A 57,671-nucleotide genomic window follows, 5' to 3' on the forward strand; every position below is an offset into this window, starting at 1 on the left:
TCGCTTGCTCTCCTGGATAAGTGGCAATAATTTTTCAAATTAATGCCCAGACTGAAATTAAAACCCAAGAATTTTGCTTAAATGCCCCATTGCCGATGATAGGCTAATGCTAATAAAAAATAGAAAACATGCCATTAACTTTTTCATGGTAAATTCCCTTTCTGTCTATATCATACGGGGAAAAGGGGGGAAAGTTTCATGTATCCTATGAACTCCTAAATACAAGGGAGATCTCTTTCCAAAAGAAAGTGTGTATTTCTAACATAATACTATTAATACAATAGCAATACCTTTTCCACTTGTTTTACTATTGAGGTTATGTTAAACTTTAAAAAAGTTTAAACTTCTTTTTGACTAAGTTTAAAGGGGAGACTTCTTTTGGGGGATACACAAACAATAAAAGAAACGATTGAAATGTGTTTTCATTCACTATCAAAAAAGCAGCAAAAGGTTGCAAGTTTTGTACTAAATAATCCGACATATGTTGCTACACACTCAGCAGCTGAGGTTGGTATGAAGGCGGAGACAAGTGAAACAACCGTTATCCGTTTTTGTTACGCACTTGGATTGACAGGTTATGCTCAATTACAAAGGGAAATTACCTTATTTGTTTTTAATCAAACAACGGCTAGTACGCTTGGTAATTACTTTTCATCCAAAAAAGAACTTTTTAATGACCAACAACTAATCGAAAAGGCAATAGGGAAAGATATAGTTAGAATTAACAGAATATCCGAACAAGTCGATAAACAAATGTTTTTTAAAGTAACCAAGCAATTACATGAAGCAAAAAATATTTATGTGATGGGAGTTGGTGCTTCACGATTCGCTGCAGAATGGTTGCATTTTACAATGAGTATTCTTCGGCCAAATGTATCGATAATCCAAGCTAAAACACCTGAATTTATTCGAATCATGCAGGAAATAACGGACGAATCGACTGTCATCGTGATCTCACTACATCGTTATTTTAAAGAACCGCTTCAAATAGCTGAAGTTTTACACAAACGGGGGATTCCGGTTATTGGGATTACTGATTCAAAGTTAGCACCGATTCATGAGCATTGTTCACAAGCTTTCGTATTAGAACAGACAGAAAAATCAACCATTGACTTGATGCCTGCACTAATATCCTTCCTCAATTTATTAGTAACAGGGATGATGTCATTTGATCCTGAATATTATAACGAACAACGATTACATTATGATGATCCTAACAACAGTTTTATCGCAGAATAATGGAGTTGAAAAAAAATGTTGGTACAAAAATTAGCGGAAAGGTTACAACCTATTTTTAACCATTTACATGAAAACCCAGAAATCAGTTGGAATGAAGTAGAAACAACAAAATACATTAAGAGTTTTCTCAAATCGGAAAACTTAAAACCAAAAACCTTTGAAAATATGACTGGATTATATGTGGATATTGGTAAAGGAACACCTCGAGTTGGATTCAGAACAGATATGGATGCACTTTGGCAAGAAGTCGATGGAAAATTTCAAGCAAACCATTCTTGTGGTCATGATGGACATATGACGGTGGCACTTGGCGTAGTTCTTTTATTAAAAGATTTGGCGCCAACACTTCCAGGGGCAGTCCGTATCATTTTCCAACCTGCTGAGGAAAAAGCGCAAGGAGCAAAAGCAATGGTCGAACAAGGTGTTGTTGACTCGTTGCAATTTTTATATGGTGCACATGTCCGTCCTCTTGTTGAACTTAAGGATGGAACGTTTGCACCAGCCTTACATCACGGAGCAGCTAAGCTTTTCTCAGGTAAAATTCAAGGTGTAGAAGCGCATGGGGCACGGCCGGAAGAGGGGAAAAATGCGATTGAAATAGCATCTGCAATCATTGATGGGCTAAAGCGTATTTGGATTAGTCCTACAGAGCAAGCCTCCATCAAAATGACTCAGCTACATGCTGGTGGCACCGCGACAAACATTATCCCAGCAAATGCCACATTCAGCATTGATGCACGTGCACAAACCAATGCCACCATGGAGGTATTAACAAGCGGCTTCGAAAAGGTTATTACTGCAGTAAGCATGATGTATGATGTATCCATTCCTTATCAAGTTGACGCACATGTTGCTGCAGCTCAGGTCGATGACACAGCAAAAATGATTTTAAAGGAAGCCATTATCGATGTAATAGGGGAGGAAAACTGTGCACAAGAAGTAATTACACCTGGTGGAGAAGATTTTCACTTTTATACCTTCTTGAAGCCACAACTAAAAACGACGATGCTAGGGATTGGCTGCGGTGTTACACCAGGACTACATCATCCAAACATGGTGTTTAACCAAGATAGACTATCAACAAGTTCAGTAATTATAACGCGGGCACTTGTGTTAACACTAGAATATTTAGAAAAGGGTGAAAAGTTATGATTAACATTTGCGAACTAAAAACAATGAATGAAATGGAACAAGTTCAGGAACTCGAACGAAAGGTTTGGGGAATGGACCCCGTTTTACCAACGCATCAAACACTGACAGCAGTAAAAAACGGCGGTATAATCATTGGTGCCTTTGACGGAGAGAAATTAGTTGGTTTTAGCTATGGATTTTCCGGATTTCAAAATGGGAAGAGTTATCTATGTTCTCACATGCTTGGGATTGATGAAGCATATCGTTCGCAAGGCATTGGTGAAATGCTGAAGCGAAGTCAATGCAAAGTTGCTATAGAAAAGGGCTATTCCTTGATAAAGTGGACTTATGACCCACTTGAGACAAGAAATGCTTTTCTCAATCTAACGAAATTAAATGGTATATGCAATACATATATTGAAAATTGCTATGGAGAAATGAATGATAACCTTAACCAAGGTCTCCCATCCGATCGCTTTGAAGTTCATTGGTATGTAAAAAGCCCGCATGTAGTTGAAAAACATGTTCCAAACATACAAAGTATCTTACCTCTGAATACACTAGCATTTAATGAAAAGGGACAACCTGTCTGTATTACAGAGCAAGAAAACGAATTAACAGGCCAAGCATATTCCATAACTGTCCCAAAGGATTTTCAGGGTTTAAAAGCAGTCAGCGAGGATCTTGCGCTGGATTGGCGACTAAAGACACGCAGACTTTTTCAAAAACTTTTCCATGCTGGCTATGCAGCGGTACAATTAGAAAAGCATGATACAAATGGTAAATATATTTTTATTAAAAAAGACACATTAGAACTTGGAGGAGAATAACTGTGAAAATTACAGATATCACGATTCGTCATTTAAAAATGACGATGAAAAGCCCTTTTACGACTAGCTTTGGAACATTTAAGGATAAGGAATTCTTACTGCTGGAAGCAAAAAATGAAGATGGAACCGTTGGCTGGGGGGAATCTGTTGCATTTAATGCCCCTTGGTATAACGAAGAAACCTTAAAAACAAACTGGCATATGTTGGAGGATTTTTTAATACCACTGATCTTAAATAAGGAAATAAAACATCCAGATGAAGTGAATCAAATGTTTGCTCCGATTCGCAAAAATAACATGGCAAAGTCCACAATTGAAGGTGCCATATGGGATATATACGCTCAACAAACGAACCAATCCCTTGCACAAGCCCTGGGAGGAACGAAAGATAAAATTGAAGTTGGGATCAGTATTGGTATTCAAAACTCGATTGATGAATTACTGCGTGTTGTCGATGGTTTTTTAAAGGAAGGTTATAAACGGATTAAAGTAAAGATTAAGCCAGGTTGGGATGTAGACGTGATACGTTCCTTACGTGAACACTTCCCAAATGTACCAATTATGGCTGATGCAAACTCTGCTTATCGTTTAAAAGACATCGACCTTTTAAAACAGCTGGATGAATTTGACTTAATGATGATTGAACAACCGTTAGCATCAGACGATATTATCGACCATGCACAGTTGCAAAAGGAATTGAAAACTCCAATTTGTTTAGATGAAAGCATCCATTCTTTGGAAGATGCGCGAAAGGCTATAGAGCTGGGAAGTACAAAAATAATTAATATTAAAATTGGACGAGTTGGAGGACTCACAGAAGCGAAGAAAATTCATGATTATTGTGAAGAAAAGGGTGTTCCCGTTTGGTGCGGTGGTATGCTTGAATCAGGTATTGGGCGTAGCCATAATATTGCTTTAACAACTTTGTCAAACTTTATCCTACCGGGGGATACAGCTGGTTCTAACCGCTATTGGGAAAAAGATATCATTCGCCCTGAAGTTGTTGCAACAGATGGGTATATTGATGTTCCACAAACACCAGGTATCGGTTATGAAGTAGACCGCGAAACGGTTGAAGCCTATACCGTAGCAAAAAAAGAATATAGATCAGGAGGAACCACCGTATGAAAAAAAGCTTTCAAATTGGTAGTGCCTTTGTCGGATTAATCGTTGGGGCTGGATTTGCCTCTGGACAAGAAGTCATGCAATATTTCACAAGTTTTGGTATTTGGGGGACTGTTGGTGGTTTACTTGCCACCCTCCTTTTCATTTTTTTAGGGTATACATTTGCTCAGCTGGGAACAGATTTACAAGCAACTTCACATAAAAGTGTCATTTATCATATTGGCGGTCGCTATCTTGGTCCTATTCTTGATATTTTAATTACATTTTTCTTATTTGGTGTAGCCGTTGTTATGTTTGCTGGATCTGGGTCTACCTTTCAGCAAATCTTCGGTATTGATACAAGGGTTGGTAGTATGATAATGATTGTCCTCACTATTCTAACGCTATTATTAAATACGACAAAAATTATTAATATTATTGCGATGATAACACCATATTTGTTGACGATTATTTTTATCATTTTAATCTATTCGATTTTTACTATGGATCTATCATTTCCTGAGGCAGATACAATGGCAAAAGTTCAAGCTTCTGCAGCACCCAACTGGATTCTAGGTGCCTTTCTCTATGTATCTTATAATTTAGCTGCAGGTGCCGCATTACTCATCGTGATGAGCGGCGGAGTTAAAGACAGAAAAGTTGCTGGGATGGGTGGTATTCTTGGTGGTGTGATGTTGGGAGGATTAATTATCCTTATCCATATTGGAATGTTTGCGAAAATAGATGTTATAGCGGGAGCAGATATGCCGACATTGGCACTTGCGGAACAAATTCATCCAGTCGTTGGAATATTAATGGCTATAGCTTTACTAGGCATGATCTATAATACAGCTGTCGGGATGCTCTATTCCTTTATTGTACGATTCATTGCACCTGATAGTAAGATGTATAAACCTAGCGTAGTGATTATCGGTTTACTTGGGTATGTTTTAAGTCTAGTTGGTTTTACAACACTTGTAGGAAAAGTATATGCAACAATGGGGTATTTAGGATTCGCTTTAATGATTGCAGCAGTGATTGCCTGGTTCAAGAAAAGAAAACCAGAAAAGATAGAAACAAGGGTAAGTCAAAATTTCTAAATAATTTAAAACTTCATCTAATTGAAAACTAGTTCTAGTGTCCGGATTACCTAAACTTTTATCCCGCCTTAACGGGCAGTAAGACCCTTAACGAGAAATTTTGAGCGGGGTACTCAGCTGCCTGATTCTGGCGGGTTACTATTTTAGTGGGGAAGGAAAGGAAGCCCCACTAAATGAGACCACTGAAAAAGTATTTGCTTTTCGTAATTAATGAGCACATTTATCGATATATCGTAAATCAAAAAAGTCAATTGTCTACATATAATAGGTAATTGGCTTCTACTTTTCTATATACCAATTTTTTCAGTGGACTCCCACTGAATAGCGTTTCACTTAATTAGATTTTAATGATTTTTTTGTATGTAAGTAAATCTACTTAAAAATAAAATAATTATCAAATTTTACTACCAATATTTTATTTTTCAACTTCATGGCCGCCGAATTCATTTCGTAATGCGGCGACAACTTTACCTGCGAACGTATCTTCTTCCAACGAACGATAGCGCATCATTAACGCTAGGGTGATAACCGGAGTCGGGACTTGAAGATCAAGGGCTGTTTCCACCGTCCATTTTCCTTCCCCGGATGAATGCACGATTCCTTTTATTTCGTCTAATTTTGCATCTTTTGAAAAAGCATCTTCTATAAGTTCCATTAACCAGGAACGAACAACCGATCCATTATTCCAGTTTTTTGCCACCTTTTCATAATCATAATCAAATTCACTTTTATGCAAAACTTCAAACCCTTCTGCAATAGCTTGCATCATACCGTACTCCACACCGTTATGAACCATTTTTAAGAAATGCCCGCTACCGTGTTTGCCACAATATAAGTAGCCATCTTTTACACAAGCATCTTTAAAAATTGTTTCAACCGATTGGAAAACTGATTCCTCACCGCCAATCATCATACATGCACCATGTCTTGCACCGGAAATCCCGCCGCTTGTCCCGACATCAAGAAAATGAATGCCAAGCTTTTTTAATTCTTCAGCCCGGGCAATGGAATCTTTGTATTTGGAATTTCCACCATCAATAATGATATCATTCTCCTTCAATAATCCTTTTAATTCATTGATAACATTGGACGTTATTTCACCAGCCGGAACCATTACCCAAACGACTTTTGGGCTGGACAGCAGGGAAACTAGTTCAGAGATCGAGTTTGCCCCCGTTCCACCATCCTTTTTAAAATTTTCAACTGCTTCTGAATTAATATCATAAGCAATCACATCATGATGATGATCTCTTAAATTTAATGCTAAATTATAACCCATTTTTCCTAAACCAACTAAACCAATTTGCATTTTTTATTGCTCCTTTCAATGTTTGTGAGTAAAAATTTTTGTAAAATATAATCACTATAAGAAATATTTTTTCATTAACAAAATGTGTTATACTATAGGCAAAATATCTTATTGCGAGGGATTATCCATGTCAAAAAATTGTTTAGGACAAATCCGCTCCCATTATGCACGCTTAAGTGAAAAAGAGAAAAAGATTGCGGATTATATTTTAAATAACCCTGAAAACATTATTCATAGTACAATCAATGATGTTGCCGAAGACTTAAATGTTGCCGATGCTACAGTCTTTCGCTTTTGTAAACGAATCGGATTTAAAGGCTTTCAAGCAATGAAAATCACACTTGCTGCTGAAATTATTGAACCGATTCAACAAATCCATGAAGAAATTAGTGAATCAGATGATGAAAGAACAGTCATGGAAAAAGTTTTTCAATCAAATATTCATACATTAAAAAGTACGTTAAACTTAATTGATGAAACCGCTATTGAGCAGGCTGTAGATTTACTGCTAAATGCCGGTCGGGTTGACTTTTATGGTACAGGCGGGTCAGCCGTCATTGCCATGGATGCTTACCATAAGTTTATTCGTACCGGTATCAAGGTATTTACCTTTATGGATTCCCATTTTCAAATTATGTCAGCCTCCCAACTGACAAAACATGATGTGGCCGTTGTTATTTCACATTCCGGTACAAATAAAGATACGATCAATATTTTAAAAACAGCAAAGAAAAATGGAGCGAAAATCATCGGGATAACCGGTTACCCGAAATCGCCGCTTGCCAAAAATTCTGATGTCGTTCTATATACGAGCGCTGAAGAAACGGAATACCGGTCAGAAGCCTTGTCTTCACGGATTGCCCAATTGAGTCTAATTGATGCCCTCTACGTCAATGTTATGAAATTAAATAAAGAAAAAGCGAAAAAATCTTTAGACAAAATAAGGGAAGCGATCGTCGTTACAAGATTATAACGGATAGAATCAAGTATTGTTAATACCAAAGTTCCTAGCCTCGCCTTATATACGCTGTAACAAAATTATAATGGATAGAAGTTAATTCCGTTTTTCTTTTACCAGAAAGAAAGCGCAATAGCAATGGACAAAATCCCTTCGTTAACAAGGGATTCTATCATTTTCAAGCGGCTGCATACGGATTTAAATAAATATGTCTAAAACGAAAGCACCGATAAAAGCGACAAATGAGAGAATTGTTTCTAGGACTGTCCATGTTTTAAACGCTTCTTTAATCGATAAGCCTAAATATTCCTTTACCATCCAGAAACCGGCATCATTGACATGAGAGAACATGAGCGATCCGGCACCGGTAACAATAACAAGTAATTCTAAATTAACACCTGTCATATTAGCGATGATCGGGGAAACAATTCCGGCTGCGGTGGTCAATGCCACGGTAGCTGAACCGGTTGCAATCCGGATTAAACCGGCAATAAGGAAAGCTAACACAAGCGGTGATAAAGACAGATTTTCTGCCATATTTCCAATGGTCTCACCTACACCGCTATCAATCAAAACTTGTTTAAATCCACCTCCAGCACCAATAATTAAAATAATTGAGCCAACCGGCAAAATACATTCATCAACAAACTTCTTAATTTGATTACGTCCTATTCCTTGACGAAAACCGAGGAAATAGAAAGCGGCAAAGCATGAAATTAACAAGGCGATTAATGGACTTCCAATGAACTCAAGAAATTTCACACCGTTTTCAGGCAACTCTATGAACGGGGCAAATGTTCCTAATACCATTAAAATGACCGCCATTAAAATGGATAGGAAAGAAATACCGACACCTGGTAATTTTTTTGATTGTGATTCATCCACTTGAATTAAGCCGGATTCACCGGATGGGGTCACCCGTGTACTAATAAATTTTGCATATAAAGGTCCACCGATGATACCTGCCGGAATAGCGATGAATAGGGAATATAACAGAACTCTTCCAAGATTGGCATCATAAATGCCGATAGCTGCCACTGCACCCGGATGTGGCGGGACAAGCCCATGAACGATGGATAATCCCGCAATGGCCGGCAAACTGATTAATAATAGATTTTTCTTTGTTGCTTGTTGAATCGAGATCACTAAAGGGAGCAAAATTAAAATGCCGACTTCAAAAAATACCGGTATCCCAATAATAAATCCTGAAGCGAACATCGCCCATGGCAATTTCTTTTCCCCAAAGATTTTCACAAAATAATTGGCGATTTGCAATCCGGCTCCTGATTCTGACAACATTTTTCCCAGAATGGTTCCAAGAGCCAAAATCCCGACTAAATGGCCTAAAACGCCACCAACCCCGGTTTCGTATGCTTTAACAATTTTATCCCAAGACATTCCGGTAAAAATGGCTAAAAACAAACTGGCAATAGTCAAACTGATAAATGCATGCCATTTAAACCATGAAACCACTAAAATAACGATAACAATCGATAAAAGCGTAATGATTAATATATATGCATCCATGAATAAGCCGCCTTTCTTGTTGAAAAATGTGAAAGCATTTTCAGTACATCCTAAGTATACGAAAAAATATTTCACAAATCAATTACTTTTATGAAAAAAATTTTATTAATTATTAATTGGCATGAGTAGAATGGGTTTTTAGATAGGATGCCCGTTTCAGGCTAAATTATGTCTATGAACTAGTTATTTGGCACAACATATGTATACTATTGTATATAGAAGGGATGGCGAAAATGCGAGTGAAAGGAAAAAAATGAACCTTCTCTCATCGCTAATTTTGGACGAGGGAGCCCTTTTTTTGACGACGGGATTTGTTCTCGTCACCAATTAGAGGCGGGAAATGCAAATTTTTGGGCGAAGAGCCCCAATCTCGCCACCGTTTTTAGGCGAAAAATACTCTATTTTGACGATGAGATCCGTTCTCGTCACCATATAGAGGTGAGTAACCTTCTTTTTTGACGACAAACCAGCCTTCATCACCAATTCGAGGTGAGAGAAAGTAATACTAACGGAATTTGGCAAATCCCCTCCTCCTGACAGCAAGATTTCATATGAACTTGACTGATAGTATCATAAATTTATATAATAAGGTCAATCGGTCTAATTGTCTGAAATTTTGGAAATAAATTGCAGAAAATAGGGGGGATTTGATGAAATATGATGTCATTGTCGTCGGGGCAGGGTTGGCCGGTTTGGTTGCAACCGTAGAAATGGCAGATGCCGGAAAAAAAGTTTTACTACTGGACCAAGAGCCGGAAAATTATTTAGGAGGTCAAGCTTGGTGGTCGTTTGGCGGATTATTCTTAGTAGATTCTCCGGAGCAAAGGCGGCTGGGGATAAAAGATTCCAGAGAACTGGCTTGGCAAGACTGGCTTGGTACTGCCGGATTTGATCGGGAAGATGATCAAGATTATTGGGGGAAAAAATGGGCTGAGGCTTACGTCGATTTTGCCGCTGGAGAAAAAAGGTCTTGGCTTCACAAAATGGGCGTGCGTTTTTTCCCGGTCGTTGGGTGGGCTGAACGTGGTGGACATTTAGCTACCGGTCACGGCAATTCCGTCCCTCGCTTTCATATTGTATGGGGAACCGGACCGGCGTTGGTTGCCCCTTTTGAGAGAAAAGTTCGGGAATATATGAAATCAGGTTCGGTTCATTATTTTCCTCGTCATCAAGTCGATCATCTTTTAAAAGAAAATGGCGCTGTTGTAGGTGTAGCCGGTTCTGTTCTGATTCCGAGCACAACAGAGCGGGGAGAAGACACCGAAAGAGAGATTATTGACTATTTTGAATATCGGGCCCAGGTTGTATTAGTAGCTAGTGGAGGAATTGGCGGGAACCATGATTTAGTTCGTAAAAATTGGCCTGAGCGACTGGGATCTCCGCCTAAACATATGTTATCCGGCGTTCCTGCTCATGTAGACGGAAGAATGCTTGCCATTACGGAAGAAGCGGGGGGACGGATTGTGAACCGGGATCGGATGTGGCATTACACGGAAGGAATAAAAAACTGGAACCCAATTTGGTCCAACCACGGAATTCGAATTTTACCCGGACCTTCCTCCATTTGGCTTGACGCAAAAGGTAAGCGTTTTCCTATCCCTAATTTACCGGGATTTGACACGCTCAGCACACTGGAAGCTATTCAAAAAACCGGCTATGATTATTCGTGGTTTATTTTAACGGAAAAAATTATTGAAAAAGAGTTCGCACTGTCAGGCTCGGAGCAAAATCCGGATCTTACAGATAAAAGTATCCGGAAAGTACTGGCCAGAGCTTTGCCAGGTGCCCCCGAACCCGTCCAAGCTTTCATGGATAAAGGAGAAGATTTTATTATTGCCAATAATTTGCAAGACCTTGTAGCCGGGATGAACCGTTTGACTGGTGAAAATCTATTAAACTACAAGGAAATTGAATATCAAATGAAGGCAAGGGATCGGGAAATGGATAATAAATTTACAAAAGATTTACAGGTAACGGCTATCCGGGGACACCGCAATTATTTTGGCGACAAATTGATTCGAGTAGCTCCACCACACAAAATTCTTGACCCGAAAAATGGCCCGCTCATTGCTGTACGGCTTCATATTTTAAGCAGAAAAACATTAGGCGGCCTGCAAACTGATTTATCTGGAAGGGTTTTAGATTCCTCGGGTCAAGCCATCCCCGGTTTGTATGCAGCAGGGGAGGTCTCCGGATTTGGCGGCGGTGGTGTCCATGGTTATCGTGCTCTTGAGGGGACTTTTCTTGGTGGCTGTCTTTTCACGGGGCGAACGGCTGGCAGGGCGATAGCAGCTGAACTAAATTAATCATGTAAAGTAATATTCCATCGGCCATCAAACTGTATTCAAGGAGCGGCAACATAGCAGCTGACCAAAGTTAATCGTAATTGTGCTAAATAACATTTGATAAAAATAACCTGACCCGGTTCTATTTTTCAGCCGGGTTTCTTTTTGAAAAAATTTACTGTAAGGGGTAATTAGCAAATTATCAATTGGTAAAATTCTAATGCTTTTCGATTATTTTTTTGTTGGTAACCAGAAACATGACGCACAATTTTTTGAAAAAACCAGCTATAAAAATACCAGATTTAAAAGGGTTTTCAGCCGTACATATGGAATATATTTAGTAACTGGGACTTTGAATTAAACTGAAATCAGCGAGAAAATGGAATGGGGGAAGTAACGATGCCGAACAAAGAGATGTTATTAGTACCGGGGCCGACTCCGGTGGTGGATTCAATCTATGAAGCGATGGCGAAAGAAACATGGGGACATACAGATCCGAGGTTTGCACATATTTTTAAGCGGGCCATTGAATCGACAAAAGAAATGCTAAAAACAGATGGGGATGTTTTTATTGTTGCCGGGTCTGGAACCCTCGCAATGGAAATGGCACTCGTAAACACAGTGGCGGCCGGGGAAAAATTATTAGTCATTAGTCACGGTTATTTTGGCGACCGGTTTATCAAACTAGGGCAAGCGTATGGGATTGATATCGATGTGTTACAAAGCGAATGGGGGAAGCAGGTGTCCCCGGAAGCTGTTGAAAAAAAGTTAGCCGGGGCAAATTATAAAGCGGTAACCATTACCCATGCTGACACTTCAACAGGAGTAGCTGCGGATCTGGATACACTGCTGCCGATTATCAAAAAGCATGGAGCACTTGTCATATTGGACGGTGTTTGTGCAACCGGTGCAATGGAGGAGGATATGAGCAAATCCTACGGTGGTCCTGATGACAAAATTGATGTTGTTTTGACCGGTTCGCAAAAAGCAATTGGTGTGCCACCGGGACTTGCCATTGTTGCCTTTAATCAAAGCGCATTAGCCGCACGTGAAAAACTGGCGAAGGTTCCTGCTTATTATTGTGACATCTATAATTGGCTACCAATTATGGCGGATCCGACAAAGTATTTTGCCACACCACCAGTGAATATGATTTATGGTTATGCCGAGGGAATCCGTCTTGTTTTGGAAGAAGGTATGGAAAAGCGGTACGCCCGTCATAAAGCATATGGAAAAGCAGTCCGAGCAGCTTTAACAGCATACGGGATGAAGCCATTAGCCGAGGAAAAAGCGGCTGCCGCAACATTAAGCTGCATCCTTTATCCGGATGGAATAAAAGATAGCGAGTTCCGCTCCAAACTCGCCAGTAAAGGGGTTGTCGTAGCAGGCGCACTGGCTTACCTTTCCGGAAAAGCATTCCGTATTGGCCATATGGGTAATACTACGAAAGATATGTTGGAAGAAGCAATCAAGTTAATTGGAGAAACTTTGATTGACTTAGGTCATCCTGCAAATATAGAAAAAGCGCTAACATTATTTGCAGAGCATTTTTCAACATCTGTGCGATAAGTATTGGTTTAATTTTGCGCTTCCGGTCAGGAAATCTCCGGCCAGGATATGTCCTGTGATATTGAAGATAAACAGGCATTTTCACAGTTTTCTCTACTTATACACATGAAGTATTTAAAAATAGGGAAAACTTTTCTTTGATTATGAAAGGAGGAAGTTTCATGACAAAGAAATACAATAAAGGAAGTAAAAATCAAAATTCACCAGAATTACATGGACAAACGCCGGTTAGTGGAGATAATAGCAAGGGAAATAAACGGAATGTAAAAGAACAAATTGATAAAACGGATGATGAAAATTAAATTATATTTGCTTATTTTTTGCTAATAGCAGAAGTAATGCGAAAAGCCGACTTTCGAAATAGGAGTCGGCTCCCTTAGGTTTCAAATAAGAAAAGTAAAATTTTATAGACACTAAGAATAAAAATAACATAACGCCATATTCGTTAGCAGCCTTTTTTTGTATAATAAACTTGATTTTCTAATACATAATGATTGGATAGGTTTGTATCTTTTGTTATCAACTTTCCTTGGTTTCGTGGTTAAAGCAATAACTGGGTTTGGCAATACTTTGTGATGGGGTCGTTGTTTTCCTTCGCTGTGCCTAACCGGGTAACGACTTATTCCAACAAAATTATTTTTACTAGGGAAAAACTTACGAAGCCGATGATTTTATAGGTGGTATGAAAATGAACAAGTTTACCGAAAGAACAATTAAGATTATTCTCTCAATACCTGCAGGCAAAATAATGACATATGGTCAAATTGCCAGACTTGCCGGAAATCCGCGGGCAGCTAGGCAAGTTGTCCGTATTTTGCACGCAATAAGTCATATCCATCATCTCCCATGGCATCGTGTAGTCAATGCAAAAGGTGAAATTGCAATTAAAGATGACGAATCAAGATTTATTCAAGTTGCATTGTTAAAGAAAGAAGGGGTCGAGTTTGATGGGAATGGCCGGATTTTAATGGAAAAATATCTCAACGAACCGGACGAGATTGATTTCAGGGAGAAAGGCTCTTGAAATTAGTTTTGCACATAATTCCATACTCAATGTACTGCCTAGATTGAATTTTTAATATAACCCCAAAATTTAAAGAAGAAACAGCAATGCACCACTTAGATTGACTTTCGAATATAACCCCCATATTCAAAGAGGAAACAGCATTGGACTGCTTGGATTGATTTTTTGAACTTAATCCCACACGCATTAATCACAAACAGAAAAAACCGGGAACAATGCCCGGTTCTTCTTTTGTCAAAAAAACTTCTTTTTCCAAAAAATAACTGCTGTCACTGAAGATAAAACAAAAGACAAGATGATCGCAAATAGGAATGAATGTTGGTAATTTTGGAAGGGAATTGCAACGTTCATCCCATAAAAACTTGCAACCATTGTCGGAATTGCCATGATAATCGTTATGGACGTCAATAATTTCATGACATTATTCACATTATTTGATATGACTGAGGCAAATGCGTCCATCATACTGCTTAAAATATTCGTATACGTATCGGCCATTTCGATCGCCTGTTGATGTTCAATAATGACATCTTCCAACAGTTCTTGATCATCTTCATACATTTTTAAATAATTGCCTCTGAGTATTTTTTGCATTACATAATTGTTTGATTTCAAGGAAGTTGTAAAATAAACTAAGCTTTTTTCTAAGTTTAATAACGAAAAGAGTTCTTTATTTTTCATCGATTCATGCAGTTGTTTTTCAATTGTGTCTGATAGTTTGCTGATTTGTTTTAAATACTTCAGGTAGGAGGTTGCCATGAAATACAGGATTTGTAAGGAAAATCTTGTTTTTTTGTAAGTAAAGAAGTTTTTAAGTTTATTTTTTGTGAAACTTTGTAAAATCGGATTGTCTTTTAAACAAACAGTGATGAAGCAACCTTTTGTAAAAATAATGCCCAATGGAATGGTGTCATAAATCATATTATTATGCTCATCCATGGAAGCGAGGGGAATATTGACAATAATCAAGATGTTTCCTTCATCCTTTTCAATCCGGGAACGTTCCTCTTCATCCAATGGATCCTTTAAAAATTCAATTGGTAAATCTAATTCGTTTGATAGTTTAATAATTTCCTCTTCTGTAGGTGAAATTAAATTGACCCAACATCCTCGGGTAATTTCATTTTTTTCCTCCAGAACGCCAAGTTCATCGGATAAATAAATTTTTAACATTTTCTTACCTCCTCATTTTCGAGAAAGTCAAAAAATGCCCCCAAGTATAGTTGAATTTTTATCAGTATTCAACCATGGTTGGACCGGGCAATTCATGACTTTCCCGTTAATCTGTCCGGGTCTGGGGTCGTCGCTTATTTGACTACTCATAAAAATTCAACTCCTTTTTTCATCGATACGAAAGTACTATACTATCATACCCCCATAAATCTTGGTTGTAAACAGTGGGTTTAAAAAGAGGTTTTCAATTACAGAATCGGTAGCGCCTTGCCAAAAATTAACGACGAGAAGGGATCTCGTCGCCAAAAAATGCGGTTTTGCGGCTCAAAAAGACGACGAGAAGTGGTCTCGCCGCCAAAAAAGTAGTTTTCGCGCTTCAAAACGACGACGAGAAGTGGTCTCGTCGCCAAAAAAGAAGGTTTCCCGCCTCCAAACGACGACGAGAAAAGGTCTCGTCGCCAAAAAATGGGCTATTTCGGCACAAAACGACGACGAGAAAGGGTCTCGTCGCCAAAATATAGTGTTTTCCGTCTAAAAACGACGACGAGAAGTGGTCTCGTCGCCAAAAAATGCGGTTTTGCGGCACAAAACGACGACGAGAAGTGGTCTCGTCGCCAAAAAGTGAGGTTTTCCGGCACAAAACGACGACGAGAAGTGGTCTCGTCACCAAAAAAGGAGGTTTCCCGCGCAAAAACGACGACGAGAAGTGGTCTCGTCGCCAAAAAGTGAGGTTTCGTGGCACAAAACGACGACGAGAAGTGGTCTCGCCGCCAAAAAGTGGAGTTTCTCGACTCAAAATGGTGACGAGAACAGGTGTCATCGCTAAAAATTGCCATTTCACGCCTCAAAAATGCCGACGAGAACTATATTATACTTTTACCGTTCCTCTCATATAGTCAATCGTTTGTTTCAGTCCATCATAATAAGATGTTCGAGGTAGCGGGCCGATTCGTCTTTCAAATTTTTCGCCTGATAACACAACCGGATCTTCATTCAAGTAAAACAATTCAACTACTTCACGCATCATTGGGTTAAATAATCCGAGCATTTGAATCATTGATTTTGTAACCGTAAAGACTTTTTTATTATATCCGGTTAACTCTCGAATAATCTTGACTATTTCCTCTCCTGTAATGACACTGTGTCCGGGAATATTCCACTCTTCCCCATAGCTTGTTTCATTTAAGGCAAGTTCCACCAGCGCTTTAGCACCATCCGGGGTGAAAATGAACTCTCTTGCAATCTTTTGATTCCCTATGTAGATGGACGGTTTATTTGCCAAGGCCCTCTGTAAGGTATAATGAAGAAGTGTATTTTCAGCATTTGGTCCATAAAAATCAGGAAAGTGAGCAATAAAAGATTTATTATTTGCTTGCATGACCATGTTTGCCACTTGAAGTCGAATATTTCCCTTCTTCGTATGTGGATTTTTCGGTGTTTGTTCATTTACCTTTATACCGGGATTCTTCCCATATGCATAAATATTATCAACCAAGGCTAATTTAATGTTCTTCGTTTCGGTAACTTGAACAACTTGACCGATAAAGTTGACAAGTTTTTCTTCCCACTCAGGATAGGGAATATTTGCTGCTTGAAAAATAATGTCCACATTTGCTGCAGCTTCCATCAAATCCTCTAATTTAAAAATATCACCTGTAAAAATCGTTACATTTTGCTTAGCACTGAAAAGTTTCTCTAGCTTCTTTTTTGTCCGTGCAAAAGCGATAACTTCGATTCCCCTGTCAGTCAACTCGTTCACAATAGAATACCCCATACCCCCGGATGCGCCCAAAACTAATGCTCTTTTCATAAAGATTCCTCCTAAAATTTTATTAACCACTGGTCAAATGTTATTAAAAAAATTTGTAATCACCCCAAAAGCCCATTATTCAAAAAAGAACGCTCAATTTACAATGTATTGAAACTCGATAAATCTAAATAACATTATTTTTGACGAAATTTTCCAATAAAATCTTTGGGGGTGCTAATCACAAAATTGATTTCAACAAAAAGTTGACATGAAACTGAGCTAATTGTTCCACTTCATTATAAGAAACAACATGGCGAATATAATGTGTCACAAATCCGTGTAAGGAAAGGAAGATACACCAAATTTCTTGAATCGATAATTTTCCATCACTTAGTAGAGATAATGCTTGGGCAAATTTATCATAACTTTTATTTGGTCCCTGATTAATAAAGTTTAATACATCTTCTTCTTTAATTAAAAACATGATTTCGTAATGATTTTGATAAGTTAATCCAAATTTAATAAACCCTAACATAATTTTTTTCAATTTTTCTGTGGAATGGAGATCTTCATTCATAATATGATCTAAAACCTGGTCTAACATTTGAAAATGTTCTTCGACGAGTGCATAAAATAGCTCTGCTTTATTTTTAAAATGATAGTAAATTGCCCCATGACTGCAATTCAATTCTTTCGCAACTTGTCTCATTGATACATGTTGATAACCTTTTGTCACAAATAATTCCCGTGCCCGGTCCATAATCATTTCCCTTGAAAGCTCTTGTTCAGCGGATTTTCTTGGCGCCATTATTATCCTCCTTATTAACCACTGGTCAATTAAAGTTTAGTTGAAAATATGAAAATTGTCAATTAAATAAATCGATAACCTTTTACTTTGGTACAGCCAATAAGTAAACAATTTTCTTCTCAACCGCAAAGACTATGCTTTGAAGGACCCAACCAGCTATACGTAAAACCTAAAATATGAACGTATAAGAAAGTCAGCAACTATAGTCATAGATGCTGACAACCCCATTTCAAGAATCAAATTAGTTACGGACTGATTGTGTTTGGTTTTTTGATTGGAAAAACCATTTCATCATTGGGGGTGTAACAACGGTCGTTATAATAACAACAGCGATGGACGAAGCATATAAATCTTGGGTAATTAAATTTGCTGATAAGCCCATTGTCGCTACGATTAATGCAACTTCACCCCGGGAAACCATTGCCGAACCAATTCCCATTGAGCTATTCCAACCAAATCCGGATAGTTTAGCACCCAGCCCCGCACCTACAAATTTAGTTAAGATCGCCAATATACTAAGGAGAATAATCGTACCTAAATGATCGAGAATACCTATAAACTCCGCCGAAATACCAATATAGGCAAAAAATACGGGAACAAAAATCGAGTAACTAATCGTTTCCACTTTTTCAAAAACTTCATGCTTGAATTTGGTCAGGCTAATGGCTATACCGGCAATATAAGCTCCAATAATATTAGCAACCCCCGTGTATTCAGCTGCAAATGAATAGACAAAACAAATAAACAAAGCAGTTGAAATTACCGTTTCACTAACGGGTAACTTGGTAAAATGATTCATTACCCATGGGACTACTTTCCAAGCAATTACAATAGCTACAGCAAAGAACAATACTTTCTTTATTACTAATGTTGTTAACGATATATCCCCGCCACCAACAAAACTCATTAAGAAGGCTAAAATGATCATGACAACAACATCATCAATAACGGCTGCCCCTAATATAGTCGTACCTTCAGGAGTTTTTAACTGATTCAGTTCTTTTAGGGTTTGAACAGAAATACTTACACTTGTCGCTGATAGCATAACACCTAAAAACCAAGATTGTAAGTTCGTTAAATCCATTATTGCTCCTGCAAGATATCCTAAAAATAACGGGACGATAATTCCGCTGAAACCCACAATGGTTGATGACTTACCGGAACGTTTAAATTCATCAAGATCCGTTTCTAGTCCGGCGATGAACATGAGCAGGATAACACCAATTGTACTGAATGTTGATAGTGTATCTGACGCGCTGATTAATCCGAATACAGAAGGCCCTAATAAAATCCCGACAATGATTTCTCCCAATACGGAAGGTTGACCAAACTTTATACTCAGGCTTCCCGCAAGTTTGGCTGCAAAAATAATAAGTGCTAATTGAAGAATAAACATAAGATTCCACCTTTCCCTATTTTATTAAAATTCCCATCTACCTTTTTTGTAAACCCGAAATCTTGCGCAGGGGGCTTAAGATCAGGATAAAAACATACAAAAAGAGCCTGTTACTAAGGGTATACTTATCCCTTGGTGACAGACTCCTCCTAATTGTACTTCTACATATTCAATTGTATTTCTATATTCGTTTCGTTTATATATTGGTATCCTATCATAAAAAATCAAGGAAATAAAGTAAAAAACAATCTCTTTAATGGATGCTCATGAAAAATCTGGATTACAATCGGTATAGTGAAAAACATTGACTAATCAACCAAAGTAATCCTCGTTTAGAACAAAGACAATGGTCCATTATTCGCGGATCTGAACGCCCACCACCTCCTTAAACAATCAGAGGAGTGTAGGAGATAGGCTATTTGTCACTTTTTATATAATTACAACTCATCAAACCCGTTCAAATCCCCGACTTTGGTGTATTGGCGGGATTTTTGTTCAAAAAAGTCGGTTTTTGTATCATCGAAATTGTCAATATAGGCACGGATCCATTTCATCGGATTTTCGGTATGATCCGAATATAAATCACTTAATCCCAATAAACGAAGCATTTTGTTGGCTCGGTATTTAATATAGCCCTCCATTTCCACTAAATCAATCCCGTCAATGTCGGACAAAACATAACGACTCCAAATCGTTTCTTGCTCAACGGCATATTGAAACTGTTCATAAACCCAGTCGGTAAATTGCTCTGTATTATACGCAGGGTTTTCCGCCAGTGTTGCTCGAAACAGCTCGCTTATAAATTTACCGTGCTGCAATTCATCCCGATTTATATAAGAAATCATTGTCGATGTACCGACCATTTTTTGCTGTCTTGCCAAATGATAAAAGAAGGCAAAACCGGAATAAAAGAATAAACCTTCAAGTAAAGAGCTGTAAACCATCGTTTTTAACACATGTATAATGGTCGGTTCAGCCGCAAAGGTATTATATACATCCATAATTCGTTCATTCCGTTTTAATAAAACCGGATCCCGCCGACCGGTTTCAAATGATTCCAATTGCCGGTCAAATGTCGTAACCGATGACAACACATAGGCATAACTGTGATTATGCTCGCTTTCTTGGTCGGCAATTGTTGCCATAATTGATTTTACCGATGGATCGGTGGCAAAATCGGCAATCCGCATCGCAATATCGGTTTGCGGTCCGTCCAATGTAGCCAATAAGCCAATAATCTTCAAAAAAGCTTCTTGTTCGGCCTCGGAAAGTTGGGGAAATTGTTTAATGTCATGCGTCATATCGACTTCACTTGCCCGCCAGAATAACGCGCGAATTTGTTCCCGATAATCATAGAAATGCGGATAAGCGAGATCATTCCAATTTAATATTCCGCTTGCTTTTCCGCCAAACAAAGCCGTCGATTTATTTGGATTTTCCGGTTCTAAAACTTTTACTTTATTAAGTATTGCTGACAATAGTTGACAACTCCTTCTGTCCATTGGATTACTTTCCCTTCTTGGGTACCCCGCGGACTTTGTTCAATTTTTAACGGAGGCAGGGGGGAAGCATAAAACTTCGCCAATTTGTCCGCAGCTTTACAAAACAAATCATCCCCGCCAAATTGTGTGTCACCGGTGCCAAAAACAAAGACATTTTCCGGTTTATAGCCCAGTTGATAAACAAAGTCCTTAACGATTTTGGGAGTAGCTCCTTTTGCCCATGTAAAACTCCCCAAAAACAGTGCATCAAACATGGAAGGGTCCGGTATCGAGAGGTTTCGATTTGTGATTCGATACATGTCTACCGTTGCCCCTTCTTCCGATAAATTGCCGGAGATTAGTTCAGCCACTTCTTTTGTATTCCCGCTGAAACTTGCATAGCAAACCATAGCGCGCATTCATTGTCATCTCCTTCAATATTTGTCAATATGATTCAAACAACATTTAGAAATTAAGAGGCACACCATTCGCACTCCTCGATATCCGTGGCGGTTGAACGGACGTAATAGGTTGACTTTAACCCTGATTTCCAAGCTTGTAAGTGTAAGTCCAGTAAAATTTGCGCTTTAATTGTATGCGGTACATAAAAATTAAATGAAATTGATTGATCAATATGGCGAGTGCGCGCTGCATTTTGCTTAATTGACCAGCGTTGATCGACAATATATGCGGATCGCCGATAAATATCATATGTTCGATGGTCCAAGTCAGGAGCAACAACCGGCAATTTATAATCTTTCTTTTCCTCATAGTAAAACGGTTTAAAGATCGGGTCGATACTCGCTGTAGAGCCGGCGATAACCGACGTACTTGAGTTCGGTGCGACTGCCATCAAGTAACCGTTACGAATGCCGTATTTTTTCACATTAAGCATAATGTCGTTCCATTTCCCGGCGTTGTCTCCGGTCAGATAGCCTCGATCTTGGAAATAAGCTCCTGTCTGCCAATCACTACCTTCAAAAAGTGGATACGCTCCTTTTTCTTTTGCTAAGTCTGCGCTGGCCTTTATTGTCAACATGGCAATTTTTTCATATAATTGATCAGCCAATTGAACAGCTTCATCTGATTCCCAATGAATCCCTTTAAGCGCCAATAAATGATGCCAGCCAAATGTACCGAGTCCGATAGAACGATATTTTTTATTCGTGGCCGTGGCCTGTTTGACTTCAATTGTGTTCAAATCAATGACATTATCAAGCATCCGAACTTGAATCGGAATGAGTCGATCAAGTACATCGTCCGGAACGGCTTTTCCCAAATTGACTGAGGATAGATTACATACAACCATATCGCCAACTTTTTTATAGGTAATGATTGTATCGCCGTCAATCGTTTCATTATATTGAACGGTTGGTGACATATTTTGCATAATTTCGGTACAAAGATTGCTGGAATAAATCATGCCGGCATGTTTATTTGGGTTTTTTCGGTTTACCTCATCCCGATAAAACATAAACGGCGTACCGGTCTCAAGTTGTGACTTCATCATTCGTATCATAATTTGGATCGCCGGAACTTTTGTTTTCGAAAGGGCATCATTTTCTACACACTGAAAATATTTTTTTCGGAATGAACCTTCTCCTTTTTTCTCATCATAAAAATCTTCCATGCGAAATCCCATGACTTTTTCCACTTCAAGCGGATCAAATAAGTACCAGTCTCCTCTTTTCTCCACTTGTTCCATAAAAAGGTCAGGAATACAAACACCGATAAAAATATCGTGGGCACGCTGTCTTTCGTCACCATTATTTAATTTCAGGTCTAAAAAGGAAAGAATATCGGCATGCCAAACATCAAGGTAAACGGCAACAGCTCCTTTTCGCCGCCCAAGCTGATCGACACTAACCGCTGTGTTATTCAGCTGTTTAATCCAAGGAATAACACCGGACGATGCTCCTTTAAACCCTTTAATGGAACTTCCTCGACTCCGTACTTTCCCAATATAAACGCCAATTCCACCACCACTTTTTGAAAGTCTTGCTACATCGGTGTTTGAGTTATAAATATCAATCAATGAATCTTCTACGGTATCAATAAAACAACTGGATAATTGACCGTAAGAGAGTCCGGCGTTTGCCAAAGTCGGGGTTGCCACAGTCATATACAGATTCGATAATGCCCAGTAAGCTTCACGTACGAGTACAGAGCGTAATTCTTTCGGTTCGTCTTGCATAAGAAATAAAGCAATCGTAAGCCAACGTTCCTGAGGTAATTCATACGTATTTTTCTCATGGTCCGTGACTAAATATCTCGTAGCTAATGTGTGTAAACCAATATAGTCAAAAAGAAAATCACGTTCCGGCTCAATGATTTTTGCTAATTCCATGATTTCTTGTTTTGTATATTTTTCTAGTATTTTTGGAGAATAAATGCCTTTATCAACGAGTATTTTTTGTAAATGGTAATAGTCTCCATATTTTTGTTCTGCCGGATAGCCGCGGTTCTTGCTTGCTTTTTTATACAGCTGGTCAAGATAAAATCGTGCAGCTATATAGGACCAGGCACGATTTGCTTCATCAACGTTTTCAAGCGCAGTGGTAATGAATAATTTCGTTAATTGATCGGAGTTTATATTTTTCTTGAATTCAACACTTCGAAAAATTTTTTCTTTATACTCGGTTGTGTCAATGGCGGGAAAAGGGTTTGTCATTTGATCAATGATGGCCGCCAATTCTTTTTGATTGATTCCTTCATGTTCTAGTGTAGTTGTTGCCATAAAATCATCCTCCAATTAAACTAAAAAAATCCGCTCAAGGGAAGCGGATTAAACGATAGAAAGAAGCATACATAAAGTATCTTACTATCGTTTCATCTCCTTATCCCCCGAAGAATTGAAACTTGAACAAGTTATGGCAGGTCTCCTGACTTATGCTTCATCCTACTTAGATTCCTTCCCGCATCAAAGGAGATGCAGTGGTTTATATCCTTTCGTCGCAGTTACAGTTGCGGGGACAGTTCCGGATTTTCACCGGATTCCCTATTAAGCTTCTAAAAGCACCTTAACTTGCTAGTTTTCAATATATTGTGTATTTAATGGACTGGTTAATACTTTATATAGTATTGTAATGATAATAACATGAATTTGAATTGAAGGCAACAACTGGAAAACGAATGATAGAAAAATTCTTTTCCTGATTGATGGGCAGTCTTTCGCATACATAATATTTGTATTTAAGATAAGCTACACTAATTTCGAGTCATAGTTTTTACAGACAAAACAATTATTCGAACGGAGACCACTGAAAAAGTGCGTAATAATCTTGCTAAACACCGTATTTAGATATATTATCGGGTTTTATCATACTATATATGTTAGTATATCTTTTTAAATAGTTTTTCAATGGCCTTATTCGAACGTCTCTTCCGGCTTTAAATACTTGGCAAGCAAACCATGTTTTGGCGATAATAAGTAACTGGCTAAAAAGATAAGCCCGGTTGCAAATGCCATAGACCCGGAAATAGAAGTATCAATCCAAGCAGCAATAAAATATCCGATGACGGCGGAAGCGACTCCAAATAATCCGCTGATAACAAGCATCATGTGCAGTCGATCGGTCCAAAGATATGCGGAGGCTGCCGGGGTAATTAACATCGCAACGACCATAATCGCCCCAACCGCGTCAAAGGAAGCCACCGTTGTAATTGAAACCAGACTCATAAACAGATAGTGCATAAAAAGAACCGGTATCCCGACACTTGCGGCAAGTCCGGGATCGAAAGTGGTAATTTTCCATTCTTTATAGAAAGCGATAATAAATAATAAAACAACAAAAAACACGAGAGTTAAGATGGCTGCAGCTTTTGGAATGCTTCCCACGATTGGCAACGTAATTCTATTCCAGGGAATAAATGTGATTTCCCCCATTAAAGCATGCTGGACATCCAAATGGGCATTTCCGACAAAAGCTTCAATTAAAATAACCCCGATGGCAAAAAGGGTTGTGAATACAATTCCAATGGCCGCCTCTTGTTGCACATCTAAAGAGTTGAGCCATTGGACAAACAAGGCGGTCAAAAGTCCTGCAATAATGGCACCGATGAGCATATGGACTCCGGTCAGTTCTTGCGTAATAATAAATGCAACAACAATACCAAGTAAAACGGTATGGCTAATAGCGTCAGCCATCATAGCCATTTTCCGTAAAATTAAAAAGACACCGATCAAACCGCATGATAAACCGACTAAAGATGCTGTCAAAATAATCCAGGCGGTGTATGTCATTCTATTGAACCTCCTTTTTCAAAACAGAGGTGGGGATCGATTGGATGATTTCCTGTTTTTTATGGCGCTTCATTTGCCAATATTGAACAAGAATTCCTTTTTCTTTTCCAAAAATTAACGAGATGATAAAAAAGCTCGCTGCCAAAACAACAATAAATGGTCCTGTTGGCCAACCGTTGCCGATTGCACTAATAAGCGTACCAATCGTACCGGATGCACCGCCAAATAGGGCTGAAATGATAACCATCGCTTGAAAAGAATGTGTCCAATAACGGGCACTGACTGCCGGAATAATAAGAAGTGCTGCGATAAGGATAACACCGACTGCTTGAATACCAACGACAATGGTTGTTACCAGAAGAATCGTATACACCACATCCATTCCTTTTAACGGCAAACCGAGCCCACTGGCAAACTGGCGATCAAATAAATAGATTTTCCATTCCTTAAATCCAATAACAACAATTGAAACAACCAAAATGGCAAGAATGGACATTGTCCACACATCTGATTGCACCATGGAAGCGGATTGACCCAGGATGAAGTTATTTAAGCCGCTTTGGTTCCCGCTTGTTCGGTTAGCAATCGTTAAAAGCATAATCCCAAAGCCGTAAAAGATTGATAAAATCATCCCCATTGCCGTATCTTCTTTAATTCTTGTTGAAGAGCGAATGCCTTGGATAAAAAATGCTCCGATAACTGCACTAATCGCTGCCCCGGTAATTAGAACAAATAAATGTTTTACTTTAAACAAGAGAAAGGCAATGATAACACCGGGAAGGGCGGCATGGGCAAGGGCGTCGCTCATTAAACTTTGCCGTTTCCAATAAGCAAGGGAGCCGATCGTCCCGGCCGCAATCCCTAATATTGCTGTACTCAATAAAACCCATTGTGTATTACTGTTTAACAGGATGGACCACATTTCCTATTCTCCCCCCGATCAAACGGATACTGCCGCCATACGTAGTGGCTATATTATCCTCTGTATAAACGTCATTTGTTTTGCCATGCTTAATGACCGTGCGATTTAAGAAAAGTACATGGTCAAAATAATCTGCAACAGTCTGTAAATCATGATGAACAACCATCACTGTTTTCCCTGCCGCTTTAAGTTCATCCAGTATTTTCATAATGGCCCGTTCGGTAGCGGCGTCGACTCCGGCTAACGGTTCATCCATGAAATAGATGTCTGCATTTTGTACTAACGCACGGGCTAAAAATACCCGCTGCTGTTGTCCCCCGGAAAGTTGGCTGATTTGCCGGTTGGCGTAATCAGCCATGCCCATTTTGTCCAAAGCCTCAAAAGCCATTCTTTGATGGGTTTTCGTCGGGCGTCGCAGCCAACCGATTTGACCGTATAATCCCATCATTACTACATCAAGTGCAATGGTCGGGAAATCCCAATCAACAGACCCTCTTTGCGGGACATAGCCAATCCGTTTTTTCACTTTTTTATAAGTGGAACCAAAAAAATGAACTTCGCCGGATAAAACCGGATGGAGCGCTAACATCGTTTTTATTAAAGTCGATTTACCAGCTCCGTTTGGTCCAACAATACCTGTTAATGAACCCGCCTCAACTTGAAAATTGACATCTCGTAAAACCGTATTTTTTTGATAAGCGGCCGTTAAATTTTTGACTTCAAGGACGACTTCATTCATTTGTATTTGAGCCTCCTTTTAATGCGGTGTAAATTGTATCGATATTATGGCGATACATTCCTAGATACGTTCCTTCTTCCGTACCGGCTTTCCCCATCGCATCCGAGAAAAGTTCTCCTCCTAATTGAATAGGAACTCCTTGTTTTTTGGCTCCTTCAATAACAGCTTTGATGGAGCTCTCATTAATACTACTTTCAACAAAAACTGCCGGTACTTTATACTTAACAATGGTATCGATCGTATTTTGAATATCGGATATCCCGATTTCTCCATCTGTGCTAAGCCCTTGCAAGCCGACCACTTTCATATGATGCATACGTCCGAAATACCCGAAAGCATCATGTGCGGTCACAAGAATGCGCTGCTCTTCAGGAATTTCCGTAAGTTTCTTTGCGTCCTCTTTCAATTGCTGCAGTTTTTCAAAATACTTCACCTTATTTTCCTCAAAATAACTTGTATTTTCAGGAGAATATTCCTTTAATTGATCCACTGCTGCATCTAAAGCTTGTTGCCAAAGATCAATGTCAAACCAAATATGTGGGTCCACAGCATTATTTTCATCATGCAAAAGTTTCGATTTATCAATTGTTTCTCCGATGGCCAGTACAGGTTTGGATTTTTCAATTTCTTCAAATATGTCAACCATATTTGCTTCCAGATGAAGACCGTTATAAAAGACGACATCGGCATTCTCAAGCGTCTGAATATCCCCGTGGGTTGCCTGGTATAAGTGAGGGTCAACAGAAGGCCCCATTAAACTTTTTACTTCCACGCGGTCTCCGCCAATAACGGAAAGTGGCTCACCAATTTGTGCAATCGTTGTGACAACAGTGATTTTTTTATTGTTATCCTTCCCTGTATTTTTTTGTTCGTTGTTTGTTGCTGACTTGTCGTTACAAGCAGCAAGTAAAAATGTGCAACATAATAAAATAATCCCCCAAAATTTTTTAGAAAAAGTAATCATGTTTCCTTCCTCCCCATTTTTGCATTAGGCAAACTTTATTTATTATATACAATATATATGTGTACAACCAATTTTGTCAACGCTTATTTTTATTAATTCAAATATTTTTACCATAGGAAACTTGTAAAACAGTTTCATTCAATGATTAAACCAGAATAATCATTGACCTTGAACATATATTTTTGATCGAAACAAGATTGAGGCCTATTTTTTACCATCTTACTTGGAACCGGATCAATTAGCGACAGCAGGGAAAAAATTTGTGAAAAAACCGGTGTTTGGACGGGAAGGAAACACGGTGGAAATTTATGGGCCGAACGGAACGAAGATAATGGAGGATGCCGGGAAGGATTATACAAATTATCCAAGTTTGTATCAGGAATTTGTTGAACTGCCTGTGCGGGAGTTTCAATCGCTGAAAGGAAGACAGCAGGGACATTATATCATCGGCAGTTTCCTATTGAACGGCAGGGCAGGAGCTCTCGGGATTCGTATTGGGAATGCCATTACCGATAACCTGTCCTACTTTTTGCCGGTGGGGATGGGAACCTAAAAGTTATGGTTATTTAAGCGACTGGATACAAATAATATGGTTTCCTTTTATTCGTACTCCTATAAACATTTTGCAAAAAGTAATTTCAATTCGACATTTTAAAACACCCCAGAGGCTGGTTATAGATAAAATTAATATAAATTTAACTTTGCGTTTATGGTAAAATTGAACTATCAAAACAGTCGTGGTAGGAGCGCTCAGTATAATGTCTAAAGGAATTATTGATAACAAACAAACCGGTTTAGTCGGTACAATCCAAAAGAAAATTTTTTAAATAAAGTAGAGTTGCTGTATAAAGAAAATTCACCGGAATTTATATATTGCGTAACCCTTTATAATCTATTCAAGGATTTTTTTGGATGGTAACCGGGATTTTCGTGCGTTACAGGGAAAAACCGGATTTGAAAATACTATCATTTGGAATAAATTCTATAACTTCCAAAAAGATGGTGTAGTAAGGGCTATAAATAAAATTGAAACATATGGTGGTTGCATAATTGCGGATAGTGTAGGTCTCGGGAAAACATTCGAAGCCTTGGCAGTACATGAAGCAGCTGAAGAATTATTGAATTATATGCATTATTCAATAAGGAAACAAACAAAGGAAGAAAAATGGAGTATTATAAAGAACTACTTGTTTGGGGTAAACCTATCGTTTCTGATTTCCTTCAATCCATACAATACAACTAATCAAATTAAATTTCAACAACTTTTATGAATTCTATAAAGACATTGATATAGCCGTAGAGGCATTTGAAAACACGAAAACGATTGGAACCTTCAAGATCATTAAAGATGCTAAACAAAGAAAAGCCCAACAAGCATTAATCCAGCAAATCCAAGAAATTGAACAAACAATAACACGATTAAAAACTGCAATAAAAAAGGAATCGCAATTTAATAAAAAGGTTGAGTTAAATATTAACGTTCAACAATTAATAAAAGAGTTGGAACAGATAAAGAAGCAATTATTGAGGTAAAGGAGAAATGAGGCATGGAAAAGCTTGACGGTAAATCACTTGATCTTACAAAAGAAAATATCAATGCATTAAAGCAACTGTTTCCTGAAGTGATCACAGAAGGGAAGGTTGATTTTGATAAGTTGAAGCTAGTTTTAGGGGAAGAAATTGAAACGAATAATGAAAGATACGAATTCATATGGCACGGTAAAGCACAAAGCTTGAAATTAGCGCAAACACCTTCAACTGGAACATTACGACCAGATAAGGAATCAAGTAAGAATTGGGATACAACAGAAAATCTTTACATTGAAGGGGATAATTTGGAAGTATTAAAACTTCTTCAGAAATCCTATTTTGGTAAGGTTAAATTGATATACATTGACCCTCCATACAATACAGGAAATGATTTTATTTACCCAGATGATTTCCGAGATAATATTCAAAATTATAAAGAAATAACCAAACAAAATATGAAAGCAAATACAGAATCTAATGGTAGGTACCATACTGATTGGTTGAATATGATGTATCCCCGTTTAAAGTTAGCATGAAATTTGCTTTCAGAAGATGGAGTTATTTTTATAAGCATCGACGATAGTGAACAAGAAAAGTTAAAAATGATATGTAATGAAATTATTGGAGAAGATAACTTTCTTGCTCAAGTCATTTGGGAAAGAGCATATGCACCTGTAAATTTAAAAAAGAATTTTTCAGTAAGTCATGACTATATACTTGTCTATGCCAAAAAGGCTCGGACGCACGAGTTTTTTAATGGAAAAAATATCTAATGCAATTCCGCAATTAGTTTTGCGGAAAATTGCAAATAAGTTTGCGGTGAAATTTATGGAAAAATATGCAAGAATTTAGTATACGACCAAGAACCCTCTTGATACTCCATCATAGAACTTTTCTGTCTCCCATCACTTTAATAAACCGAGGAATAGGCCACACAAATGGAGGAAATCGAATGGATTCACAGTTAAAAGAACTAATTGATTTGGCAAAAACAACATTTGGATTAAATCACTATTATTTACAAAGATATGAGTTCTATCGGAGTGTAAATACCATTAATGAGACGGTTTATACATTATCCATGGAGTGGTTTCCTAATCATATAACTGTACATGAGGATGATGAGACGAACCCAAATGGTGCAGCCGGTATTGAAATAAATGTGAAAAGTCGTAAATTTACGCGTGCCATTTTTGCAGGAGGTATTTCATATGCAGAGGATGGAGTTAAGTTTAGCCATCTTAATATGGAAGCCATCATAAAATGGATTGAGGATAAAACAGGACTCATGTACGGAATACAATTCCAATTGAAAAGAGAACAAGAAGGCGAACTTACTTTTATGGCATGCCTTGATGGTGTTGATGTTTCACCGCCAGGATATATTGACATCAAATTTAATGAAGAAGGAAAGCTCACTTTATTTTCTATAAATGGTCAATTTCCTTCAAAAGAGCCGGTAAAAGAAGAAAACTACTCCCTTTCTCTTGATCAATTAGAAGATTTGAAAATGGAACAATTGAAATTGATTGAATACCCCTCCTATGAACAAAAAAAATTATATCCTATATATGGATTGGAAGAGATTTTTGTTACAAATGATGGGGGAGCTACGATTCCATTTGAATTTTTTGCGGATGAAAGATATTTTTTGACAATGGAACAAACGATTTTTTGGGATGAACCTATTAATGAACCTTTTCAAGCGAAAGAGATAAAATGGATTGAAGATATTTTAGCAGAACAAGCATTTTCATGTGAGCCTTCTCCCGATTCATTCCCCATTACTGGGGAAGAACAAGAGAAATGTATAAAGGCAGTTACAGATTTTTTGCGGCAGGAGTATCCAAGTGATTCAGGAAATTGGGTACTAAAACATCTTTATCGGGATAAAGGGTATATTCACGCTACACTGAAAGCCGTTAAACAAGAATATCAAGTGTTTCAACGGAAAATAAAGGTTTGGATTGATCCAAAGAGCTTTCAAGCTGTAAATTATATGGATAGCGAACTGATGCTAAAACCCCTTGACGACTTTCAACGGCCTGATAAAGTAACGATTTCAAAAGAAGAAGCGTTTGAAAAACTGAGAGACTTATTTGAGCTGAAACCTTACTATGTATATGACTTTAAACAAAAACAATATGTTTTATGTGGAAAATTAGATTGTAAGTACGGAGTGAATGCAGCGAACGGTGAAGTCATTGCATTAGATGATTTATAGTTAATTTTGGGGCTTTTTCTCCAGCGCGTTAACACGTTAAAACTTAATACATTGGGAGACAGGCACTTGTTAAAGTTTAATGTTGATATTAACGATAAAATAAGAACTCCAATTATCTGGAAGTTTTGTTTTGTAGTAGTGTCTTATTCGACTAAAGCCCCGTTAGTTCAGTAAAGTTATTAAATGATTCCACTATTTTTCCCGAATTCTATAAGTGCACCATATGGGTCTCATTCCAACCCTAATGCTTTACAACACCATGTTCCGTTTTCACTCTTTTTTTGAGAAAATATCTGAAGTAATTCCGCAATTAGTTTTGCGGAAAGTTGCAAATAAGTTTGCGGTGAAATCTATGAAAAAATATGTAAGAATTATAGTATACGGGCAAGAATTCTCTTGATACTCCATCATAGAACTTTAAAGTTTAATAATTAAACTGTTACCGATCCACAAATCGTTAAGCAGGGGCTGCTGAATAAACAAAAAAATAATAGGTGAAGGATTTTCGGGGTTTTTGTCGAATAGAATAGTGTAAGAATTTAACTAAAGGCCTTTGGAGGTTATTATGGTGTTTTAAAAGAGCCAAAGTCAACGAACATGATTTTTTTACCAAAAACTTAATATAAAGGAGCGAATTAAATGATTATAAAGGCACTGGATTATTTAACACCTATTTTTCTTATTGGTGTTGGTGTTTATCTATTGATCAAAAACGAATCTACAGCGAGTTCGTTAATGGTCATTGCTGGAGGTGTAATATGTTTAGCACTGGCAATATATAGAAATAATTCGAAAAATAAAGGATGACCGTTTACACACTGCTTTAAAAATTAGTGTTACTGAATTTATTTTAATTAAAAAATCAATGAGATATAACTCAGAACCATGTATGAAACACGTTTCACAGTAACCGAACTAAGAAAAAAACACATAAGAAAGAGTGTGAAAATGAGCAAGCTTTTTAATTTTAATAAATCCATTATATTTGAAAATAAAATTTCAGAAATTTGTGGTTTGCGCGAACAATTTCTTACTTTGGTGATTCGCTATATAATATCGCGCTTATGTGGCTGGTCTACGAGAAAACATGATCTGCCTTCCACGTAGGACTAATATTAGTTGCAAAGTTTCTACCACAATTATTATTCAGTATGATATTTGGCGTATGGATTGATAAATGGAATCGAAAATGGTTAATGCAAATCTCGGACTTCATCCAAGCTTTCACAACTGGTGTCTTTGCGGTTTTACTATTCGTAGATGTTTTCGAATTACAATATATTTATTTTATTACAATTATCTTATCCTTATGTAATAACTTGTTTGGCATTTCAAATACATCCATACTTCCGGAATTGGTCAAAAAGGATTTGTTAATTACCGCGAATTCTTTACTGTCAACTTCTCAACAAGTAGCAAGACTTGTCGGTTCCACAGTTGGCGGTATATTAATTGCGTATACAGGTGAAGCTACCGTCATTGCCATTAATGCCATAACATTTTTTGTATCACTCGCTTTTATTCAATTCATTCGATATGAATATACGCCAAATCAACAAGAGGGAGTGAAGCATTCATTAATTAACGATATTGTCGAAGGGTTCACTTGGCTCAAGAAAGAAAGAGCGCTAGTGACTTTAATTCTAATAGGTATGCTAAGTAATGTTGCGTTAGGCCCGACCAATGTACTCCCTCCAATGTTAATAAAAGAAGACTTTAATGGAACGGCTGCCGCTCTTGGGGTATTTGATTCATTTATCGGAATTGGATTGCTGGCTGGGGCTGTATTTGTTGGTATCGTTTCTCCTAAAAAAATCGGGATGTGGTTTTCTTTCGGTTTGGGTATGCAAAGTATAGGGATGTTCGTTATATCTTTTTCTCCCAATTTAATTTTTGCTAATTTAGGCAATTTGATATTGGGTATCGCTATCATTATAACCAACATACCGATGAGTACATTTTTTCAAGTTATGGTACCGACAAATATGCGTGGTCGTATCAATAGTATAAGTTCTGTTTCATTCAATTTTTCAATACCTATTACATATGGGGTCGTAGGTATTTTGGCTGATAAAATAGGTGCTCAAGAAGTTTATGCAATTGGAACAGCTATTCTATTTATATGTGTTGTTTTGGCATTTACAAACAAAGAGCTGGTGAAATCATTTATTGGTGCGGATGAAGGAAAGAAGCAGGAACAGGTTGAAAGGAATCTATAAAAATTTTATCCTGATAAATTAAACAAGGTTATTCATCATTTTAAGAAGGCGTATTTTTAAGGCAAAAGAATGGTGTTTCGTGGCTATTCAGAAAATGAAGCTTTTCCTATATGGGTTCGCCGTAAATCAACGCAAACCAGGCGCTTTTTGGTGTATAAAATTTTCGTGTCAGCTAATTATCACTATCTATAAGGCTGATATATCCCTGGCAACCAGCTTGAAAGTGAAAAGCAATAGATTTAAAATTAAGAATAATATATACTTATGAATAAATGAAAAGGAGGGGGACGCAATGGAAGATCTTTATCGGTTTCGTCATCGGCTACGTGTTCGTTATTCTGAAATTGACGGTCAAAAGATTGTTTTTAACGCACATTACTTAACGTACCTAGATATTGCGATTGCTGCGTATTTTGAGGAAGGTTTAGGACTTGATTTACATGGTATGGCGGAGGAAGGCAAGTTTGATTTTGTTGTAGCAAAAACAACATTGGAGTATAAAGCCTCTGCCCGTCTCGGTGATTGGCTTAATATTTGGGTTCGGTTAAAAAAACTTGGCCGCACCAGTTTCACAATGGAATTTAAAATTACGAGAGAAGGGGAAAATAATCCGATTGTTTTAGCAGAAATTATTTATGTCAGTTATAATCCGGAAACAAAAACTTCGCAGCCTGTCCCAACATTTTTACGGGAAAAAATGGAGGCATTTGAAAGCGGTGTTATAGCCGACTAGGAAAAAACATAATAGAAAAAATTGTCTTTTATGAACGATTTGCACATTATCATCTTTTATAAATTTAGGACTATTGTATCCTCAAAGAATTATTGGCTTTTGTTAGGGTTACCGGTTCATTTTATCTCATTGTGCAAGGAGTTCCCATAAAGAATTATTGGCTTTTGTTAAGTTGACCTTTCTATCCAAATGTGGAGGAGATTCTACCGGTATGGGCTTTTGTCAGGGATCTGCCGCGGGGATTCAAAGTTTCATCTTGGGTGGTGCCGAGTTAGAAGCAGCAAGGACGGCTAATGGATCTATCTTGAGTGCATAAAAATTAAGAAGGCTGCCACCAATATTTTCTGCTGTTAAATGCAGTATGAATGGGTAAGCCTTCTTATGAGTCATTATAAGTTGGTTAGTCGATCGGGCAAGTTGTTGATTGATTGGATGACTTGATCGAGCTTTGTTTCAATTCGGTAAAGGAGAATCAAGGTCACAACAATCGGAAAACCGACTTCCCCGATTAATGAATACCATTCAGTCATTCTCTTTCCCTCCAAAATTTAATAGAAAGGAAAGCCGAGGAAGTACGCAATGTACTAGACCCGGCTTCCGTCAGATTATAGATTCCAGGCTGTTTATAAACTGAATACTTCTGTGTTCTTGCTAATTTTTCTTGCTTCTTTAATCGATGCTAAAGAGGCACCGCTTGATGTTTCAAAAACATTGGCTGTCAAAATTTGATTCATAACATTGCGAATGATTTCCTCGTTTAAATCGTCTTTCGGGTCATTTACTGTAATGCGAACCGTTTTTCCATCAGTCGCCAAAAAAACAAGTTCTAAATTTGTTTCCATTCACTTTCCTCCTCGTCTTTTTGTTGTTTTTTACTATTAAGCGTAAATTTCCTTTTTGTCGTCGCGTTCAACGGTATAAAACGGCAAATTTGACAGGGAAGCTAAGGCTGTTGCTGCTTGGTGAATTTGATCATCTGTGCTGGTTGTTTTCACGTTATTATAGCTTTTTGCTTTATATACCGGTTCCCCTTTTTGATTCAGGCCATTTTCATAAAGGACACGGAAGCTTGTTTTTACAATATTTGCTTTTGCCATTTCTATCACCTCCTCCCTTCATTTTTGTTATAGAAGGTTTTGCAAAAAATGGTCATCGTTTTTAAAAAATTTTTTTGAAGTAGCATAAAACTATGATTAGTGGGAGGTAATGCTTGTAGTAGTACGAACGGCATGTTTAGAGGTTGATCGGTACCGATTGTTCCTGAGAGCGAATCTCGTGGCCGCTTTTTCATCACCGCTAAATTATATTTTTACAGTAAAAAAAGCCGGCTCAATAGAACCGACTTCCAACAAACTTAATCAAAATTATCCTTTTAAAAATCCCGGTTGGGCAAAACTGGGGTTCGGATACTTATAAAAGCCTTCTCCTGTTTCGCGCCCAAGTTTTCCTTTATCAATGTATTCCCTCTTTAATAATTCAGCAAGCTTCATAAACTCTTCATTACCCGTTGCTTCGGCTTTTGCCAATGTAATATTATACGCTGTTCTTATTCCTACTACATCGAGGATCGCAAATGGTCCAAGTGGAGCTCCGGTGGCAATCATCCATGTTTTGTCAATTGTTTCAGGATCGGAAACTTCTTTTACCAATAACATTTGAGCAGCTTCCAAAAATGGAACTAATAAAGAATTTAAAATATAACCCGGTTGTTCCTTATATAAAGGTAAAGCGACCATTCCAATTGCTTTAGCAAATTCAATTATTTGATCAAAATATTGCATGTCTGTACCGGGATGTTTCATAACTTCTGCGGTATTATTTTTCCAAATTTCATTGGCAAAGTGCAGAGCCAAGAATTTTTCCGGACGTCCTGTTGCTTCAGCAAATTGGCTCGGTAATAAGGTTGAAGAGTTTGTCACAAAGACAGTTTTATCGGGTGCAACCGCTGCCAATTTTTTATAAAAATCGACTTTAATTTCAACTCGTTCCGGAACAGCTTCAATGACAAGATCAGCATCTTTAACCGCTTCAGCTAAATCACTATAAAATGAAAGACGATCGTAAGCAGCATCGACTTCTTCTTGAGTTGCCTTTAAATCTTCTTGATAACGAGGTCTTAGTTTCTTGATTCTCTCTTTTGCCAGTTCCAATGCTTCATCGTTAATATCGTAGACAGAAACTTGAAATCCGTGAAAAGCAGTTTGGTAGGCAATTTGGCTGCCCAATACTCCACTTCCGGCGACTGTAATATTTTTGTAGTTCATCAGAATGCCCCTTTCTGTATAGCCGAGATTTGTATATTACTAGAATTGTAAGTGCTTACATTTCTGTGATTAAATGGAATCAACCCCTATAAACATTGTACAACTTTCAAATTCTTTTTGTCTAATTTGCTGTTTAGACGATAAAAATGAATAGGAAATCTGAAAAAATTCAGCAACGGGAACAGCCGCCAATATAATGAAACCTTAAAGAGATTTAACCGTATATATGTTAATAATTGATGATTGAGGTGGAGAACTGTGTCTAACTTTCAACGTCCAAAAATACGTATTCCGAAAACAAAAAGTGAGTGGGTTTGGGATGTCATCGGCTATACTTGTTATATTGGTTCAATCGTATTTTTGTTGACCATCTGGAATCGGCTCCCGAATCAGGTGCCGGCTCATTTTAATTTAGCCGGTGAAGTGGATCGGTGGGGGTCAAAATGGGAGTTAATTATTTTACCGATTATTGGCGGGATAACACTGATTATTATGCAATTTTTGGAAAAACATCCGGAAGTGCATAATTATCCGAGTCGGTTAAATGAATCCAATGCACCGCAATTTTATTTACTAAGCAGAAAAATGTTGAACCAGGTTAAGAATATGTGTTCGCTTATTTTTACTGCGATTATATTAGAATCTGTAACCATCGCATTAAAATGGGGTAAGGGATTTGGTGTATGGTTTTTGCCCGTTCTTATCATTGCTGCCTTCATTCCGCTCATGATCGGGTTAATACAACAGCGTAAGATTAAGTAGGACTATCTTCTTGGCTAATCAAGAAGATAGTCCGACAAGAGGTGGATTATGAGAATAGTTTCCGAAATGGCCTTGTTTTCTCAAACATAGCGTCACTTGAATGAACAGAATAGTTTTCGAATGTCCTAGCTGTCTCGAACAGCGTCACTTGAATGAACAGGATAGTTTTCGAAACGACCTTTCCTTCCCAGCCATAGCCTCACTTGAGTAGTTTCCGATAGGCTTTTGCCACTTCAAACGGGTCATTTGCTTTCATAATCCCGGAAACGACAGCAATGCCGGCAATGTTTTTACCGCCTAGCATTGAGACATTTTCTAAGTTGATTCCGCCAATGGCTACTGCCGGAATTTGAATTGTTTCTAAGATTTTGTCCAGCATTCCGGGTGGGAGCACCTTTGCATCTGCTTTTGAAGTAGTTGGAAATACAGCGCCAACTCCGACATAGTTCGCCCCGTTTAATTCTGCTTCACGAGCTTCCTCAGGATTGCCGACAGATACGCCAACAATCATTGATAAGGGAATGATTTTTCTTATCGCCGGAGCGGGGAGGTCGCTCTGTCCGACATGTACCCCATCTGCTCCGACAGCCAAGGCAATATCAACGCGATCATTTATAATTAGCGGTATTTGATATTTTTCCGTTAACTCCCTCAGTTTTACAGCCTTTTCATAAAAGACTTTACCGTTCCCGGATTTTTCCCTCAGTTGGACAATGGTTACCCCGCCTTGAATAGCCAACTCCACTTTCTTAAGCAGTTCATCTTTGGGCAGTGTTTCATCGGTTACTAAATAGAGACGATAATCGATAGTCATAAGATCACCCCGGTTAACTTGGAAAGATTCATATGTTTATATAATGAAAGATTTTCAAAATTAGAGACGGCATCGATTAAGTTTACTCGAAAAGTACCTAGTCCCAAATGACCCTCCAAGTTATTTTTTGCTACCTCTCCTGCAATCCCCATAACTGCCATCCCGGCGATACTTGCAGCTAACCAATCATCGGTAACGGCTGCAAAAGAGGCAATGAGCGCAGTACTCATACAACCCGTTCCGGTAACTTTTGTCAATAAAAGATCGCCATTACGCAACCCGTAAGTCGTTTTTCCATCAGAAATAATATCTGTTTCGCCGCTAATCACAGTAGTCACGGAATACATATTAGCGGTAGTTTCTGCGATTACCTGTTTACTTTCGGCGACATCCCCGGCATCGACGCCCCTTGTTTTGCCTTCATCATTTATAAGGGCATTGATTTCTGAAACATTTCCGCGAACGATGGCGACATCAACTTTTTCAAAAAAATCACGAATCACTCGGGTTCGGTATGGCGTCGCACCCGCTCCAACGGGATCAATAACAACCGGAATTCCTTTTTTATTTGCTGTTTTTCCTGCTATTAACATGGCTTCATACATTAAATCATTAATTGTGCCAAAGTTAATCACAACGGCATCTGCTAAGTTTGCCATATCACGAACATCGTTTTTTCCTGTTGTCATAACAGGTGACGCCCCAATTGCCAATGTCACATTCGCACAGTCGTTAATTGTTACATTATTTGTCATTTGGTGGATTAGCGGATTTTTTTGCTGAACCTTGGTTAATAATGCTTGAAATTTTGATATGTCCATTAAAAAACCACTCCTCGTATAAGTAATAAGGGTTGCTTCACTGAATATTTGGTGAACACCAATTAATCTATGAATAAGTTGCGCCACCTCGCTAACGTTCCATACCTTTACCGCGGTGAACACTTTGAATAAGGCCGGCTACCTAAGTTTTATTGGTTCATAAGATGGGCTCGTTTATATAATTCATAAAAATGGTTGGTTGGTCCATGCCCGTTTCCGAGATCCAAACTATGCTCAATTGCCACTTCAATATAGGCTTTTGCCAATTGCACAGACGTTAATAATGTGTTCCCTTTGGCAAGGTTGGCAGCGATGGCACTGGACAAAGTACAACCGGTTCCGTGCGTATTTTTTGTATGGACACGTTTGCCTTTCACCCAATAGAAATTTTCTCCGTCATAAAAGAGGTCATTCGGGTCGGTGCTTAAGTGTCCGCCTTTTAGCAACACCGACTTTACGCCCAGTTTTTTAAAGGAAATACAAGCACTCTTCATATCCAGTTCGTTTAAAATTTTTTGCTCTGTTAAGATTTCCGCCTCCGGAATATTTGGTGTGATGATATCGGCAAGCGGCATCAGTTCTTCCTTGAGAGCAGAAATTGCATCTTCCGCCAGTAATCGATGTCCACCTTTCGAAACCATGACCGGATCGAGAACAATATGGTTTGGTTGATATTTGGCAAGTGTCTCAGCAACCGTTGTAACAATCGATGGGCTGGACAACATCCCAATTTTGACCGCATCCACTTTTAAATCATCAAAAACAGCCTCAATTTGATCTTGAATGATTTGTTCATCAATATTTTGGACAGAGCGGACTTCAACCGTGTTTTGTGCGGTTATTGCAGTAATGACGGACATTCCGTATACACCGTGTGCGGCAAATGTCTTTAAATCGGCTTGAATTCCCGCCCCGCCGCCTGAATCAGAGCCGGCGATGGTTAATGCTGTTTTCATGGATGATTCCTCCCCATGCTTTATTTTTTTGCAATGCTTTTAATAATACATAGCCGAAGAACGCCCCTGCAAAAGAACTTAACGTGAAGGCAGGGATAAAACCGAAAAGAGTTGCCTCTTGACCGAGTAAGAAAACGGCGATGGGATAACAAGCCAAGGCCCCGAGAATCCCTGTGCCAATAACCTCACCGGCTGCGGCAAAGATAAGCTTATTTGTTTTCGTATAAATATAAGCTGCCAAAAATGCCCCGATCATACTTCCCGGAAAGGCGAAAATACTTCCCGTTCCAAGCAAATTTCGTAAAAGTGAGGAAATAAAGGCTTGTGCAACCGCATAACCGGGCCCGAGCAAAACTGCCGATAGTAAGTTTGCAAAATGTTGTATCGGAAAAATTTTTGCAAAACCTACCGGAATATAAACTAGGCTACTTGAAACAGTTGTCACAGCTGCAATTATTGCGGTTATCGTCATTTTTTGTGTTTTTCTCATGGAATCATCCTTCCCGTTTTTTAGGACGCGAATAAAAAATCAGATTGGCCAGTCTTGTTTTTTCTCATTCATTTCCCAAAATAAATATTCATATTTTGAGGTGATTTGAAAATGCTGCTCTATCGTATGAAGTTCCTCTTCTGATTTTTCGATTGTCAATTCATCGATTAAGTCAATTAACCACTGGGTCCCAGCGCCGAACGTTTCCGAAGAGTAGGTTTCAATCCATTTTTTATAAGGATTTGTCGCCAGCGTTTCTCCATAAGTTGATTTTAATAGTTTCCCAATTTCCCAATAATCCCAAGCACACGGCAATAGACAGGCAACGAGTTCAGCAAGGCTTCCATTGGCTGCCACTTTTCGCATATAACTCGTATAGGCAAGGTTAATTGGTGTTGGTTCAGTTGCTTCTAAATCAGCGCGGGTAATTCCAAACTCGGCAGCGTATTGACGGTGCAGTTCCATTTCGAAATGCAAAGTTTCATGGAGAACCGCAGCAAATTTTGTCATGATTTTAAGGTTATTTGCCTTCTCTACCCCGATAGCAAACAACTTCGCATAGTCAATTAAATATACATAGTCCTGCTTCAGATAAAAGATAAATTTTTCCCGGTCTAATGTCCCGGTTCCCAACCCAACGACAAAAGGATGCTGATGGTTTTTCTCCCAAATCGGTTGAACGTTTTGATAGAGTCGGTTTGAAAAATTTTGCTTCAACAATAATTCCTCCTTGTTTACCGAGGAACCGATTGCTTTGAACCAGCGATCTGTAGGGTCAGTGTAAGTAATGATAAAAATATTGGTAATGAGCTTTATTGTTTAGTTTCCGGTGTCCCTCACTTTTTTAATGAAAAAGGGTCCTGGAAAACTAATCGATCTGAAGGGGAAATAAAAAACCGCCCTCCATGATCGGAAAGCGGTTTGGTAAATTACAAAAATATGTAGATTGTAATTTATTAACCTACTTCCCTCCGCTAGTACGAACTAGATCAGGTTCAAAGGGTACTTCTCAGCCAACCGGCGCCCCTAGTAGAGTTTTATGAATATTCATTTTCATTACTTTTAACATATCATAGTCGGGGACTTTGTGCAACAGGAGATTTATTTTTGATTTCTTGATTTAGGTCAATTTTTTTTGAAAAGGGACATCTTATAATCAACTTGTAAGTAAAATACAGGAGGTAAGAGAAATGAGTATCTTAAGTCCCGAAGAAGCATTGAAAAAAGAATTAGAACAAGATCAAGTGGAACATGATCATCATCATCCGACTGCTGCAGCTATGACGAATCATGTCGTTGCAAATTTGGCCATATTGTGGACAAAGCTTCATCAATATCATTGGTATGTGAAAGGTTCAGAGTTCTTAACACTTCATGAAAAATTTGAACAATTGTATCGTGAAGCGGCAAACTGGTATGATAAAATTGCAGAAACCTTACTTGCAATTGATGCCAAACCTTTTTCGACAACGGAACAAAATATGAAGTACACATTTTTAGAAGAAAGTGCGGCAAATAAATACTTACCGGCACATGATATGGTTGCTAATATTGTGGATGATTTCCGCATGACCCGGGATGTTGTTCAACGTGCGATCAAATTAGCTAAGGAACAAGACCAACCGGTTTTGGAAGATGTATTAATTGATTTTAAAGGTTATCTCGAAAAAGAAATCTGGATGTTGCAAGCTTTTCTGGGTAAAACGGCCTTAGAAGATGAAGAAGAGTAATCTTATTTTTTATGGGAAATTACGGTAATGATGTTATTATGTGCGACGAGGGAGCCTGTTTTTCACTGGGAACATATTAAACCGGGCTTCCTGTGCGATGAGGAACAGTGAGTTTATTTTTCACGAGGAACAGGTTAATGATGTTATTAAATCAAGCTTTTTGGCGACGAAGAAGAGTAATCTTATCATTCATGAGAAAGAGGGGATTCAATGGCACATGAACACTGTCATAACCACGCCTCTTGTATTCGGCTCGTGCCCATATTCAACCATTTGGATGACGAACAAATGGATAAAATCGCCGAATCAGCGAAAAAACTGGACTTGAAAAAGGGAGAAATGCTTTTCCATGCCGGTGATGAAGACGACACCCTGTACATCGTCAATAGTGGGAAAATTAGGGTATACCGCCTATCCGACACGGGTAAGGAACAGCTGGTAAGAATTTTGGATCCGGGTGACTTTACCGGGGAGTGGGCCCTTTTTCATCCGGGAGAGGTACATGAAAATTATGCCGAGGCCGTTCAAGATTCATCCGTATGCTTGATTAAACAAAAAGATTTGCAACGGTACTTAACGGAATATCCGCAAATATCTTTAAAAATTATTTCGGAAATGTCGGAGCGGCTAATGAATTCCGAAAAACAAACGATGCAAGTGGCCATTGAAAAGGTAGAATCGCGAATTCTTTCATTTTTAGCTGATTGTGTGGAAAAAGGGGCAGGAAATAGTCCGGTGATCACACTACCAATGGCAAAAAAAGATCTGGCCTCCTATTTAGGTACAACACCGGAAACGATAAGCCGAAAGTTTACTGAGTTGGAGAAACAAGGTTTGATTGAGCAATTGCCAAAGCGGAAAATTAAAATCAATGACTTAGATCAACTTTTGTTATATGGGGAATAGAGGTCCTAAGAACAAATCTTAGGGCTTTTTTCTATATAAAAAGCCATAGTCATTTTCTGCGGTGTATATATGGGACTATCACGAAAAAACCATTTTCAGTCTCTGCGGTGTGGCCTGACGCTACATAAGGGACCTCAATTGTGCCCTATCCGAATTCAACAATAAAATTGAAAAATTCAACAGTATACCCAGTGAATTCAACAGTAGAAAAGGAGAAATCACCAGTGCACCCAGCGAATTCACCAGTAGAACCCCTGAATTCACCAGCCCTCCCCTCAAATTCATCAGTCGCCACTTTTAGGCAAGAAGCCTCATTTTTATCGACGAAACATGTTTCACCAATATTGATGAAGGTCAATTTTTTTTCGTCGCCGATTCTTTAAAATAAAGACAAAGATAAATATTGGAGGGATTAAAATGATCGCAAAAATAAATCAACATAAAAACCAGATTACGTGGATTTCGGGAACTTTGATTATCGCCGCAATTCTATCCAAGTTATTTCACTTGAGTGGATTAAGTAACAGTTTCCTCATTATTGCAACTGTAATCGCCATTGTACCTATAGCGATTAAAGCATGGCAGGCAATGATAATGAGAACTTTTAGTATCGAATTACTTGTCTTCATAGCAGTAATTGGAGCGGTTTTTATTCAGGAATATACAGAGTCAGCCGTCGTTACATTCCTATTCTTATTAGGCGACTATCTGGAAGCAAGAACTTTAGAAAAAACACGTTCATCATTAAAAGAACTTGTAGATATGGCACCGCAAGAAGCAATTTTACTACATGCAGACGGTTCTCGGGAGGAAATAGATATTGACTTGGTTGAGGAAGGAAATCGCTTAGTCGTTTTACCCGGCGGAAAAATTCCGGTGGACGGACGTATTGTAAAGGGACATGCACTTATTAATGAAGCTGCGATCACCGGTGAATCCATACCGGCGAATAAAGCGGAAAATGATCGTGTGTATAGCGGTTCTATTCTCGATAACGGGTATATCGAAATCATTGCTGAGAAAGTCGGTGAAGATACGACTTTTGCAAAAATTATTGAACTCGTTGAAGAAGCACAAGAATCAAAATCGAGTGCAGAACGTTTCTTGGATCGTTTTGCCAATTACTATACACCGGCCGTTGTTATTTTATCATTATTTGTTTTCGCATTTACTCGTGACTTACATTTGGCCATTACTTTTCTTGTTATCGCATGCCCGGGTGCTTTAGTAATCGGGGCACCGGTGTCAGCCGTTGCAGGAATCGGGAACGGTGCAAAAAATGGTGTCCTCATAAAGGGCGGTGACATTATGGAGAAATTTGCCAAAGTTGATACCCTTGTCTTTGATAAAACCGGTACCTTAACAAAAGGAAAACCGACAGTAACCGATTTTCACAATTTGACCTCAATGCCGACAAGGAAACTATTAGCGCTTATTGCAAAAGCAGAAACCATTTCTGAACACCATTTAGGTCAGACAATTGTTAAAGAAGCAGAAAAAAACGGAATTGATTTGTCTCGTTTTCAAATAACGGAAAGTGAAGCAATTAAAGGGAACGGGATTACGGCAACCGTAGACGGGTATTCAATTGTTGCCGGGAACCGTAAATTGATGAATGGAAAAGGAATCAAAATTAATTCCGGGGCTAGTATCTATGCAATTGAACGGGAAAAAGCAGGGAATACCGCTATCTTTATCGGAATAAACGGAGAACTGGCTGCCATTATCTCTATTGCGGATCAAATTCGTGATGATGCAAAGGCGGCATTAGCAGATATGCGAGCCAATGGTGTGAAACGAATCATTATGTTAACCGGTGATAACCGCCATACCGCAGAGGCCGTAGCAAATGAACTTGGGATAGATGAATTTCATGCGGAACTGTTGCCAAATGAAAAAGTTGAGTATGTAAAAAAATTGAAGGATCAGGGGGCAATTGTTGCGATGGCCGGAGATGGAATCAATGATGCGCCGGCAATTGCTACAGCAGATATTGGACTGGCGATGGGGGAAGGGGGAACTGATGTCTCAATGGAAACTGCTGATGTTGTATTAATGGCAGATAAGCTCTCCCAATATGCCCATGCTTTTGCCTTATCGAAAGCGACCATTCGGAATATGCGGCAAAACATCTTTATTGCTTTAGCGGTTGTTGTCATCCTTTTACTGGGCGTCTTGGCGGACCAAGTACACCTTGCCGGGGGAATGTTTATTCATGAAGGAAGTGTCCTTGTCGTCATTTTAAATGCCATGCGGTTAATCGGCTTTAAAACAAAAATAGCAAGTGAAGCTGGGAAAACAGACGGCAGGCAGAGAGAAAAATTAGTGGCTTAAGAGAAAACTTGATACCCGTCAATTTTTTTACAAGGGAATTCATATAAAATAAAAGTACAAAATAACAAGGAGGAATGAACATGGCAAAAGCAGTTATGCAATTAGAAACCTTAACTTGTCCATCTTGTATGAAAAAAATTCAAGGGACGCTAGAAAAAATGGACGGGGTTAATCGTGCAAAAGTTCTTTTCAATTCCAGCAAGGCCAAAGTCGAATTCGATGAAAGCATAGTAACCAAAGAAGACCTGAAAAAAATTGTTGAAAAATTAGGGTACCAAGTTTTAAATGTAAAAACAGCTTGATTTCGTCTTACAAAAAAGCCGGGAAGGGAAAACCTCAACCCCGGTTTTTGATTATATATAAAAATTAAGGACTGGCATGTTTAATAAGAAATGATCTTTTTCACATCATCTAAATGATTATAATTAAAAATATTACTCAAAATTAATTCCAATGTTATGACATCAAGTTTCTTTATATCTTCTTTCATTTCCTCTGGCAAACAGCCGAATTTTGCTGTCAACAATTGAAGAGCGGTTTTAGATAATGCTTTTGCTTGCCCCAGTTCAATTCCTTTTTCAATTCCTTTTTCTAATCCTTCTTCCCATCCTTTTTTCATACCTTCTTCTCTTAAAATATCAGCTAATGTCATGGTTACTTCACTCCCCTCTGGAAAAGTTGTTTCAATTTCCCGTCTTATTTTATTCATATCATCTTTTGTTAAGTATTTTGCAGCACTAAAAACATATCGTATCATCGTTTCTAAAAATTCAATGCCTGTTTGTTTATCTTCCAGCTCTAGTAAGTAGTGGATACATTTAAGAATAGAGTGTATGAGTTCGTCGATGTCTTTTGTGAATATATCACGAAGTAGTGTCAGTAGAATCCGGGTTTGTACTTTGCCTTTAATTTCTTCATCAGAAAAACCGGATAAGTCATAAATGATGTAGTCAAAATCCGGGACATGGACCTTGACATCTTTTGGAAGTTCTTCATACCCATTTAGATTGGCTCCCAAGCTTGTTGGAATCGACCAACTTGTTTTTCCATGTTAGATAACGAGTGGGATGACAATCGGTAGCTGCTGTTGCTCTTCCTTATTCATTTTAGCTTTCCAAATTTCAACCATATATTTCAACAGTTGAAGGGAAATCCCTTTATCCGGATAACTTTTGTGCTCAAAAAGAAAGTAAAGATAACCTTCTTTTCCGGATATGTCTACCTTGAAAAGTAAATCGGAAAAACCTTCTTCCAGTTCTTGATTGATAAAGCTATCTTTTTGTGGTTCCAATGTGTTTAAGTCGATAATTTGCAAGACATTTTTGGGCAAATAATGGGTGAGGAAATCCTTAGCTGTTGTCACATTGCCCATTGATTCCCTAAAAAATCGATCATGTGGGTTTTGTATCTTCACGATCAGATTTCCCCTCTTTCCATCAGTTCTATACCCTATATTATACAATTTTATCTGGTTCTTCGCCATCATTTCGTGTAACCGTTCGCATAACAGTGGGGTTGAAATGAATTTTATACCTATCTAATCCTAACTGCATGATCTCGTAGTTCAAGAGTTGATAGGGAAATTTGGTAGGGGAGTACACCATAGTGGAGAACCCTCAAAATAAATTGAATTTCACTATTTTTTCATATACTATTAGGTAGATAAAGAAAACTCGGGCGTCCGAGCCTTTAGGCGATGGCAAAGACGCAAGAGCACTTATACTTAATTCTTAAAATTTCCAACTACGTTGAATTCGCTTCTTTGCTGGAAATTTATACTTTCTTAACGTAAAAAATAGAAAAGACAGGTGAATGAATGTGGCTGAGTTTACCCATTTTAATGAAGAGGGCCGGGCAAAAATGGTTGACATTTCGGTTAAAGAAAAAACATCACGAAGAGCGGTTGCAATATCCAGTGTATTAATGAGTAAAGCCGTATACGAAAATATTACCGAAATGAAGAACAAGAAGGGGGATGTGTTGGCGGTTGCTCAAGTTGCCGGTATTATGGGGGCAAAACAAACATCAGCGCTAATCCCGATGTGCCACCCAATCTCCATTACCGGTGTAGATCTTTCGTTTGAGTGGGAACCGGTTGAAGGTGAGCAGTACAAACTGTTAATCCAAGCCGAGGTTAAGACGGTAGGAAGTACAGGGGTGGAAATGGAGGCACTCACTGCCGCTTCGGTTACCGCATTAACCGTCTATGATATGTGTAAAGCGGTAGATAAAGGTATGGTCATCGGCCCGACCTATCTACTAGAAAAAAGCGGCGGCAAAAGTGGAGACTTCAAACGAGGAGAATAATTAACTAATAAACCGCCCTTAATCAATAAGGGCCGGTTTTTTCACTTTATTTGAGTCAATTTCTGGTCTTGCTTCGATCATTCGTAAAAAACAATAGAATAAAAGAAAATAAGATACTGATTACACAATAGTACCAAGCAGCCGTCATGTTACCAGTTTCAATTGCAAAAAAGATGGCTGTCGGGATTGTTTGCGTGTGGCCCGGAATATTGCCGGCAAACATAAGGGTAGCGCCAAACTCGCCAAATGCCCGTGTAAAACTTAACGCAATTCCCGAAAAAATTGCCCGCGCCGATAAAGGAATTAACTGCCATTTTAACAATTGCCAATTTGATGCCCCGTCGACTTTGGCCGCATCAATAATCGTACGGTCAATGGAGAGAAAGCCGGTTTTCATGGACTGATACATTAATGGAAAAGCAATGACGGAAGCTGCAAGGACGGCTGCCGGGATGGTAAAAATGATACTTCGGCCAATTAGCCATTCAAGAGCTTGACCTATCGGGCTGTTTTTCCCGAAAATGACAATTAAAAGAAATCCGATAACCGTTGGGGGTAGGACTAACGGCAAAAAAATTATCGTTTCGACAGCGGCTCTCCCGCGGAAGTTTTTAAAAATCAGCCAATAGACAGCGATAATTCCGATAAAAAATGTAATGATTGTTGCGACCGTTGCAACAAAAATTGATAATTGCACCGGATACCAAGAAAAACTCATTTTTTATTCACCTAATTTCTGGCAATGGCGAAAAATACAAGGTACAGACAGATCCGGGAGCCCGGCTGTGTCGCTTTGAACATCCCAAATACCATGTGACGAAAAATACAAGGTAAAAATAGATCCCGGGGGCTGCCAACCGTCAAACGTAGTAAGAAAACAAGGACATAACTTTCAATCTCCAACTCTATCAAATCCGTATTTTTTAAATAATTCCATGCTCTCATCACGAAATATAAAGTGGTAAAAATTTTCGGTTGCCTTTTTTTTCGCATCATCGTGCTTATTTCCATCAATAATGCCAAAATAATACTTAATTGGATCATGGGTTGAATCATCAATCCGCTCAACGACCTCAATATGATCTTCACCTAATGTATCACTTACATAAACAATGCCGGCATCGACCGACCTTTCTTTAACAAACGTAAGAACTTGCCGAACGTCCTTTGTATAAACTAAGCGCTCCTGTACATCGCCCCAAATACCAAGATTTTCTAGTGATTGTTTCCCGTAGGTGCCGGCCGGGACCGCATCCGGCGTACCAAGGGCAATTTTTCCATTGGAGTCAAGTAAATCATTGATGGAAGTCAGCTCACCATTTACCGGTTGAATCAATACTAAATGATTTTGCAAAATGGCTTGCCCCTTTTTAATAAATCCAGCTTCATCCAACAGCTTGTAATCTTGTTCTGAGGCTGAAAAAAAGATATCTATCGGTGCTCCTTGTTCAATTTGTTTTCGTAAAGTACCACTGCCGCCAAAGTTATAATTAATTTTAATGTTTGGATATTGATGTTCAAATCCTTCCTTGAGCTCTAAAAGGCTATCGGTCATACTCGCTGCTGCAGATATGGTCAATTCAACTTGATTTCCGCTATCAGCTTTTGGGCTTGTACAACCGGTAAGAATAATCAACAAACTTAATAAAAGTAAATATACTTTCTTAGCCAAAATGATTTACCCCTTTATAAATCTTTATGAATTTCATTAACCGCATGTTTTATTTCCGGTAAAATCAGCTTTTCCATCGCTAATTTCACTGCTCCTGTTGAACCGGGCACCGAGAAGACAATGCGATTATTGGCTATTCCTGCTATGGCACGGGAAAGAATGCTTGCAGAACCGATATCAAATTGATAACTTAAATAACGAAAAATTTCCCCAAAACCGGGCAACTCTTTTTTAAAATATGGACGAATCGCTTCTATTGTTACATCACGCTGAGAAATTCCGGTTCCACCGTTAAAAATGACGGCATCAATCGCATCTTCATGGATGGCAGTCTCCAATGTTTTTTGAATTGACGCAACATCATCCGGAATGATTTCATACATGCCAATATGATGGTTATCAGTTTTCAGCAGTTCAATAATGGTTTGACCGCTTTTATCGGTGTCTTTATTACGCGTGTCACTAACGGTTATCACCGCACAAGTGACCGTTTTGAGCTTGCCTCTGTCATGACAATGTCCCATACGTTTACCTCCAATCTACTTGAGTTCTTCTCCAAATATTGAAACTTCCGGCTGGATATATTGAAAGAAATCAGTTTTCCGGTTAATATTGATGAAAGATTGTTCTATGTTCATCGGAATGTACCGAATATTGAACTTTCCAAGTAGTTGCTGAACCGATCGTTCTCCATTCTCAAGCATATGTCTGATTTCGTCCTTAATTGAGTAGTTATAGATGGCAATCAATGGTTGCTTTTTCCCTGAAACAATGGGTACAATGCCGTCTATATTTTTATCAATGAATTTTATTAACTGTCCAAAAATCGAAGCTTCTACAAAAGGGACATCAATGGGTGTTACCATATACCATGGGGACGCCCGGTACTCCATCGCAGAATAAAGACCAGCAAGTGGTCCTTGACCTCGAAATTCTTTTACATCATTAATAACTGCCACATTATGTCTATCCCTTTTAAACTTTTCTTGCAAATTCGGTTTGGTAACGATCACAATGGATGAACAGAACGGTTGGATGGCATTGATGGAACACTGGTAAAAAGGTATACCGTCAATTTCAGCAAATGCCTTAGGTGAGCCAAATCGACGTGACTCTCCGCCTGCAAGTACAACGCCTTGGTATATATCGTTCATAACTGTTGCCCCATTTCTGTTGTATTTTTTACTATGACAATATTGTTAACATCCCGAAAGAATTCTACCCGTTGTGATACAATATAGTTATGTTTGTAAACTATCATAGTAAAGGGGGGAGAACCTTTGCAAACTTTGTCCAATAAAAGAGAACGGTTATCTGATGAATTACGGCAATTGTTAAAATCGATCGGAACCGTTCGATCAATCCATGAAGATTCTTATCTCTTCCATCAAGGGATGGATGCGAAAGAAATGTATTTAATCAAATCCGGTTTGATCCAAATTAGTATGCTCTCTTCAGAAGGGGAAGAGATGGTGCTCCGGATTTGTAGAACGGACGACATCGTAGGCGAACTGACCCTCTTTTGTGATGATCCGAAGTATTTACTGAATGCAAAAATCATCGAATCCGGAGAAGTATTTGTCATCAACATTGATAAATTACAAAAAGAATTAATGATCAATCACCATTTGTCCATTGAGATGATGAAATGGGTAAGCAACCATATGAGAAAGTTTCAAACTAAATTACGGGACTTACTGCTCAACGGTAAAAAGGGTGCACTGTATTCAACGCTCATCCGCTTATCTAACAGTTATGGTGTTCAAAGGAATGATGGTATTTTGATTGATATGGCCTTCACCAACCAGGAACTTGCCAGATTTTGCGGTGCAACTAGAGAATATATCAACCGGATGCTTGGCGAGTTAAGAAAAAAAGGAATTCTATCCATCGATTCATCCGGTAAAATCTTGATTAAAAATCTACAATATTTAAAGGAAAAGAATCGTTGTGAAAACTGTCCGGTAGAAATTTGCAATATTGACTGATTGCTGGATTTAGCACTTTGGATGGCTTTTGCCACTGGTCATCAGATAGAATGTAAAACGCCCTCCTCAAACCAGAGTGTCTTTTTATTTATTTGGAAAAATTGTTTCGCTAATCCAATGGCATAGTTTCTTTTCCTCACCTTTCAGAAAAGTCGGTAGAGATGGATGATCCATTGGAAACCAAGTCATCACCGCTAAAATATTTGTTAAAGATTTTAATAGATGCTGATCGTTTTTATTTTTTAGTAAAACAATTTTCGGATAGTTTTCATTTTTAAAGCCTTCCACCACTAAAACTTCCGCACCCAATCGTTGGTAAAAGGGGAGGATTTGCGAAAGTTCCCAACGGCCTTGGTTTGCCAGTTGTAAAATATGTTCGCCGGTTACGCCCGAAACAAAGGCACCTGATGTACGATGTTGTTCACTATCCGTATTGGAAATTCCGGCAGGTTCGCCGCCATGTCCGTGATGTTTTAAGGAAGCAACACGAATACCTTTTGTTGTGAATGTTTCGATAAGGTGACTTGCAAGTGTAGTTTTTCCACTGTTTTTATAACCGACAATTTGAATGATGTTCATCCCGGTTACCCCCCACTGACAGGAGGAATTAAAGCTACAACGTCACCTGCACGGATGACGTCATGATCCAATGCATATTCTTCATTGACCGCAACCATGGTTGTCTCCATTTGCGATAAATGGTAGGATTCTGTCAGAGTTTGCTTTAAATCCTTCACCGTTACTTCTGTAATAGCGAGTTTAAGCTCTCTTTGGCCGATTTCATCTTGCAGGTGGGCAAAAAGTAAAACTGTAATCATTCATTATCCCCTTCCATTTTCGGTTTTCCTGTTGGGTAAGCGACATTTTCCAATTGATCACCAATCCATGTTTCACCGTTTTCCCAATGTTCTTTTTTCCAAATAGGGACGATTTGCTTAATGCGTTCAATGGCATATTCGTTAGCTTCATAGGCAGCTTTCCGGTGTGGAGAAGAAACGGCGATACATACGGCAATATCGGAAATATCCAGGCGCCCAATGCGATGGGTGATTGCGATCTTTGTATCCGGCCATTTCCTTTGAATCTCGTCGCCAATGGTCTTTAGCATTTTTTCTGCCATCGGGATGTATGCTTGATATTCCAAGTAAAGCGTCCGTTTGCCTTTCGTCCATTCCCGTACCGTCCCGATAAAAGTTGTCATTGCACCGGCGTTTCGGCTTTCGACTTTTTTTATTAATTGGTCAACCTTGATTGGCTCACTCGTGATTTCAAACAATTTTTCTTTCATCACGATTCTCCTTCTTGATCTTCCAGTAATAAACAGGAAACTTCCATTCCTTTTGTAAAACCTCTTGTACCCCCGGGCAAGTTGATAAGCACATTTGCTTCCGCTAAAGAAGAGACGACATTTGATTTGTCCAAACCAATAGGATAAGCAATGATTTTTCCGTTTTCAAAAGATAAGCGGCCTCGGACAAAGCGGTCGAACGGGTTTGGTTTTGGAAAATCGGAACCGAGAGTTGCAGTCGTCTTTTTCACTATTGGATTTACACAATGTAGATAGGCACGTATCATCGGACGGGTAAATAATTCGAAGCCGACATAACAGGCCGATGGGTTCCCGGATAGGCCAAATAAGAGTTTCCCGTCCTTCACTGCAACGGTTGTCACACTGCCCGGACGCATACCTACTTTATTGAACAAAACTTCCGCACCAAGTTTTTGATAAATGGCTGGTAAATAGTCATAATCACCGACTGATACGCCGCCTGTTGTAATTAAAAAGTCTACTTTATTTAAGGCGTCGGCCACTTGCCTAAAACAAGTATCAAAATCATCATTGAATTGGCCAAAGTTAACAGGTTTCCCGCCGGCCCGTTCGATTTGGGCTGCGACCATATAGGTATTGCTGTTACGGATTTTCCCGGGTTGGAGTGGTTCATCTACCTTTAATAATTCACTGCCGGTTGCAATAATGCCAATCGCCGGTTTCGTGCTGACCGGAACTTGTTTATAACCGAATGTGGCAAGCAAGGCGACAACACCCGGATTTATATACGTTCCTTTTGGGGCAAGGACGGTGCCTTTTTTTGTATCCTCCCCGATTAAGGAAATATTGTCGCCCGATTTTACTTTCCGTCTCACTTGAATGAAAGGTTTTCCGTCTGTTTCAATTTCGCACACTAACTCGAGCATGATGACCGCATCGGCACCTTGGGGAATAGCTGCACCGGTCATAATTCGTACCGCTTGCCCCGGTTGCAGCATATAAGGAAATACACTGCCTGCCCCAATTTCACCGACCACTTCCAATTGAACGGGATTTGTGCTTGATGCATGTTCCGTATCCGCTGCAATGATCGCAAATCCGTCATACGGGGAGCGGTTAAAGAAAGGGACATCATGCGTAGCAATCAAATCGTCACCAAGAAACCGGCCAAAACTTTCTTCTATTGGAAGGAATTCGATTGAGCCGCTTTTTTGATAGGCCATTACTCGTTTGATCGCTTCATCCACTTTAATAGGTTTTCGTTTTTCTACCATTTTTGTTCCCACCTAACCGACTAATTGATAGTAAATAGTTTTTGCAATTTCTTTTGAGTTTGTGCCATGGATTAAAGCCCGTCCATCGCGGAAAAATACAATCCGGTATCCTTTATATTCAACAGAAACAAGATATGGATTGGTTTTTACCGGTCCAACCGTTTGTAGACGACCGGCTAAAGTTTCGATTTCATATGCTCGGTTCGAACGGATCTGGACCGTATTTCTGCCGCAAAGCACTTCTGATTTTGTTTGAAACTCATAGTTTAGATGTGGATAGCTTGGTTCATTTCCGCAAGTCGGACAGGTATCTTTTTTTGCACGTGAAACATTGATCATGTGGTACTGGTTATTCCATAAATCAAAGGTGACCAGTTTTGTCCGTAATGCTTCTGTATCTTCAACGAAAAGTTTAAGGGCTTCCGTTGTTTGATGGGCAGCTACCATTTGTACTGCCGGGGAGATGATTCCAACTGAGTCACAGGTGGCGTTCATCGCCGGTGTTATGTCCAGTAAACATTGGAGGCATGGGGTTTCATTGGGGAGAATCGTATAGCTCATCCCCGTACTGCCGACGCATGACCCCATAATCCAAGGAATATTCATTTTGTGGGTAAGATCGTTCAGGGTAAGGCGAATATCAAAATTATCGGTAGCATCCATGATAAGATCAACATTATCCAAGAGCGGGAAAAGGGACTCGCTTGTCGCATCCATTACATATGCATCAATTTTGACCATTGAATTGATGGCATGTAGCCGATTTTTTGCCGCTACTGCTTTTGGTATTTGGTCAAGGCAATCTTGTTCCGTGAATAAGGTTTGCCTTTGCAGATTGCTATATTCGACATAATCGCGGTCGATGATGGTAAGCTTGCCAATGCCGGCTCGAACTAACATTTCCGCATTCGCCGATCCTAATGCCCCGCAACCGACCATGAGCACATGTTTTTCACTAATTTTCTTTTGCCCGGCATCACCAATTGGTTTGAACTGTTTTTGCCGAGAATACCGATCCATCATAGCCGATGCTCCTTTCTGTTGCTGTCCTTTTGTTAATTAACCGCCGATATAGGACATTTCAATTTTTTTCCGGTTTCTTGCCGTCTCTTCTGTTCGTTCATCGGAGTATCTGTCCGTTCTCGCACCCCAAATCTGCATGATCGTTTCAGTCAGCTTATGATCGTCTGCACCGGATCTGAGTAATTGTTTTAAATCAAAGCCGTCTGTGGCAAACAGGCAAGTGTACATTTTTCCATCTGCCGCAAGTCTAGCTCTCGTACAAGTTGAGCAAAATGATTCAGAAACCGAGGTGATAAAACCGACTTCCGTATTTGTCCCTTTGTAACGATATCTTTTTGCCACTTCGCCTATATAGGACGGGTCGACAGGTTCCAATTCATAATGCGCTGAGAGAAGGGTGTAAATTTCTTTTTTCGTCATAACGTTTTTGAGGTCCCAGCCATTTGTAGAGCCAACGTCCATAAATTCAATATATCTTAAAGGGATGTCGTGCTGTTTGAAATATTCAGCCATAGGGAGAATTTCTTGTTCGTTCATTCCTTTTTTCACGACCATGTTTATTTTGATGTTGAGACCGACTTCTTTTGCTTTATGAATTCCTTTTAAAATATGAGTGGAAGGCACACCACTATCATTAATTTGCTGACATAATTTTTCATCAAGGGCATCGAGACTAACATTTATTCGATTAAGACCGGCATTTTTTAAGTCGCCGGCAAATTTTTCAAGCAGAACGCCATTCGTAGTCAGTCCGATATCTTCCAATCCATCAATTTGTGTCAGCCGCTCGATTAAAAATGTGATGTTTTTTCTTAGAAGCGGTTCGCCACCGGTCAGACGGATTTTTTTTACCCCAAGAGCGACAAAAATTTTTGCCAAACGTTCAATTTCTTCAAAACTAAGGAGTTGTTCTTTCGGCATAAAGGCAAAGTCCCGTCCAAAAACCTCTCTTGGCATGCAATAGCGGCAGCGGAAATTACAACGATCCGTAACAGATATTCGTAAATCATGCATTGGCCTGCCTAATCTATCAGTTAACACCGTCATACGATGATCTCCTTTAATATGACTTCATATATTCATTTTATCTTTTTTTGGGAGTTTCTCTGTAAACTACATCACAATGTCACGAAAAATATGGATAAGCTCTTTTAAAGCATAATCCTTTTTATGATTAGTTTATTTTGGAATGGATAAAGTATGAGTGGGAAATAGAAAAAATCATTTATTGATAAGGATGAATTAAAAAAATTAATCGGTAGGTATAAACTGATTTTTTTGTTTATAATGAAATAATAGTGATATAGATTGAAAGTTTAACATTTATATTTTTTGGGTTTTGAAAGGCAGGTGTATCACTTGCATATGCTTCAAAATAAAAACTTTTTTTAATCTGGATGGCACGAATGATTTCAGGCTTGGGCGATTGGATCTTTCTCATAGCCATGCCACTATATATTTTTGATATTACTAAATCAACTATTGCCACAGGTTCCATGTTTATTATTCAAATGTTACCCCGATTATTATTTGGTTCTATCGCGGGTACATTCGTTGACAAACGAAATAAAAAATGGACTTTAGTTATTGTGGATGTTGTTCGCGCAGTTGCTTTAGCGCTTTTATTTTTTGTTCCTTCAGGTCAATTATGGGCATTTTTAGTTATTGCATTTATTCAAAATCTAGTTGGAACCCTATTCATTCCGGCCCACCGTTCATTATTAGTGGCAACAATTAGCCGGGAAAGATTGGTGGAGGCCAATTCTATTACGGTTGTTAGTGATAATTTTATACGTATAATTGGTCCATCAATTGGAGGCGCTTTACTGGGCATTGCCGGGGTAGAGATAGCCATTGCAACAGATATTTTTTCATATATGATCTCTTCAGTGTTATTATCTTTGGTGGCAGTTAAATCATCTCAACAAAAACAAAAAGGTGCAGAAATTTCATTAAAACAAAAATGGCTGGAGTTTTGGGGAAATTGGTGGAATGGCTTGAAAGTAGTTGGGACAAATCAATTATATTCCACAATTTATTTGATGTTTTCCTTCATTTGGTTGGCTCAAGGAATGATTAATGTGCTGTTTGTCCCGTATGTTATAAATGAAATGGGTCAAACATCCGTTGAGTTCGGCTGGATTGAGTCAGTTCAAGGAATTGGCGGATTGATTGGCGGTTATTTGTTGCTAAAGTTAAACAAAAAAGTAGCCCCCTTTCCTCTTATTATTAGTAGCTTACTGGCAAGCGGCGGATTTGCTCTTTTACAATTTAATATTCCCATTTTATTTTTTGTTTTTATCATGAATGCTTTCCTAGGTATTACGGACGTCATTTCCAGTGTTCGGTTGGAAACGTTATTGCAAGAACAAGTACCTGAAAACTATATGGGGAGAATCTTTGGTGCTTATAATACTTTAATGGCTTTGACCATGTTAATTGGTATGAGTATCGCAAGTTTTTTAGGTGAAATGATGGGAACGGTCATGTTATTAAATATAAGCGCACTCCTCTTTTTCCTAACTGGAATCGTGGGCTATCGAGCATTAAAACAAAATATGAAAGTGTCGCGACATGGAAAAAATGATTAATCCACAAGACGTTTGGATAAACGCTTAACGAGTCAAGAACTGATATCTTCCATTTTCTGTGTCGTCCATTGCTTTTTTCATTCTTTGTTTGCCATTTCTCTGTCCAAAAATACGACTTTTTATCAAATGCAACAGGGCGTATAATAATTGGGCCGTTTTTAATATGAAATTATTAAATTTAAATGATACCTAAACTTTTGAAAAAATAGTTA

General features: G+C 38.6%; 59 protein-coding genes, 3 pseudogenes and 2 riboswitches. Of the genes and pseudogenes, 26 read left to right on the forward strand and 36 right to left on the reverse strand.

Annotated elements, in window-relative coordinates; genetic code table 11:
* Positions 1–378 precede the first annotated feature (378 nt).
* Genes BT1A1_RS01445 through BT1A1_RS01465 form a run of 5 tightly spaced genes read left to right on the forward strand, consistent with a single transcriptional unit; the run spans position 379 to position 5,403 of the window.
* The gene (locus BT1A1_RS01445; protein WP_034767319.1) at positions 379–1,239 is read left to right on the forward strand and encodes a MurR/RpiR family transcriptional regulator; all 861 of its coding nucleotides are present in this window, start codon (positions 379–381) and stop codon (positions 1,237–1,239) included.
* Between the two features lie 15 nt (positions 1,240–1,254).
* A complete protein-coding gene (locus BT1A1_RS01450; protein ID WP_034767321.1) occupies positions 1,255–2,391 on the forward strand; it encodes an amidohydrolase in 1,137 nt (378 codons plus the stop codon).
* A 23-nt stretch (positions 2,392–2,414) separates the two neighbouring features.
* On the forward strand, positions 2,415–3,200 hold the full coding sequence (locus BT1A1_RS01455) for a GNAT family N-acetyltransferase (protein ID WP_227092939.1): 786 nt from the start codon (positions 2,415–2,417) through the stop codon (positions 3,198–3,200).
* 2 nt (positions 3,201–3,202) lie between these two features.
* A complete protein-coding gene (gene menC, locus BT1A1_RS01460; RefSeq protein ID WP_029143114.1) occupies positions 3,203–4,327 on the forward strand; it encodes an o-succinylbenzoate synthase in 1,125 nt (374 codons plus the stop codon).
* Positions 4,324–5,403 (forward strand): YkvI family membrane protein, encoded by a 1,080-nt coding sequence (locus tag BT1A1_RS01465; protein ID WP_034767324.1) that lies wholly within the window; start codon positions 4,324–4,326, stop codon positions 5,401–5,403. The genes menC and BT1A1_RS01465 overlap by 4 nt, the downstream gene beginning before the upstream one ends.
* Before the next feature lie 415 nt (positions 5,404–5,818).
* On the opposite strand, the gene gnd is transcribed toward BT1A1_RS01465, so the two are convergent.
* The gene (gnd, locus tag BT1A1_RS01470) at positions 5,819–6,712 is read right to left on the reverse strand and encodes a phosphogluconate dehydrogenase (NAD(+)-dependent, decarboxylating) (RefSeq protein WP_034767327.1); all 894 of its coding nucleotides are present in this window, start codon (positions 6,710–6,712) and stop codon (positions 5,819–5,821) included.
* Between the two features lie 127 nt (positions 6,713–6,839).
* Here gnd and BT1A1_RS01475 point away from each other — a divergent pair, with 127 nt between their 5' ends.
* Positions 6,840–7,685: a MurR/RpiR family transcriptional regulator gene (locus BT1A1_RS01475; protein WP_034767329.1), complete on the forward strand. Its 846-nt coding sequence runs from the start codon at positions 6,840–6,842 to the stop codon at positions 7,683–7,685.
* A 183-nt stretch (positions 7,686–7,868) separates the two neighbouring features.
* Here BT1A1_RS01475 and BT1A1_RS01480 read toward each other — a convergent pair whose 3' ends face one another.
* Both BT1A1_RS01480 and BT1A1_RS01485 read right to left on the reverse strand, forming a co-directional pair.
* Entirely contained in the window at positions 7,869–9,197 is a 1,329-nt protein-coding gene (locus BT1A1_RS01480; protein WP_034767331.1) for a GntP family permease, read from the reverse strand.
* 327 nt (positions 9,198–9,524) lie between these two features.
* Positions 9,525–9,719 carry a hypothetical protein gene (locus BT1A1_RS01485; protein WP_034767333.1) on the reverse strand — a complete coding sequence of 65 codons (195 nt, stop codon included), beginning with the start codon at positions 9,717–9,719 and terminating at the stop codon, positions 9,525–9,527.
* A 128-nt stretch (positions 9,720–9,847) separates the two neighbouring features.
* On the opposite strand from BT1A1_RS01485, the gene BT1A1_RS01490 reads away from it, so the two are divergent.
* The 4 genes from BT1A1_RS01490 to BT1A1_RS01500 all read left to right on the forward strand — a co-directional run bounded on the left by BT1A1_RS01490 (position 9,848) and on the right by BT1A1_RS01500 (position 14,075).
* Positions 9,848–11,503: an FAD-binding dehydrogenase gene (locus BT1A1_RS01490; protein WP_034767336.1), complete on the forward strand. Its 1,656-nt coding sequence runs from the start codon at positions 9,848–9,850 to the stop codon at positions 11,501–11,503.
* A gap of 378 nt (positions 11,504–11,881) precedes the next feature.
* Entirely contained in the window at positions 11,882–13,051 is a 1,170-nt protein-coding gene (locus BT1A1_RS01495) for a pyridoxal-phosphate-dependent aminotransferase family protein (protein ID WP_034767339.1), read from the forward strand.
* Positions 13,052–13,212: 161 nt separating this feature from the next.
* Positions 13,213–13,353 (forward strand): hypothetical protein, encoded by a 141-nt coding sequence (locus BT1A1_RS18985; RefSeq protein ID WP_162835917.1) that lies wholly within the window; start codon positions 13,213–13,215, stop codon positions 13,351–13,353.
* Between the two features lie 386 nt (positions 13,354–13,739).
* Complete coding sequence (locus BT1A1_RS01500; RefSeq protein WP_034767340.1) at positions 13,740–14,075, forward strand: MGMT family protein; 336 nt, start codon at positions 13,740–13,742, stop codon at positions 14,073–14,075.
* A 234-nt stretch (positions 14,076–14,309) separates the two neighbouring features.
* Here the strand turns inward: BT1A1_RS01500 and BT1A1_RS01505 are convergent, their stop codons facing one another.
* From BT1A1_RS01505 to BT1A1_RS01555, 13 genes are all read right to left on the reverse strand, one after another.
* Entirely contained in the window at positions 14,310–15,248 is a 939-nt protein-coding gene (locus BT1A1_RS01505; protein ID WP_034767342.1) for a magnesium transporter CorA family protein, read from the reverse strand.
* Between the two features lie 248 nt (positions 15,249–15,496).
* On the reverse strand, positions 15,497–15,658 hold the full coding sequence (locus BT1A1_RS18365; RefSeq protein ID WP_156103136.1) for a hypothetical protein: 162 nt from the start codon (positions 15,656–15,658) through the stop codon (positions 15,497–15,499).
* Positions 15,625–16,089, reverse strand: coding sequence for a hypothetical protein (locus tag BT1A1_RS18370; protein ID WP_156103137.1), 465 nt, complete (start codon positions 16,087–16,089; stop codon positions 15,625–15,627). Before BT1A1_RS18370 ends, BT1A1_RS18365 begins: the two co-directional genes overlap by 34 nt.
* A gap of 27 nt (positions 16,090–16,116) precedes the next feature.
* Positions 16,117–17,058, reverse strand: a complete 942-nt coding sequence (locus tag BT1A1_RS01510; RefSeq protein WP_034767344.1) for an SDR family NAD(P)-dependent oxidoreductase — start codon at positions 17,056–17,058, stop codon at positions 16,117–16,119.
* A gap of 178 nt (positions 17,059–17,236) precedes the next feature.
* Entirely contained in the window at positions 17,237–17,806 is a 570-nt protein-coding gene (locus BT1A1_RS01515) for a TetR/AcrR family transcriptional regulator (protein WP_034767346.1), read from the reverse strand.
* 241 nt (positions 17,807–18,047) lie between these two features.
* Positions 18,048–19,202: a cation:proton antiporter gene (locus BT1A1_RS01520; RefSeq protein ID WP_034767349.1), complete on the reverse strand. Its 1,155-nt coding sequence runs from the start codon at positions 19,200–19,202 to the stop codon at positions 18,048–18,050.
* Positions 19,203–19,639: 437 nt separating this feature from the next.
* A complete protein-coding gene (locus tag BT1A1_RS01525; protein ID WP_034767352.1) occupies positions 19,640–20,704 on the reverse strand; it encodes a ribonucleotide-diphosphate reductase subunit beta in 1,065 nt (354 codons plus the stop codon).
* Positions 20,656–21,102, reverse strand: a complete 447-nt coding sequence (locus BT1A1_RS01530; RefSeq protein ID WP_034767354.1) for a flavodoxin — start codon at positions 21,100–21,102, stop codon at positions 20,656–20,658. Before BT1A1_RS01530 ends, BT1A1_RS01525 begins: the two co-directional genes overlap by 49 nt.
* Positions 21,103–21,155: 53 nt before the next feature.
* Positions 21,156–23,420, reverse strand: a complete 2,265-nt coding sequence (locus BT1A1_RS01535) for a ribonucleoside-diphosphate reductase subunit alpha (RefSeq protein ID WP_034767356.1) — start codon at positions 23,418–23,420, stop codon at positions 21,156–21,158.
* Between the two features lie 117 nt (positions 23,421–23,537).
* A riboswitch (cobalamin riboswitch) is annotated at positions 23,538–23,721 on the reverse strand.
* Positions 23,722–24,050: 329 nt separating this feature from the next.
* A complete protein-coding gene (locus tag BT1A1_RS01540; RefSeq protein ID WP_034767358.1) occupies positions 24,051–24,926 on the reverse strand; it encodes a metal ABC transporter permease in 876 nt (291 codons plus the stop codon).
* Position 24,927: 1 nt separating this feature from the next.
* Positions 24,928–25,848 (reverse strand): metal ABC transporter permease, encoded by a 921-nt coding sequence (locus tag BT1A1_RS01545; protein WP_034767360.1) that lies wholly within the window; start codon positions 25,846–25,848, stop codon positions 24,928–24,930.
* Positions 25,823–26,587, reverse strand: a complete 765-nt coding sequence (locus tag BT1A1_RS01550) for a metal ABC transporter ATP-binding protein (RefSeq protein ID WP_034767363.1) — start codon at positions 26,585–26,587, stop codon at positions 25,823–25,825. The genes BT1A1_RS01545 and BT1A1_RS01550 overlap by 26 nt, the downstream gene beginning before the upstream one ends.
* Positions 26,580–27,551, reverse strand: a complete 972-nt coding sequence (locus tag BT1A1_RS01555) for a metal ABC transporter solute-binding protein, Zn/Mn family (protein WP_034767365.1) — start codon at positions 27,549–27,551, stop codon at positions 26,580–26,582. The genes BT1A1_RS01550 and BT1A1_RS01555 overlap by 8 nt, the downstream gene beginning before the upstream one ends.
* Before the next feature lie 196 nt (positions 27,552–27,747).
* Here BT1A1_RS01555 and BT1A1_RS01560 point away from each other — a divergent pair, with 196 nt between their 5' ends.
* From BT1A1_RS01560 to BT1A1_RS01585, 8 genes and pseudogenes are all read left to right on the forward strand, one after another.
* Complete coding sequence (locus BT1A1_RS01560; protein WP_269147475.1) at positions 27,748–28,104, forward strand: glutathionylspermidine synthase family protein; 357 nt, start codon at positions 27,748–27,750, stop codon at positions 28,102–28,104.
* Between the two features lie 355 nt (positions 28,105–28,459).
* The gene (locus BT1A1_RS19555) at positions 28,460–28,822 is read left to right on the forward strand and encodes a hypothetical protein (protein ID WP_034767369.1); all 363 of its coding nucleotides are present in this window, start codon (positions 28,460–28,462) and stop codon (positions 28,820–28,822) included.
* A 19-nt stretch (positions 28,823–28,841) separates the two neighbouring features.
* Positions 28,842–29,084 carry a DUF4391 domain-containing protein gene (locus tag BT1A1_RS19610; protein ID WP_396234625.1) on the forward strand — a complete coding sequence of 81 codons (243 nt, stop codon included), beginning with the start codon at positions 28,842–28,844 and terminating at the stop codon, positions 29,082–29,084.
* A gap of 14 nt (positions 29,085–29,098) precedes the next feature.
* Positions 29,099–29,806 (forward strand): annotated as a pseudogene (locus tag BT1A1_RS01570) (site-specific DNA-methyltransferase); the annotation flags it as partial.
* Positions 29,807–30,033: 227 nt separating this feature from the next.
* The gene (locus BT1A1_RS01575) at positions 30,034–31,305 is read left to right on the forward strand and encodes a hypothetical protein (protein ID WP_034767371.1); all 1,272 of its coding nucleotides are present in this window, start codon (positions 30,034–30,036) and stop codon (positions 31,303–31,305) included.
* Between the two features lie 639 nt (positions 31,306–31,944).
* A complete protein-coding gene (locus tag BT1A1_RS18380; protein ID WP_156103138.1) occupies positions 31,945–32,112 on the forward strand; it encodes a hypothetical protein in 168 nt (55 codons plus the stop codon).
* 299 nt (positions 32,113–32,411) lie between these two features.
* A pseudogene (locus BT1A1_RS01580) lies at positions 32,412–33,524 on the forward strand (MFS transporter); the annotation flags it as partial.
* A 292-nt stretch (positions 33,525–33,816) separates the two neighbouring features.
* Positions 33,817–34,257 carry an acyl-CoA thioesterase gene (locus BT1A1_RS01585; protein ID WP_034767374.1) on the forward strand — a complete coding sequence of 147 codons (441 nt, stop codon included), beginning with the start codon at positions 33,817–33,819 and terminating at the stop codon, positions 34,255–34,257.
* A 389-nt stretch (positions 34,258–34,646) separates the two neighbouring features.
* Here BT1A1_RS01585 and BT1A1_RS01590 read toward each other — a convergent pair whose 3' ends face one another.
* The 4 genes from BT1A1_RS01590 to BT1A1_RS01605 all read right to left on the reverse strand — a co-directional run bounded on the left by BT1A1_RS01590 (position 34,647) and on the right by BT1A1_RS01605 (position 36,521).
* A complete protein-coding gene (locus BT1A1_RS01590; protein WP_034767376.1) occupies positions 34,647–34,787 on the reverse strand; it encodes a YvrJ family protein in 141 nt (46 codons plus the stop codon).
* A 93-nt stretch (positions 34,788–34,880) separates the two neighbouring features.
* Complete coding sequence (locus tag BT1A1_RS01595; protein WP_034767378.1) at positions 34,881–35,099, reverse strand: DUF2922 domain-containing protein; 219 nt, start codon at positions 35,097–35,099, stop codon at positions 34,881–34,883.
* 36 nt (positions 35,100–35,135) lie between these two features.
* Positions 35,136–35,354: a DUF1659 domain-containing protein gene (locus BT1A1_RS01600; RefSeq protein WP_034767381.1), complete on the reverse strand. Its 219-nt coding sequence runs from the start codon at positions 35,352–35,354 to the stop codon at positions 35,136–35,138.
* A gap of 267 nt (positions 35,355–35,621) precedes the next feature.
* Complete coding sequence (locus BT1A1_RS01605) at positions 35,622–36,521, reverse strand: 3-hydroxyacyl-CoA dehydrogenase (RefSeq protein ID WP_034767383.1); 900 nt, start codon at positions 36,519–36,521, stop codon at positions 35,622–35,624.
* Positions 36,522–36,779: 258 nt separating this feature from the next.
* On the opposite strand from BT1A1_RS01605, the gene BT1A1_RS01610 reads away from it, so the two are divergent.
* The gene (locus BT1A1_RS01610; RefSeq protein ID WP_034767385.1) at positions 36,780–37,283 is read left to right on the forward strand and encodes an SdpI family protein; all 504 of its coding nucleotides are present in this window, start codon (positions 36,780–36,782) and stop codon (positions 37,281–37,283) included.
* 199 nt (positions 37,284–37,482) lie between these two features.
* On the opposite strand, the gene thiE is transcribed toward BT1A1_RS01610, so the two are convergent.
* The 5 genes from thiE to tenA all read right to left on the reverse strand — a co-directional run bounded on the left by thiE (position 37,483) and on the right by tenA (position 41,114).
* Positions 37,483–38,097, reverse strand: a complete 615-nt coding sequence (gene thiE, locus BT1A1_RS01615) for a thiamine phosphate synthase (protein WP_034767388.1) — start codon at positions 38,095–38,097, stop codon at positions 37,483–37,485.
* A complete protein-coding gene (gene thiM, locus BT1A1_RS01620) occupies positions 38,094–38,918 on the reverse strand; it encodes a hydroxyethylthiazole kinase (RefSeq protein WP_034767390.1) in 825 nt (274 codons plus the stop codon). Before thiM ends, thiE begins: the two co-directional genes overlap by 4 nt.
* Positions 38,919–39,067: 149 nt before the next feature.
* Positions 39,068–39,874: a bifunctional hydroxymethylpyrimidine kinase/phosphomethylpyrimidine kinase gene (gene thiD / locus BT1A1_RS01625; RefSeq protein WP_034767393.1), complete on the reverse strand. Its 807-nt coding sequence runs from the start codon at positions 39,872–39,874 to the stop codon at positions 39,068–39,070.
* Positions 39,843–40,364, reverse strand: coding sequence for an energy coupling factor transporter S component ThiW (gene thiW, locus BT1A1_RS01630; RefSeq protein ID WP_034767395.1), 522 nt, complete (start codon positions 40,362–40,364; stop codon positions 39,843–39,845). Before thiW ends, thiD begins: the two co-directional genes overlap by 32 nt.
* Positions 40,365–40,403: 39 nt before the next feature.
* On the reverse strand, positions 40,404–41,114 hold the full coding sequence (gene tenA / locus BT1A1_RS01635; protein WP_231553258.1) for a thiaminase II: 711 nt from the start codon (positions 41,112–41,114) through the stop codon (positions 40,404–40,406).
* 199 nt (positions 41,115–41,313) lie between these two features.
* Positions 41,314–41,402: riboswitch (TPP riboswitch) on the reverse strand.
* Between the two features lie 152 nt (positions 41,403–41,554).
* Between tenA and BT1A1_RS01640 the strand changes: the two genes are divergently transcribed.
* The 4 genes from BT1A1_RS01640 (at position 41,555) to BT1A1_RS01660 (ending at position 45,636) form a co-directional block, all read left to right on the forward strand.
* Complete coding sequence (locus tag BT1A1_RS01640; protein ID WP_034767400.1) at positions 41,555–42,094, forward strand: Dps family protein; 540 nt, start codon at positions 41,555–41,557, stop codon at positions 42,092–42,094.
* A gap of 210 nt (positions 42,095–42,304) precedes the next feature.
* Entirely contained in the window at positions 42,305–43,000 is a 696-nt protein-coding gene (locus BT1A1_RS01645; protein WP_161792937.1) for a Crp/Fnr family transcriptional regulator, read from the forward strand.
* A 417-nt stretch (positions 43,001–43,417) separates the two neighbouring features.
* Positions 43,418–45,334, forward strand: coding sequence for a heavy metal translocating P-type ATPase (locus tag BT1A1_RS01655; RefSeq protein ID WP_034767408.1), 1,917 nt, complete (start codon positions 43,418–43,420; stop codon positions 45,332–45,334).
* 80 nt (positions 45,335–45,414) lie between these two features.
* Complete coding sequence (locus BT1A1_RS01660) at positions 45,415–45,636, forward strand: heavy-metal-associated domain-containing protein (protein WP_034767410.1); 222 nt, start codon at positions 45,415–45,417, stop codon at positions 45,634–45,636.
* A gap of 80 nt (positions 45,637–45,716) precedes the next feature.
* On the opposite strand, the pseudogene BT1A1_RS01665 reads toward BT1A1_RS01660, so the two are convergent.
* A pseudogene (locus BT1A1_RS01665) lies at positions 45,717–46,820 on the reverse strand (Rpn family recombination-promoting nuclease/putative transposase).
* A 332-nt stretch (positions 46,821–47,152) separates the two neighbouring features.
* Between BT1A1_RS01665 and moaC the strand changes: the two are divergent.
* The gene (gene moaC, locus BT1A1_RS01670) at positions 47,153–47,641 is read left to right on the forward strand and encodes a cyclic pyranopterin monophosphate synthase MoaC (protein ID WP_108897370.1); all 489 of its coding nucleotides are present in this window, start codon (positions 47,153–47,155) and stop codon (positions 47,639–47,641) included.
* A gap of 55 nt (positions 47,642–47,696) precedes the next feature.
* Here the strand turns inward: moaC and modB are convergent, their stop codons facing one another.
* The 4 genes from modB to mobA form a co-directional block, all read right to left on the reverse strand.
* Complete coding sequence (gene modB, locus BT1A1_RS01675; protein ID WP_034767414.1) at positions 47,697–48,359, reverse strand: molybdate ABC transporter permease subunit; 663 nt, start codon at positions 48,357–48,359, stop codon at positions 47,697–47,699.
* Between the two features lie 174 nt (positions 48,360–48,533).
* Positions 48,534–49,313 carry a molybdate ABC transporter substrate-binding protein gene (gene modA, locus BT1A1_RS01680; RefSeq protein WP_051988950.1) on the reverse strand — a complete coding sequence of 260 codons (780 nt, stop codon included), beginning with the start codon at positions 49,311–49,313 and terminating at the stop codon, positions 48,534–48,536.
* Positions 49,314–49,327: 14 nt separating this feature from the next.
* Complete coding sequence (locus BT1A1_RS01685) at positions 49,328–49,837, reverse strand: MogA/MoaB family molybdenum cofactor biosynthesis protein (RefSeq protein ID WP_034767418.1); 510 nt, start codon at positions 49,835–49,837, stop codon at positions 49,328–49,330.
* 15 nt (positions 49,838–49,852) lie between these two features.
* Entirely contained in the window at positions 49,853–50,467 is a 615-nt protein-coding gene (gene mobA, locus BT1A1_RS01690) for a molybdenum cofactor guanylyltransferase (protein WP_051988951.1), read from the reverse strand.
* Between the two features lie 126 nt (positions 50,468–50,593).
* On the opposite strand from mobA, the gene BT1A1_RS01695 reads away from it, so the two are divergent.
* Positions 50,594–51,301, forward strand: coding sequence for a Crp/Fnr family transcriptional regulator (locus tag BT1A1_RS01695; protein WP_034767420.1), 708 nt, complete (start codon positions 50,594–50,596; stop codon positions 51,299–51,301).
* Positions 51,302–51,385: 84 nt separating this feature from the next.
* Here the strand turns inward: BT1A1_RS01695 and mobB are convergent, their stop codons facing one another.
* From mobB to moaA, 6 genes are read right to left on the reverse strand one after another with little or no spacing between them, the layout of a single operon-like run.
* Positions 51,386–51,880, reverse strand: coding sequence for a molybdopterin-guanine dinucleotide biosynthesis protein B (gene mobB, locus BT1A1_RS01700; RefSeq protein WP_034767422.1), 495 nt, complete (start codon positions 51,878–51,880; stop codon positions 51,386–51,388).
* A 5-nt stretch (positions 51,881–51,885) separates the two neighbouring features.
* Positions 51,886–52,119 carry a molybdopterin converting factor subunit 1 gene (gene moaD / locus BT1A1_RS01705; protein ID WP_034767424.1) on the reverse strand — a complete coding sequence of 78 codons (234 nt, stop codon included), beginning with the start codon at positions 52,117–52,119 and terminating at the stop codon, positions 51,886–51,888.
* Positions 52,116–52,589, reverse strand: a complete 474-nt coding sequence (locus BT1A1_RS01710) for a molybdenum cofactor biosynthesis protein MoaE (RefSeq protein WP_034767426.1) — start codon at positions 52,587–52,589, stop codon at positions 52,116–52,118. Before BT1A1_RS01710 ends, moaD begins: the two co-directional genes overlap by 4 nt.
* On the reverse strand, positions 52,589–53,845 hold the full coding sequence (gene glp / locus BT1A1_RS01715) for a molybdopterin molybdotransferase MoeA (protein ID WP_034767443.1): 1,257 nt from the start codon (positions 53,843–53,845) through the stop codon (positions 52,589–52,591). The genes BT1A1_RS01710 and glp overlap by 1 nt, the downstream gene beginning before the upstream one ends.
* A 12-nt stretch (positions 53,846–53,857) precedes the next feature.
* Positions 53,858–54,868, reverse strand: a complete 1,011-nt coding sequence (locus tag BT1A1_RS01720) for a MoeB/ThiF family adenylyltransferase (RefSeq protein ID WP_034767429.1) — start codon at positions 54,866–54,868, stop codon at positions 53,858–53,860.
* Positions 54,869–54,904: 36 nt separating this feature from the next.
* Positions 54,905–55,915 (reverse strand): GTP 3',8-cyclase MoaA, encoded by a 1,011-nt coding sequence (gene moaA / locus BT1A1_RS01725; protein ID WP_034767431.1) that lies wholly within the window; start codon positions 55,913–55,915, stop codon positions 54,905–54,907.
* Between the two features lie 350 nt (positions 55,916–56,265).
* On the opposite strand from moaA, the gene BT1A1_RS01730 reads away from it, so the two are divergent.
* On the forward strand, positions 56,266–57,459 hold the full coding sequence (locus BT1A1_RS01730; protein ID WP_072012628.1) for an MFS transporter: 1,194 nt from the start codon (positions 56,266–56,268) through the stop codon (positions 57,457–57,459).
* The last annotated feature ends 212 nt before the right edge of the window (positions 57,460–57,671 follow it).

It is taken from the genome of Caldibacillus thermoamylovorans, assembly GCF_000751775.1.
GTDB lineage: Bacteria > Bacillota > Bacilli > Bacillales > Caldibacillaceae > Caldifermentibacillus > Caldifermentibacillus hisashii.

Bases quoted from the DNA above. Each gene is read 5' to 3' on its own strand.
- BT1A1_RS01450 (WP_034767321.1), top strand. From the start codon at position 1,255: ATGTTGGTACAAAAATTAGCGGAAAGGTTACAACCTATTTTTAACCAT.
- BT1A1_RS01455 (WP_227092939.1), top strand. From the start codon at position 2,415: ATGAATGAAATGGAACAAGTTCAGGAACTCGAACGAAAGGTTTGGGGA.
- BT1A1_RS01465 (WP_034767324.1), top strand. From the start codon at position 4,324: ATGAAAAAAAGCTTTCAAATTGGTAGTGCCTTTGTCGGATTAATCGTT.
- gnd (WP_034767327.1), bottom strand. From the start codon at position 6,712: ATGCAAATTGGTTTAGTTGGTTTAGGAAAAATGGGTTATAATTTAGCA.
- BT1A1_RS01475 (WP_034767329.1), top strand. From the start codon at position 6,840: ATGTCAAAAAATTGTTTAGGACAAATCCGCTCCCATTATGCACGCTTA.
- BT1A1_RS01480 (WP_034767331.1), bottom strand. From the start codon at position 9,197: ATGGATGCATATATATTAATCATTACGCTTTTATCGATTGTTATCGTT.
- BT1A1_RS01490 (WP_034767336.1), top strand. From the start codon at position 9,848: ATGAAATATGATGTCATTGTCGTCGGGGCAGGGTTGGCCGGTTTGGTT.
- BT1A1_RS01495 (WP_034767339.1), top strand. From the start codon at position 11,882: ATGCCGAACAAAGAGATGTTATTAGTACCGGGGCCGACTCCGGTGGTG.
- BT1A1_RS18985 (WP_162835917.1), top strand. From the start codon at position 13,213: ATGACAAAGAAATACAATAAAGGAAGTAAAAATCAAAATTCACCAGAA.
- BT1A1_RS01500 (WP_034767340.1), top strand. From the start codon at position 13,740: ATGAACAAGTTTACCGAAAGAACAATTAAGATTATTCTCTCAATACCT.
- BT1A1_RS01505 (WP_034767342.1), bottom strand. From the start codon at position 15,248: ATGTTAAAAATTTATTTATCCGATGAACTTGGCGTTCTGGAGGAAAAA.
- BT1A1_RS01510 (WP_034767344.1), bottom strand. From the start codon at position 17,058: ATGAAAAGAGCATTAGTTTTGGGCGCATCCGGGGGTATGGGGTATTCT.
- BT1A1_RS01515 (WP_034767346.1), bottom strand. From the start codon at position 17,806: ATGGCGCCAAGAAAATCCGCTGAACAAGAGCTTTCAAGGGAAATGATT.
- BT1A1_RS01520 (WP_034767349.1), bottom strand. From the start codon at position 19,202: ATGTTTATTCTTCAATTAGCACTTATTATTTTTGCAGCCAAACTTGCG.
- BT1A1_RS01525 (WP_034767352.1), bottom strand. From the start codon at position 20,704: ATGGACAGAAGGAGTTGTCAACTATTGTCAGCAATACTTAATAAAGTA.
- BT1A1_RS01530 (WP_034767354.1), bottom strand. From the start codon at position 21,102: ATGCGCGCTATGGTTTGCTATGCAAGTTTCAGCGGGAATACAAAAGAA.
- BT1A1_RS01535 (WP_034767356.1), bottom strand. From the start codon at position 23,420: ATGGCAACAACTACACTAGAACATGAAGGAATCAATCAAAAAGAATTG.
- BT1A1_RS01540 (WP_034767358.1), bottom strand. From the start codon at position 24,926: ATGACATACACCGCCTGGATTATTTTGACAGCATCTTTAGTCGGTTTA.
- BT1A1_RS01545 (WP_034767360.1), bottom strand. From the start codon at position 25,848: ATGTGGTCCATCCTGTTAAACAGTAATACACAATGGGTTTTATTGAGT.
- BT1A1_RS01550 (WP_034767363.1), bottom strand. From the start codon at position 26,587: ATGAATGAAGTCGTCCTTGAAGTCAAAAATTTAACGGCCGCTTATCAA.
- BT1A1_RS01555 (WP_034767365.1), bottom strand. From the start codon at position 27,551: ATGATTACTTTTTCTAAAAAATTTTGGGGGATTATTTTATTATGTTGC.
- BT1A1_RS01575 (WP_034767371.1), top strand. From the start codon at position 30,034: ATGGATTCACAGTTAAAAGAACTAATTGATTTGGCAAAAACAACATTT.
- BT1A1_RS18380 (WP_156103138.1), top strand. From the start codon at position 31,945: ATGATTATAAAGGCACTGGATTATTTAACACCTATTTTTCTTATTGGT.
- BT1A1_RS01585 (WP_034767374.1), top strand. From the start codon at position 33,817: ATGGAAGATCTTTATCGGTTTCGTCATCGGCTACGTGTTCGTTATTCT.
- BT1A1_RS01590 (WP_034767376.1), bottom strand. From the start codon at position 34,787: ATGACTGAATGGTATTCATTAATCGGGGAAGTCGGTTTTCCGATTGTT.
- BT1A1_RS01595 (WP_034767378.1), bottom strand. From the start codon at position 35,099: ATGGAAACAAATTTAGAACTTGTTTTTTTGGCGACTGATGGAAAAACG.
- BT1A1_RS01600 (WP_034767381.1), bottom strand. From the start codon at position 35,354: ATGGCAAAAGCAAATATTGTAAAAACAAGCTTCCGTGTCCTTTATGAA.
- BT1A1_RS01605 (WP_034767383.1), bottom strand. From the start codon at position 36,521: ATGAACTACAAAAATATTACAGTCGCCGGAAGTGGAGTATTGGGCAGC.
- thiE (WP_034767388.1), bottom strand. From the start codon at position 38,097: ATGACTATCGATTATCGTCTCTATTTAGTAACCGATGAAACACTGCCC.
- thiM (WP_034767390.1), bottom strand. From the start codon at position 38,918: ATGGACATATCAAAATTTCAAGCATTATTAACCAAGGTTCAGCAAAAA.
- thiD (WP_034767393.1), bottom strand. From the start codon at position 39,874: ATGAAAACAGCATTAACCATCGCCGGCTCTGATTCAGGCGGCGGGGCG.
- thiW (WP_034767395.1), bottom strand. From the start codon at position 40,364: ATGAGAAAAACACAAAAAATGACGATAACCGCAATAATTGCAGCTGTG.
- BT1A1_RS01640 (WP_034767400.1), top strand. From the start codon at position 41,555: ATGAGTATCTTAAGTCCCGAAGAAGCATTGAAAAAAGAATTAGAACAA.
- BT1A1_RS01645 (WP_161792937.1), top strand. From the start codon at position 42,305: ATGGCACATGAACACTGTCATAACCACGCCTCTTGTATTCGGCTCGTG.
- BT1A1_RS01655 (WP_034767408.1), top strand. From the start codon at position 43,418: ATGATCGCAAAAATAAATCAACATAAAAACCAGATTACGTGGATTTCG.
- BT1A1_RS01660 (WP_034767410.1), top strand. From the start codon at position 45,415: ATGGCAAAAGCAGTTATGCAATTAGAAACCTTAACTTGTCCATCTTGT.
- modB (WP_034767414.1), bottom strand. From the start codon at position 48,359: ATGAGTTTTTCTTGGTATCCGGTGCAATTATCAATTTTTGTTGCAACG.
- BT1A1_RS01685 (WP_034767418.1), bottom strand. From the start codon at position 49,837: ATGGGACATTGTCATGACAGAGGCAAGCTCAAAACGGTCACTTGTGCG.
- mobA (WP_051988951.1), bottom strand. From the start codon at position 50,467: ATGAACGATATATACCAAGGCGTTGTACTTGCAGGCGGAGAGTCACGT.
- mobB (WP_034767422.1), bottom strand. From the start codon at position 51,880: ATGAACATCATTCAAATTGTCGGTTATAAAAACAGTGGAAAAACTACA.
- moaD (WP_034767424.1), bottom strand. From the start codon at position 52,119: ATGATTACAGTTTTACTTTTTGCCCACCTGCAAGATGAAATCGGCCAA.
- BT1A1_RS01710 (WP_034767426.1), bottom strand. From the start codon at position 52,589: ATGAAAGAAAAATTGTTTGAAATCACGAGTGAGCCAATCAAGGTTGAC.
- glp (WP_034767443.1), bottom strand. From the start codon at position 53,845: ATGGTAGAAAAACGAAAACCTATTAAAGTGGATGAAGCGATCAAACGA.
- BT1A1_RS01720 (WP_034767429.1), bottom strand. From the start codon at position 54,868: ATGATGGATCGGTATTCTCGGCAAAAACAGTTCAAACCAATTGGTGAT.
- moaA (WP_034767431.1), bottom strand. From the start codon at position 55,915: ATGACGGTGTTAACTGATAGATTAGGCAGGCCAATGCATGATTTACGA.
- BT1A1_RS01730 (WP_072012628.1), top strand. From the start codon at position 56,266: ATGGCACGAATGATTTCAGGCTTGGGCGATTGGATCTTTCTCATAGCC.